This is a genomic window from Candidatus Dormiibacterota bacterium, from assembly GCA_036495095.1.
GTDB lineage: Bacteria > Chloroflexota > Dormibacteria > Aeolococcales > Aeolococcaceae > CF-96.
In genome coordinates this window covers 1-54878 of record DASXNK010000107.1, presented here as the reverse complement: position 1 = coordinate 54878, position 54878 = coordinate 1, and the positions used below count along the sequence as shown (strand labels likewise).

Annotated in this window: 59 protein-coding genes (1 of these 59 running past the window's edge); 32 read left to right on the top strand and 27 right to left on the bottom strand. The window is 74.0% G+C overall.

Features of this window, described 5'->3' with window-relative positions; genetic code table 11:
• Positions 1 to 32 carry the 3' portion of a PhzF family phenazine biosynthesis protein gene (locus VGL20_11580; GenBank protein HEY2704322.1) on the top strand. 751 nt of this gene lie to the left of the window's left edge, so only the last 32 of its 783 coding nucleotides appear in the window; the start codon falls outside the window, past its left edge; its stop codon occupies positions 30 to 32.
• Here VGL20_11580 and VGL20_11575 read toward each other — a convergent pair whose 3' ends face one another.
• The 4 genes from VGL20_11575 to VGL20_11560 all read right to left on the bottom strand — a co-directional run bounded on the left by VGL20_11575 (position 33) and on the right by VGL20_11560 (position 7920).
• Positions 33 to 971 carry a hypothetical protein gene (locus tag VGL20_11575; protein ID HEY2704321.1) on the bottom strand — a complete coding sequence of 313 codons (939 nt, stop codon included), beginning with the start codon at positions 969 to 971 and terminating at the stop codon, positions 33 to 35.
• Positions 972 to 1098: 127 nt separating this feature from the next.
• Entirely contained in the window at positions 1099 to 4230 is a 3132-nt protein-coding gene (locus tag VGL20_11570; protein HEY2704320.1) for an efflux RND transporter permease subunit, read from the bottom strand.
• Positions 4231 to 4256: 26 nt separating this feature from the next.
• Positions 4257 to 4730 (bottom strand): hypothetical protein, encoded by a 474-nt coding sequence (locus VGL20_11565; GenBank protein HEY2704319.1) that lies wholly within the window; start codon positions 4728 to 4730, stop codon positions 4257 to 4259.
• A 1-nt stretch (position 4731) separates the two neighbouring features.
• Positions 4732 to 7920 carry an efflux RND transporter permease subunit gene (locus VGL20_11560; GenBank protein ID HEY2704318.1) on the bottom strand — a complete coding sequence of 1063 codons (3189 nt, stop codon included), beginning with the start codon at positions 7918 to 7920 and terminating at the stop codon, positions 4732 to 4734.
• A gap of 393 nt (positions 7921 to 8313) precedes the next feature.
• On the opposite strand from VGL20_11560, the gene VGL20_11555 reads away from it, so the two are divergent.
• Entirely contained in the window at positions 8314 to 9480 is a 1167-nt protein-coding gene (locus VGL20_11555) for a glycosyltransferase (GenBank protein HEY2704317.1), read from the top strand.
• Between the two features lie 22 nt (positions 9481 to 9502).
• Here the strand turns inward: VGL20_11555 and VGL20_11550 are convergent, their stop codons facing one another.
• From VGL20_11550 to VGL20_11525, 6 genes are all read right to left on the bottom strand, one after another.
• Complete coding sequence (locus VGL20_11550) at positions 9503 to 9664, bottom strand: hypothetical protein (GenBank protein HEY2704316.1); 162 nt, start codon at positions 9662 to 9664, stop codon at positions 9503 to 9505.
• Between the two features lie 152 nt (positions 9665 to 9816).
• Positions 9817 to 10317 carry a hypothetical protein gene (locus VGL20_11545; GenBank protein HEY2704315.1) on the bottom strand — a complete coding sequence of 167 codons (501 nt, stop codon included), beginning with the start codon at positions 10315 to 10317 and terminating at the stop codon, positions 9817 to 9819.
• A gap of 92 nt (positions 10318 to 10409) precedes the next feature.
• Positions 10410 to 11216, bottom strand: a complete 807-nt coding sequence (locus tag VGL20_11540) for a maleylpyruvate isomerase family mycothiol-dependent enzyme (GenBank protein HEY2704314.1) — start codon at positions 11214 to 11216, stop codon at positions 10410 to 10412.
• A 167-nt stretch (positions 11217 to 11383) separates the two neighbouring features.
• The gene (locus VGL20_11535; GenBank protein HEY2704313.1) at positions 11384 to 11956 is read right to left on the bottom strand and encodes a hypothetical protein; all 573 of its coding nucleotides are present in this window, start codon (positions 11954 to 11956) and stop codon (positions 11384 to 11386) included.
• A gap of 136 nt (positions 11957 to 12092) precedes the next feature.
• The gene (locus VGL20_11530; GenBank protein HEY2704312.1) at positions 12093 to 13367 is read right to left on the bottom strand and encodes a CoA transferase; all 1275 of its coding nucleotides are present in this window, start codon (positions 13365 to 13367) and stop codon (positions 12093 to 12095) included.
• 16 nt (positions 13368 to 13383) lie between these two features.
• Complete coding sequence (locus VGL20_11525; protein HEY2704311.1) at positions 13384 to 14415, bottom strand: MaoC family dehydratase; 1032 nt, start codon at positions 14413 to 14415, stop codon at positions 13384 to 13386.
• Positions 14416 to 14670: 255 nt separating this feature from the next.
• On the opposite strand from VGL20_11525, the gene VGL20_11520 reads away from it, so the two are divergent.
• Entirely contained in the window at positions 14671 to 15195 is a 525-nt protein-coding gene (locus VGL20_11520; protein ID HEY2704310.1) for a hypothetical protein, read from the top strand.
• 182 nt (positions 15196 to 15377) lie between these two features.
• The gene (locus VGL20_11515) at positions 15378 to 16496 is read left to right on the top strand and encodes a glycosyltransferase family 2 protein (protein HEY2704309.1); all 1119 of its coding nucleotides are present in this window, start codon (positions 15378 to 15380) and stop codon (positions 16494 to 16496) included.
• Positions 16497 to 16506: 10 nt separating this feature from the next.
• On the opposite strand, the gene VGL20_11510 is transcribed toward VGL20_11515, so the two are convergent.
• Positions 16507 to 16737, bottom strand: a complete 231-nt coding sequence (locus tag VGL20_11510) for a hypothetical protein (protein HEY2704308.1) — start codon at positions 16735 to 16737, stop codon at positions 16507 to 16509.
• A gap of 79 nt (positions 16738 to 16816) precedes the next feature.
• Here VGL20_11510 and chrA point away from each other — a divergent pair, with 79 nt between their 5' ends.
• The 4 genes from chrA (at position 16817) to VGL20_11490 (ending at position 19553) form a co-directional block, all read left to right on the top strand.
• Positions 16817 to 17953 carry a chromate efflux transporter gene (gene chrA / locus VGL20_11505; GenBank protein ID HEY2704307.1) on the top strand — a complete coding sequence of 379 codons (1137 nt, stop codon included), beginning with the start codon at positions 16817 to 16819 and terminating at the stop codon, positions 17951 to 17953.
• Positions 17954 to 17966: 13 nt separating this feature from the next.
• The gene (locus VGL20_11500; GenBank protein HEY2704306.1) at positions 17967 to 18752 is read left to right on the top strand and encodes an alpha/beta fold hydrolase; all 786 of its coding nucleotides are present in this window, start codon (positions 17967 to 17969) and stop codon (positions 18750 to 18752) included.
• 120 nt (positions 18753 to 18872) lie between these two features.
• On the top strand, positions 18873 to 19361 hold the full coding sequence (locus VGL20_11495) for a hypothetical protein (GenBank protein ID HEY2704305.1): 489 nt from the start codon (positions 18873 to 18875) through the stop codon (positions 19359 to 19361).
• A 30-nt stretch (positions 19362 to 19391) separates the two neighbouring features.
• Entirely contained in the window at positions 19392 to 19553 is a 162-nt protein-coding gene (locus VGL20_11490) for a hypothetical protein (protein ID HEY2704304.1), read from the top strand.
• Positions 19554 to 19730: 177 nt separating this feature from the next.
• On the opposite strand, the gene VGL20_11485 is transcribed toward VGL20_11490, so the two are convergent.
• The gene (locus VGL20_11485; protein ID HEY2704303.1) at positions 19731 to 21338 is read right to left on the bottom strand and encodes an L-lactate permease; all 1608 of its coding nucleotides are present in this window, start codon (positions 21336 to 21338) and stop codon (positions 19731 to 19733) included.
• A 98-nt stretch (positions 21339 to 21436) separates the two neighbouring features.
• Between VGL20_11485 and VGL20_11480 the strand changes: the two genes are divergently transcribed.
• The 4 genes from VGL20_11480 to VGL20_11465 are packed head-to-tail and all read left to right on the top strand — an operon-like array spanning position 21437 to position 23979.
• On the top strand, positions 21437 to 22480 hold the full coding sequence (locus VGL20_11480; protein HEY2704302.1) for an alpha-hydroxy acid oxidase: 1044 nt from the start codon (positions 21437 to 21439) through the stop codon (positions 22478 to 22480).
• A gap of 37 nt (positions 22481 to 22517) precedes the next feature.
• Positions 22518 to 22661: a hypothetical protein gene (locus tag VGL20_11475; GenBank protein HEY2704301.1), complete on the top strand. Its 144-nt coding sequence runs from the start codon at positions 22518 to 22520 to the stop codon at positions 22659 to 22661.
• Between the two features lie 6 nt (positions 22662 to 22667).
• Positions 22668 to 23294 (top strand): hypothetical protein, encoded by a 627-nt coding sequence (locus VGL20_11470; GenBank protein ID HEY2704300.1) that lies wholly within the window; start codon positions 22668 to 22670, stop codon positions 23292 to 23294.
• 16 nt (positions 23295 to 23310) lie between these two features.
• Complete coding sequence (locus VGL20_11465; protein ID HEY2704299.1) at positions 23311 to 23979, top strand: HAD family hydrolase; 669 nt, start codon at positions 23311 to 23313, stop codon at positions 23977 to 23979.
• A gap of 6 nt (positions 23980 to 23985) precedes the next feature.
• On the opposite strand, the gene VGL20_11460 is transcribed toward VGL20_11465, so the two are convergent.
• Positions 23986 to 25596, bottom strand: a complete 1611-nt coding sequence (locus tag VGL20_11460) for an NAD(P)/FAD-dependent oxidoreductase (GenBank protein ID HEY2704298.1) — start codon at positions 25594 to 25596, stop codon at positions 23986 to 23988.
• A gap of 78 nt (positions 25597 to 25674) precedes the next feature.
• Between VGL20_11460 and VGL20_11455 the strand changes: the two genes are divergently transcribed.
• Entirely contained in the window at positions 25675 to 26094 is a 420-nt protein-coding gene (locus tag VGL20_11455; protein HEY2704297.1) for a hypothetical protein, read from the top strand.
• 9 nt (positions 26095 to 26103) lie between these two features.
• Here the strand turns inward: VGL20_11455 and VGL20_11450 are convergent, their stop codons facing one another.
• Both VGL20_11450 and VGL20_11445 read right to left on the bottom strand, forming a co-directional pair.
• Positions 26104 to 27300 carry an MSMEG_0565 family glycosyltransferase gene (locus VGL20_11450; protein HEY2704296.1) on the bottom strand — a complete coding sequence of 399 codons (1197 nt, stop codon included), beginning with the start codon at positions 27298 to 27300 and terminating at the stop codon, positions 26104 to 26106.
• Positions 27297 to 28250 (bottom strand): carbamate kinase, encoded by a 954-nt coding sequence (locus VGL20_11445; protein ID HEY2704295.1) that lies wholly within the window; start codon positions 28248 to 28250, stop codon positions 27297 to 27299. The genes VGL20_11450 and VGL20_11445 overlap by 4 nt, the downstream gene beginning before the upstream one ends.
• A gap of 106 nt (positions 28251 to 28356) precedes the next feature.
• Between VGL20_11445 and VGL20_11440 the strand changes: the two genes are divergently transcribed.
• The 3 genes from VGL20_11440 (at position 28357) to VGL20_11430 (ending at position 30687) form a co-directional block, all read left to right on the top strand.
• Positions 28357 to 28980 carry a hypothetical protein gene (locus VGL20_11440; protein ID HEY2704294.1) on the top strand — a complete coding sequence of 208 codons (624 nt, stop codon included), beginning with the start codon at positions 28357 to 28359 and terminating at the stop codon, positions 28978 to 28980.
• Positions 28981 to 29096: 116 nt separating this feature from the next.
• Positions 29097 to 30233 carry an MSMEG_0568 family radical SAM protein gene (locus VGL20_11435; protein HEY2704293.1) on the top strand — a complete coding sequence of 379 codons (1137 nt, stop codon included), beginning with the start codon at positions 29097 to 29099 and terminating at the stop codon, positions 30231 to 30233.
• The gene (locus VGL20_11430; protein HEY2704292.1) at positions 30193 to 30687 is read left to right on the top strand and encodes an MSMEG_0567/Sll0786 family nitrogen starvation N-acetyltransferase; all 495 of its coding nucleotides are present in this window, start codon (positions 30193 to 30195) and stop codon (positions 30685 to 30687) included. The genes VGL20_11435 and VGL20_11430 overlap by 41 nt, the downstream gene beginning before the upstream one ends.
• Here the strand turns inward: VGL20_11430 and VGL20_11425 are convergent.
• The 3 genes from VGL20_11425 to VGL20_11415 are packed head-to-tail and all read right to left on the bottom strand — an operon-like array spanning position 30684 to position 33076.
• A complete protein-coding gene (locus VGL20_11425; GenBank protein ID HEY2704291.1) occupies positions 30684 to 31445 on the bottom strand; it encodes an ABC transporter permease in 762 nt (253 codons plus the stop codon). The two genes, VGL20_11430 and VGL20_11425, sit on opposite strands and share 4 nt — an antisense overlap.
• Before the next feature lie 9 nt (positions 31446 to 31454).
• Positions 31455 to 32402 carry an ATP-binding cassette domain-containing protein gene (locus VGL20_11420; GenBank protein ID HEY2704290.1) on the bottom strand — a complete coding sequence of 316 codons (948 nt, stop codon included), beginning with the start codon at positions 32400 to 32402 and terminating at the stop codon, positions 31455 to 31457.
• A complete protein-coding gene (locus VGL20_11415) occupies positions 32399 to 33076 on the bottom strand; it encodes a PadR family transcriptional regulator (protein HEY2704289.1) in 678 nt (225 codons plus the stop codon). Before VGL20_11415 ends, VGL20_11420 begins: the two co-directional genes overlap by 4 nt.
• A gap of 89 nt (positions 33077 to 33165) precedes the next feature.
• On the opposite strand from VGL20_11415, the gene VGL20_11410 reads away from it, so the two are divergent.
• Complete coding sequence (locus tag VGL20_11410) at positions 33166 to 33936, top strand: methyltransferase domain-containing protein (GenBank protein ID HEY2704288.1); 771 nt, start codon at positions 33166 to 33168, stop codon at positions 33934 to 33936.
• Here the strand turns inward: VGL20_11410 and VGL20_11405 are convergent.
• Together VGL20_11405 and VGL20_11400 are read right to left on the bottom strand one after the other, a co-directional pair.
• Complete coding sequence (locus VGL20_11405) at positions 33926 to 35101, bottom strand: winged helix DNA-binding domain-containing protein (protein ID HEY2704287.1); 1176 nt, start codon at positions 35099 to 35101, stop codon at positions 33926 to 33928. The genes VGL20_11410 and VGL20_11405 overlap by 11 nt on opposite strands.
• On the bottom strand, positions 35098 to 36057 hold the full coding sequence (locus VGL20_11400) for an AIR synthase related protein (protein HEY2704286.1): 960 nt from the start codon (positions 36055 to 36057) through the stop codon (positions 35098 to 35100). The genes VGL20_11405 and VGL20_11400 overlap by 4 nt, the downstream gene beginning before the upstream one ends.
• A 48-nt stretch (positions 36058 to 36105) precedes the next feature.
• Here VGL20_11400 and VGL20_11395 point away from each other — a divergent pair, with 48 nt between their 5' ends.
• From VGL20_11395 to VGL20_11375, 5 genes are read left to right on the top strand one after another with little or no spacing between them, the layout of a single operon-like run.
• A complete protein-coding gene (locus tag VGL20_11395) occupies positions 36106 to 36894 on the top strand; it encodes a phosphosulfolactate synthase (GenBank protein ID HEY2704285.1) in 789 nt (262 codons plus the stop codon).
• Positions 36891 to 37769, top strand: a complete 879-nt coding sequence (locus VGL20_11390; protein HEY2704284.1) for a hypothetical protein — start codon at positions 36891 to 36893, stop codon at positions 37767 to 37769. The genes VGL20_11395 and VGL20_11390 overlap by 4 nt, the downstream gene beginning before the upstream one ends.
• The gene (locus VGL20_11385) at positions 37754 to 39115 is read left to right on the top strand and encodes an adenylosuccinate lyase family protein (protein ID HEY2704283.1); all 1362 of its coding nucleotides are present in this window, start codon (positions 37754 to 37756) and stop codon (positions 39113 to 39115) included. The genes VGL20_11390 and VGL20_11385 overlap by 16 nt, the downstream gene beginning before the upstream one ends.
• Positions 39106 to 40086, top strand: a complete 981-nt coding sequence (locus VGL20_11380; protein ID HEY2704282.1) for a pyridoxal-phosphate dependent enzyme — start codon at positions 39106 to 39108, stop codon at positions 40084 to 40086. Before VGL20_11385 ends, VGL20_11380 begins: the two co-directional genes overlap by 10 nt.
• A complete protein-coding gene (locus tag VGL20_11375; protein ID HEY2704281.1) occupies positions 40083 to 41582 on the top strand; it encodes an argininosuccinate lyase in 1500 nt (499 codons plus the stop codon). Before VGL20_11380 ends, VGL20_11375 begins: the two co-directional genes overlap by 4 nt.
• On the opposite strand, the gene VGL20_11370 is transcribed toward VGL20_11375, so the two are convergent.
• On the bottom strand, positions 41568 to 42269 hold the full coding sequence (locus tag VGL20_11370) for a response regulator transcription factor (GenBank protein ID HEY2704280.1): 702 nt from the start codon (positions 42267 to 42269) through the stop codon (positions 41568 to 41570). The genes VGL20_11375 and VGL20_11370 overlap by 15 nt on opposite strands.
• Before the next feature lie 201 nt (positions 42270 to 42470).
• On the opposite strand from VGL20_11370, the gene VGL20_11365 reads away from it, so the two are divergent.
• Positions 42471 to 42734, top strand: a complete 264-nt coding sequence (locus VGL20_11365) for a hypothetical protein (GenBank protein ID HEY2704279.1) — start codon at positions 42471 to 42473, stop codon at positions 42732 to 42734.
• On the opposite strand, the gene VGL20_11360 is transcribed toward VGL20_11365, so the two are convergent.
• A complete protein-coding gene (locus VGL20_11360; protein HEY2704278.1) occupies positions 42718 to 43110 on the bottom strand; it encodes an OsmC family protein in 393 nt (130 codons plus the stop codon). The two genes, VGL20_11365 and VGL20_11360, sit on opposite strands and share 17 nt — an antisense overlap.
• A gap of 30 nt (positions 43111 to 43140) precedes the next feature.
• On the opposite strand from VGL20_11360, the gene nthB reads away from it, so the two are divergent.
• From nthB to VGL20_11345, 3 genes are read left to right on the top strand one after another with little or no spacing between them, the layout of a single operon-like run.
• Positions 43141 to 43806 (top strand): nitrile hydratase subunit beta, encoded by a 666-nt coding sequence (gene nthB, locus VGL20_11355; protein ID HEY2704277.1) that lies wholly within the window; start codon positions 43141 to 43143, stop codon positions 43804 to 43806.
• Positions 43806 to 44402, top strand: a complete 597-nt coding sequence (nthA, locus tag VGL20_11350; protein ID HEY2704276.1) for a nitrile hydratase subunit alpha — start codon at positions 43806 to 43808, stop codon at positions 44400 to 44402. Before nthB ends, nthA begins: the two co-directional genes overlap by 1 nt.
• Positions 44399 to 44773, top strand: a complete 375-nt coding sequence (locus VGL20_11345) for a nitrile hydratase accessory protein (protein HEY2704275.1) — start codon at positions 44399 to 44401, stop codon at positions 44771 to 44773. Before nthA ends, VGL20_11345 begins: the two co-directional genes overlap by 4 nt.
• Before the next feature lie 10 nt (positions 44774 to 44783).
• Here the strand turns inward: VGL20_11345 and VGL20_11340 are convergent, their stop codons facing one another.
• Together VGL20_11340 and VGL20_11335 are read right to left on the bottom strand one after the other, a co-directional pair.
• Complete coding sequence (locus VGL20_11340) at positions 44784 to 46193, bottom strand: DUF1116 domain-containing protein (GenBank protein ID HEY2704274.1); 1410 nt, start codon at positions 46191 to 46193, stop codon at positions 44784 to 44786.
• A 3-nt stretch (positions 46194 to 46196) separates the two neighbouring features.
• Positions 46197 to 46847, bottom strand: a complete 651-nt coding sequence (locus VGL20_11335; protein ID HEY2704273.1) for a cupin domain-containing protein — start codon at positions 46845 to 46847, stop codon at positions 46197 to 46199.
• A 152-nt stretch (positions 46848 to 46999) separates the two neighbouring features.
• On the opposite strand from VGL20_11335, the gene VGL20_11330 reads away from it, so the two are divergent.
• The 5 genes from VGL20_11330 (at position 47000) to VGL20_11310 (ending at position 51156) form a co-directional block, all read left to right on the top strand.
• Positions 47000 to 48313, top strand: coding sequence for an FAD-dependent oxidoreductase (locus tag VGL20_11330; GenBank protein ID HEY2704272.1), 1314 nt, complete (start codon positions 47000 to 47002; stop codon positions 48311 to 48313).
• A 7-nt stretch (positions 48314 to 48320) separates the two neighbouring features.
• The gene (locus tag VGL20_11325) at positions 48321 to 48593 is read left to right on the top strand and encodes a hypothetical protein (GenBank protein ID HEY2704271.1); all 273 of its coding nucleotides are present in this window, start codon (positions 48321 to 48323) and stop codon (positions 48591 to 48593) included.
• 56 nt (positions 48594 to 48649) lie between these two features.
• On the top strand, positions 48650 to 49141 hold the full coding sequence (locus tag VGL20_11320; protein ID HEY2704270.1) for an MSMEG_0572/Sll0783 family nitrogen starvation response protein: 492 nt from the start codon (positions 48650 to 48652) through the stop codon (positions 49139 to 49141).
• A 107-nt stretch (positions 49142 to 49248) separates the two neighbouring features.
• Complete coding sequence (locus VGL20_11315) at positions 49249 to 49590, top strand: hypothetical protein (protein ID HEY2704269.1); 342 nt, start codon at positions 49249 to 49251, stop codon at positions 49588 to 49590.
• A 270-nt stretch (positions 49591 to 49860) separates the two neighbouring features.
• Complete coding sequence (locus VGL20_11310) at positions 49861 to 51156, top strand: citrate synthase (protein ID HEY2704268.1); 1296 nt, start codon at positions 49861 to 49863, stop codon at positions 51154 to 51156.
• A gap of 47 nt (positions 51157 to 51203) precedes the next feature.
• Here VGL20_11310 and VGL20_11305 read toward each other — a convergent pair whose 3' ends face one another.
• The 3 genes from VGL20_11305 to VGL20_11295 all read right to left on the bottom strand — a co-directional run bounded on the left by VGL20_11305 (position 51204) and on the right by VGL20_11295 (position 54115).
• The gene (locus tag VGL20_11305) at positions 51204 to 51602 is read right to left on the bottom strand and encodes a hypothetical protein (GenBank protein ID HEY2704267.1); all 399 of its coding nucleotides are present in this window, start codon (positions 51600 to 51602) and stop codon (positions 51204 to 51206) included.
• A gap of 89 nt (positions 51603 to 51691) precedes the next feature.
• A complete protein-coding gene (gene serC, locus VGL20_11300; protein HEY2704266.1) occupies positions 51692 to 52822 on the bottom strand; it encodes a phosphoserine transaminase in 1131 nt (376 codons plus the stop codon).
• A 33-nt stretch (positions 52823 to 52855) separates the two neighbouring features.
• Positions 52856 to 54115 (bottom strand): ATP-grasp domain-containing protein, encoded by a 1260-nt coding sequence (locus tag VGL20_11295; GenBank protein ID HEY2704265.1) that lies wholly within the window; start codon positions 54113 to 54115, stop codon positions 52856 to 52858.
• 48 nt (positions 54116 to 54163) lie between these two features.
• Here VGL20_11295 and VGL20_11290 point away from each other — a divergent pair, with 48 nt between their 5' ends.
• Positions 54164 to 54748: a NifU family protein gene (locus VGL20_11290; GenBank protein HEY2704264.1), complete on the top strand. Its 585-nt coding sequence runs from the start codon at positions 54164 to 54166 to the stop codon at positions 54746 to 54748.
• Positions 54749 to 54878 lie beyond the last annotated feature (130 nt).

Here is a 54878-nt window from a genome sequence, read left to right as displayed (position 1 = left end):
TCCTCGCCGCCGAGGGGCGGTTCGCCCTCTGACTAGCAGGTCCTGGCGTCGATGGTGTCCCTGGCGTGCGGGGAGCCGGCCCACACCCCGGCGGCGGTGGTGTAGGCGCGGGTGTCCTGGTCGAGCGCCCGCTGGCGGATGCCGGCGAGGTCGGCCTTGCAGAGCCGCTCCGACGAGATCAGCTTGAGCGCCTCGGGGTCGACGCCGCCGGCGGCGGTGACCTGGATGAGGCCGACGCCGACGCCGGGCGCGTAGAACTTGCGCTGGTGGCCGCCGGCGGGATCGAGGGGGGCGAACTCGTCGATCTCGAGCACATTGCCGAAGCAGCCGGCCGGGACGCAGACGTTCTTCTCGCCCGTCCTGAACACCGTGGCGCAGTCCTTGAAGTCGACCGCCGGCGCCAGGCCCTGGAGGTAGGTCCTGGTGCCGACCTTCGGCTTGGCGAGCATGGCGATCCCCGCGTGGGCGCCCTGCACCCCGGAGAGCCAGCTGCTCGGCGCGCCGGTGAGCACGCCGTTGTCGTAGAGCTCGGGGTTCTCGCCGAAGGTCCAGACGGTGCCGTCGTGGTCCTGGGAGACGAAGAAGATCTCCGACTCGGTGGTCTCACCGTCCTGGATGTCCTCGTCGAACACCACCAGGGTCCGGACCCCGTCGATCACCTTGGTCAGGTCGGTCACCGTGGTCACGATCTGGTGCGGGTGCGGCTGGCCGAGGTCGTCGAGGACGACGCCGTCGAGCACGTACTGCATCCCCGGCGACAGCGGGAGATATCTGTTGGTGACCTTGGGGCTGTTGGGGAAGTCCCTGCGGTCGAGCTTCAGCGGCTGCCCGCAGTCGGTGGCGAGGTGCGCCGTCGCCGGGGCGGCCGGGGCCGGGGTGGAGGACGCCGCGGCGGGCACGAAGGTGGTCAGCGCGAGCGCGGAGAGGAACAGCGGACCGGCCCACGCGCGGCGGACCTGGGGCAGACGCAACATCGCAATGATCCCTTCCCAACCTGACCGATTCGGGCGGACCGGGATTCATGAAAAGAACCCGCGGTGCCTCGTTCATGGAACGGGACCCCGCGGGTTCTCTTGTGGTCGATGACGGTGTCGTCTGTCAGGGATTGCGACGCAGTCGCCATCCCCGCGGGCTTCCCTCGCGGCGCCTGCCGAAACGCAGGTAGAGGGAGGGCACCAGGAACAGGTTGAGCAGCGTCGAGGTCAGCAGCCCGCCGATGATGACCACCGCCAGCGGGTACTCGATCTCGTATCCGGGCCGGGCGCCGAGCACCACCAGGGGCACAACGGCGAGGCCCGTCGCCAGCGAGGTCATCAGGATCGGCGAGAGCCGCTCCCGGGCGCCGCGCAGCACCAGCTCCGGTCCGAAGGGCTCGCCCTCGACCTCCTCGAGGTGCTGGAAGTGGTTGATCAGCAGGATGCCGTTGCGGGCGGCGATCCCGAAGACCGTGAAGAACCCGACCAGCGAGCCGATCGAGACGATGCCGCCGCCGAGGTAGGCGCCGATGACACCGCCGACCAGGGCCATCGGCAGGGTGCTCAGGATGAGCACGGCGAGCCGCCAGCTGCGGAATGACGTCTGCAGCAGGAGCAGGATCGCCAGGCCGGCGATGAGGCCCACCCAGAGCATCTGACCCTGCGCCCCCTGGCGCTCGGTGTACTCGCCGAGCACCTCGGCGTTGTACCCCTGGGGCAGCTGCATGCTGTCCACGGCCTTGCGCACGTCGGCGACCACCGAGCCGAGGTCACGACCGCTGACGGACGCGGCCACGTCGATCTTGCGGGAGTCGTTCTCACGGTCGATCGAGCTGGGATTGGGCTGGACCTTCACGGTGGCGACGTCGCCGAGCCGCACCGCCTTGCCCGACGGGGTGTCGATCGGCAGCTCGCTGATGCTCGCCACGCTCGAGCGGGTCTCGGGGGTGCTCCACACCACGGTGTCGTAGGCCTTGCCGTCGCGGAAGATGTCGCCGACCTCCTCGCCGGCGACCAGGGTGGAGGCGGCGCGGCGCACGTCACCGGGCTTCAACCCGTAGGCGGCGGCCTTGGCGAGGTCGACCTCGACCTGGATCTGGGGAGTGTCGAACTGGAGGTCGGTGTGGTCGTCGGCGATGCCCCTGATGCCCGCCAGCCGGTGCTGGATCTGCGCCGCCTCGTCGCGCAGGGTCTGCAGGTCCTGACCGTAGACGCGGACGATGATCGGCTCCTTGGCGCCGGTGAGCACCTCCTCGATCCGCTCGTTGAGGTACGTCATCACGTCGCGATAGACGCCGGGGTACCTGGCGATGACCTTGCGCACCCCCGCAAGGGTCGCGTCGAGGTCGGCGTTGGGGTCGATCCTCAGCCAGTTCTCGGCGAAGTTGACGCCCGCGACCTCCTCGCCCTGGTACGCCTGGCCGATGTGGCTGCCGAAGCTGAGCACCCCGGGAACCCTGCGCAGGTCCTTGCCGAGGGCGATGACGATCCGGTCCTGCTCCTGGGCGGAGGTGCCCGGGGTGGTGAGCAGGTGGATCAGGAAGTCGCGCTCCTTGAAGGTGGGGAAGAAGCTCGACCCCATCTGCGGGAGCAGCAGCACCGCGGCCGCGACCACCGCGAGGAAGCCGAGGTAGACGCTGCGCGGTCGCACCACGATGCGCGACAGCATCGCCGTGTACCGGCGCTGCAGCCAGCGGGTGACCGGCGACTCGCGCCGCTCCACCCGGGTCCGGCTCAGCAGGATCAGGGTGAGCGCCGGCGTCACCGTCAGCGCCACCGCCATCGAGGCGACGATCGCCAGCGTGTAGGAGACCGCGAGCGGCTGGAAGAACGACCCGGTCAGCCCCCCGAGCAGGAACACCGGGATCGCCGCGGCGACGATGATCATCGTCGCGTAGACGATCGGGCTCCGCACCTCGAGCGAGGCGTCGAGGATGATCCGCCCGGTCGACACCTCGCTGCCGCCGCGGCGGGCCTCGCGAAGGCGTCGGAGGATGTTCTCGACGTCGATGATGGCGTCGTCGACCACCGCCCCCAGGGCGATCACCAGCCCGGCGAGGGTCATCGTGTTGACCGTGTCACCGCGCAGGTAGAGCACCAGCATCGCCGCCATCAGCGACAGCGGGATGGTCAGCAGGCTGATCAGCGCCACCCGCCACTCGAAGAGGAAGAGCAGGAGGATGGCGACCACCAGCGCGAAGCCCAGCAGCAGCGACTGGGTGAGGTTGTGGATCGAGGTCTGGATGAAGTCGGCCTGCTGGAAGATCCTGGTGTCGAAGGTGATCCCGGGGAGGCCCGGCTGGAGCATCCGGACCACCTCCTCCACGCCCTGGGTGACCCTGACGGTGTCGGCCCACGGCAGCTTCTCGACCACCAGCATCAGGCCGGTGCTGTCGCCCACGATGGCGTCGCCGATCAGGGGCTGGTGGTCCTCCTTGACGTCGGCCACCGAGCTGATCGGGACCGAGGTGCCATCGGTGTTCTGCACCGTGATCCGGGCGAGGTCCGCGGGGGTGACGATCGGGATGACGTGGCGGATGTTGATCGACTGGCCGGCGGTCACCACGTTGCCGCCGGTGCCGATCACGTTGCCGCTGGAGAACCGCAGCAGGCCGGTGTCGATCGAGGACGAGACCCCCTCCATGACCGCCTCGAGGGTCACCTTCTTCGCCTGCATCTCCTCGGGCTTGACCTGGACGGTGCGCATCTGCAGCTGCTCGCCCCAGATGGCCACGTTGGCCACCCCGGGAACCTCGAGCATCCGCGACCTGACCGTCCAGTACGCCATCATCGACATGGCGACCTGGGTGTGCTCCTTGGAGGTCATCCCGATCTGCATCACCCGGGCGGTCGCCGAGAGCGGCGCCAGCATCACCGGGGGCGACGCCCAGGTGGGCAGGCTGCTCACCACCGTCGACAGCCTCTCCTGGACGAGCTGGCGAGCCTGGAGCTCGTCGGCGCCCTGCTTGAAGATCATGTCGATGGCGGAGAGCTGGGGCACCGACTTGGACCGCATCACGTCGAGGCCCTTGATCCCGTTCAGGGCCTGCTCGAGCGGGACGGTGACCAGCGCCTCGACATCCGCGGTGGACAGACCCTGGCAGATCGTCTGGATCTGGACGCGCGGCGGCGCGAACTCAGGGAAGACGTCGACCCGCATGTTCTGGATCTGGAGGATGCCCACCACCATCATGGCGGTGGCGGCGGCGACCACCAGGAAGCGGAACCGCAGACTGGTGCTGACGATGAACCGCATCAGCGTGCGGTTCCCCCCCGGCGTGGTCATTCCCCTGCGACACCCAGCTCGGCGCCGAGGAGCTCCTGGGCACCCACGGTCACGACCCTGGTCCCCGGTGCGGGACCGGACTTCAGCACCGCGGTGTCACCGTCGACCCGGGCGATGCCGACCGCCTGCCGCTGGTAGGTGAGCGACTGCGTGACCGTGTACACCCAGGTGTTGCCGTCCTTGTCGTAGATCACCGCGTTGACGGGGACGGTCGTCTCCGGGGCGGCGGCGGTGCCGTCGGTGCTCGCCGGCATGACCGCGGCCGCCACCGGCACGGTCTGGACGCCGAGCTTCGAGGCGGCATCGGAGGTGAGGGTCACCCGGTTGAGACTGGTGCCCTTCACCGGCACGACCTCGGCGGGACTCCCCTGGCCGGCCTCTCCGTAGTCAGCCTTGGTCGTGCCGCACCCGGTCAGGCCGAGGCCGACGACGATGAGACCGGCGGCGACCCAGTGATTGCGGCGGTGCATCTCAACCTTCCCCCATTGGCGAGCTCGTGACGACCCGTTCGCCACGCGGCCGCAGGCGGACCCGACTGGTCCCCCTGCCGGTCAGCGTCAACGCGGGTGCGAAGCGCAGATACAGCGACGGCACCACCACCAGGGCGACCAGCGTCGAGCTGACCAGGCCACCCAGGACCACGGCTGCCATCGGGTACAGGACCTCGGTGCCGGGGCGGCTTCCCGCCACCAGCACCGGGACGAACACCGCCGCCGTCGCGGCCGCGGTGAGCAGGATGGGGCCGACCCGGTCGCGGGTGACACGCCGCACCGCGGCGCCGCGGTCGACGAATCCCTCCGCCGCCTCGAGACCCAGGTACCCGCAGACCAGCACCACGATGTGGCGCGCCGTCAGGCCCAGCACCGTGACCAGGCCCAGCATCGCGGCGAGCGAGAGCTCACCGCCGGCGAGGAGGTTGCCCGCAATGCCGCCGACCAGCGACAGCGGCAGCAGCAGCGAGGCCAGCGTCGCCAGCCGCCAGCTGCCGAACGCCGCCTGCAGCAGCAGGAAGATGACGATCGCGGTGCCGGCGGCGAGGCCGAGCATGGTCCGGTCCTGGCCCTGCTGCTGGGCCAGCTGGGAGAACACCTCCGCGTGATACTCGAGCGGCATCGGCATCGCCGCCACCTGGCGGCGCACGTCGTTCAGCACCGCGCCGGTGTCCCGGCCGCCGATCTGCGCGTCGATCTCCACGTAGCGCGAGTCGGCGTCGTGGAGGAGCTGGGTCGGATAGGGCACCACCTTCACACTGGCGACGTCCCCGAGCCGCACCTGCGGGCCGGCGGGGGTGTCGACCATGAGATCGGCGAGGTTGGCGGGGGCGTACCGCGTCGACGGCGTGCTCCACACCACCACGTCGAAGATCCGCTGGTCCTGGTACAGGTTCCCGACCAGGGTGCCGGCGAAGAAGGTGGAGGCGGCGCGGCGCACGTCGCCCGGGGCCATCCCGTACTTCTGGGCCGCGTCGAGGTCGACCTTCACCTCGAGGGTGGGCTGCTCCGGCTGCTCCAGCACCTTGGGCTGGACCACGCCGTTCACCCTGGCGACCCGGTGGCTCATCTCCTGCGCGGTGCTCTTCAGCGTGGCCAGGTCGGTGCCGTACACCCGCACCGCCAGGTCGCTGCCCGTCCCCGCGTCGGCGGTGACGGCGTCGACACGGTCCTGCGTGTACGACTCGATCGTGCTCGCCAGGCCGGGATAGCCGCGGAGGACGCGGCGCACCGCCGCCAGGGTGGCGTCGTAGTCGGCGGTGTCGTTGAGGCTGACCCACATCTCGCCGGCGTTGACGTCGACGACCTCGTCGGAGGCGATCGCGCGGCCCACGTGGGCGCCGACGTCGCGCACCCCGGACAGGTGGCGCAGCTCCGCGGAGGCGGCGCCGGTGATCCGGTCCATCTCGGCCAGCGAGGTGCCGGGCACGGCCTGCCAGCGAACCAGCACGTTGCGGTCCTGCGGGGTGGGCAGCGCGGCGCGGGTGGTGAGCTGCGGGACCACCGCCAGCCCGGCGGCGAGCAGCAGCGCGACCATCGCGTAGGCCGCGCGGGGCTGGCCGATGAGCCGCGCCACGGTGACGTCGAAGACGCGGTGGGCGGCGCGGAGCCCCGGGCCGGGCCGGTCGTCGCTCGCGCCGCCGAGCAGCAGCGAGGCCAGGGCGGGGGTGACCGCGAGCGCCACCACCGTCGAGACCGCCACCGCGATCGCGTACGAGAGGACGATCGGCCGGGTGAACGACCCCGCCACCCCGTCGAGGAAGAGGAGCGGGAGCGGCACCAGCAGGGCCACCAGGGTCCCGTAGAGGAGCGGGCCGCGCACCGCGCCCGACGCCTCGGCGATGACCGTGGCGATGGAGGTGGAGGCCCCCGAGGCACGGTGCTCGCGCAGCCTGCGGCGGACCGCGCCGAGCTCGGCGACGGCGTCGTCGACGACCACGCCCAGGGCCATCGCCAGGCCACCCAGCACCATGAGGTTGAAGGTGCTGCCGCGCAGGTAGAGCACGTAGGCGGCGGCCACGAGGGACAGCAGCGCGGCGGTGACGGTGATCACCGCCCGCCGCCAGGAGAGGAGGAGCAGCCCGACCACGAGCACGAACATGGCCAGGCTCACCAGCCCGACCACGCCGAGGTCGTGGAGCGCGGTGTCGACGAACGACTGCGCCTGGTAGACGCCGGTGTCGATGGCGACGCCGGACAGGCCGGGACGGAGCGCGGCGAGGGCGTCCTGCACGCCCCTGGTCACCTGCTGGGTGCTCGCCTCCGGGAACTTCTGGATCACCAGCCTCAGGCCGGGGCCGTTGTGCAGGACCGCGTCGCCGATCAGGTAGGGCTGGTGGTCCTCGACCACGGAGGCCACGTCACCGAGGGTGAGCGACTTGCCGGTGGTGTCCTCGATGGTCACCGAGGAGAGGTTCTTGGCGGTGGTCACGGGCAGCACGTGCTGGATCGCCAGCCGCTGGGTGGAGGTGTCGACGAAGCCGCCGGTCCCGGGCGTCGACGCCTGGAGGAAGTTCAGCGGCGACACGAACAGCGCGTTGCCGGCGGTGCTGATCACCTGGTTCAGGGTCACGCCGTTCTGGCGGAGCTTGTCCGGATCGACCTGCACCTGGAGCTGGCGGTCGCGCTGGCCCCAGATGCTCACGTTGGCCACCCCGGGGATGCCGGTGAGCCGCGGCTTGATCTTCCAGCGCGCCAGGACCGACAGGTCGGTGAGGGAGAGGTCCTTCGACGACAGGCCGACCATCATCACCCGGCTGGTCGAGGACAGCGGCTGGAGCATCGTCGGCGGCGTGCCGACCTGGGGAAGCACGTACGCCTGGGTGAGGCGCTCCTGCACCGCCTGCCGCGCCTTCAGCGGGTCGGTGCCGGGCTTGAACACGAGGTCGACCCGCACCAGCCCGGCCGAGGAGTTCGACTCCATGTGATCGAGCCAGGGAACCCCGTTGAGCAGGTCCTGCTCGAGGCCGGTGGTGACGTACTGCTCCACCTCGGCGGCGGACAGGCCGCTCGCCTCGGCCTGCACGGTGACCGTGGGCGGCGCGAACTCGGGGAGCGCGTCCACCGACGCGCTGCGGAGCTGGAACACTCCGACGCCCATGACCACGACGGCCACGCCGACGACGAGGACGCGGAACTTGAGGCTCAGCGCGACGAGCTCGCGGATCATGACGTGTGTCCCCCTCCTCTCCGGGTGGCGGCCGGCATCGCGTGCGGCATCTTCATCTCCGTCCTTCGACCGCCATCCCTTCCTGCTGAACGGAACACTAACGGAACCTGAACAGAAGATCAACAGGCGTGGCGATCGAAGCTCTTGCGTCCTCGCCGGAACCCGGCGATATGGCTTCAACGCTCACAATGTGTGAAGCTTGCGAGCCCGCCGCGCCGGTTTCATCACGCTGTCATCAACCGCGTCAAACCGACTGTACGTGCATTTCAGCGTGCATTCATCAGGGGCACCGGGAGTGCTGTCAGCGGCGACTGCGCGCTCCGGCGCCGGGGCATGGACACCGACCAACCCCTGCGGGCGGCATCCCGAGCGTTACTCTCGACGCGCCCGCCGATGCGCGTCCTGTTCTCCTCGACCCCCGCCCACGGTCACCTGCAGCCGATGCTGCCGCTCGCCCGCGCGCTCCAGGGGGCGGGGCACGACGTCGCCGTCGCCACCGCCCCGCGGATGGGGGCGCGCGCCGCCGCCGCGGGGCTGGCCGTGCTCGAGGCGGGGCTCGACGGCGAGGAGTGGTTCCCGCTGCTGCTCAAACGCCATCCCGGCCGGCCCTGGGAGCAGCTCCTCCCCGAGGAGATCCTGCTCTGGTTCACCCCCCACCTCTTCGTCGAGGTGGCCGCGGAGGCGATGGCGGCCGGGCTCACCGCCCAGGTCGAGCGCTGGAGGCCCGACCTGATCGTCCACGAGAGCCTCGAGTTCGCGGCGCCGGCGGTGGCGGCCGCTGCGGGGATCCCGTCGGTGCACCACACCCTCGGGCCGCTCGCCGGCACCGCCGTGTTCGACGCCTGCGCCGCGGCGGCGGAGCCGCTCTGGGTCGAACGCGGCCTCCCCTCCCCCGCCCTCGCCGGCGCCGGTCGCGGGCCCACCCTCGACATCTGCCCGCCCAGCCTGCGCAACCCCCGCGGCCCGGCGCTCGACCAGCTGCCGATGCGGCCGGGCGCGGCCAGCATCGACACCGCGCCGGCGCCCGCCTGGCTCGAGTCCCTCGGCGGCCGTCCGGTGGTGCACCTCACCCTCGGCACCTCGGTGACCAACTCCAACCAGGCGGTGCTCGCCACCGCGGTGGCGGGCCTGCGCGAGCGGCCCCTCGACCTGGTGGTGACGGTGGGTCCCGACCACGACCCCGCCGGTCTGGGCGCCCAGCCCGGCAACGTCCGGGTCGAGCGCTACGTGCCCCACGGCGCGCTGCTGCCCCGCTGCGCCGCGGTGGTCACCCACGGCGGCGCCGGCACCATGCTCGCCGCGCTCGCCTGCGGGCTGCCGCTGCTCACCATCCCGCAGGGCGCCGACCAGTACCTCAACGCGCAGCTCTGCGCCGCTCGGGGAGTCGGCCGCACCCTGCTCACCGACCGGGTCACCGCGGCCACGGTGGGCGCCGAGATGGACCTGCTGCTCGGCGACCCCGCCTACCGCACCGCGGCGGCCGCGATGGCCGCCGAGATCGCCGCGATGCCACCGCCGGAGGCGCTGGTCGCGCCGCTGGAGGCGCTGGTCGCGGTCTGAGCCCGAGAGGTGCTCGGGAAGGTCAGGCGGCGCGGCCGCGGGTCAACCCGGACAGCCAGTCCTCGAGCTCACGTTGGGTGCGGTGGAGAGCGGGGTCGCGGGGCGCGGCGGCGAGAGCGTTGTCGACGATCACCAGACGCGCGTGGACGGCGGCGATGATGGCCAGGTGGGGGGTCTTCTGCATGGCCGGTCTCCCGTGGAGAGCCTCGGGGCCCTCAGGGTGGGCGTCGCTCCCCCTCCCCGGGGCTATGTCAACGCTAGGCCTGCCGCCGCCGTCGCAGGTGTCGCGGCGGTGTCGAGGAGGTGACGCGTGAGGAACGCGGCGCGGGGGCGCCGTCAGGCGCTGAGCGCGGCCTCGGTGGGGTGGGCATGGAAGGGCTCGGGCACGTATCCGGCGAGCGGCGCCCCCCAGCCGGGGTCGAGCGCCGCGGCGATGCCGGGATCGTCGCGCTGCAGCCAGGCGAGGTGGCGCAGCGCGTGCTGGAGCACCTGGTCGACGTCGAGTCCGGCCGGCGCGGTGGTCGGGCCGCCCCTCGCCAGCGGCAGCGGCCGCACCGCCCGGGTCACCAGCCCGGCGGCCGGTGGCGCGGGGGCGGCGAGCACCACCAGGTAGGTCAGCACCAGGCCGCCGCCCTGGTGGCGCCAGGAGGTGGAGTGCACGACGGAGACGGCCAGGCCGAGCTCCCGCAGGGCCTCGACGACCACCGGGCCGGGGTCGGCGCCGGGCGGGCACTCGAGCCGCCAGGAGGCGGCGCCGGCCGGGCGCAGGCTCTGGATCGACCCCGCGGCGAGCGCCACGGGCAGGATCTCCAGCAGCGTCGCGCCACCGTCGGGCACGGTCCCGGCTCCTCTATTTGTTGAGTAATTCGATCGACTTACTCATGATAACGAGCAGCCTACCCCGTTCCCTGCGCCCGGGGCAACCTCCGCTACAGCGGGTCGAGCTGGGCGAGGAGCCGCTCCAGGGCCGCGGCGTCGCCGTCGACGCCGGCGCCCCGGGTGCGCGCCTCGGCGAGGGTGATCCGCCCCCAGACCAGCAGCACCAGGTCGGCGGGTGCGATCCGCAGGGTCGTGCCGGCGCCGGCTCCCCCCTCCTCCACCGTCACTCCGGGCGACGCCGGGGCGAGGGTCCAGCGCTGCTCCCCGGCGGTCACCTCGACCGGAGCCTCCAGATCGCTGACGCCGCCGAGGAAGGAGGGCAGCACCGCCATCGCGTGGGGCAGCAGCGCCTCCGCGACCTCGGGATCGCCGCGGTCGTCGAGGCCGGCGGCGCGGCGCACGTCGAAGCCGTGGACGAAGAGCTCGCTGAGCGAGATGCGGCCCGCCAGGGTGAGCGGCAGCATGCCCTCGGGGGTGTAGGTGGGGAGGCCGAGGCCGCCGGGGTCGAGCCTGTCGAGGTAGTCGGCGGCCGAGCCGTAGGCGTGGCGTACCCCGTCGATGCGGTCCTGGGGATCGGCCTCGCCGATCATGTCGAGCTGGGTCTCCTGGAATTCCGGGTCGCGCATGTCCAGGGGCTCGACCTCCTCCCCCGCCACCGCCGCGTCGTACCACTGCTCGACGCTGCTGGGCACGATCCCGAGGTGACCGGTGACCTGGTCGACGCTCCAGTCGCCGCACGCCGGGAGCTGCCACTGCTCCGCGGACAGCCCCTCGAGGACGGTGGCGAGCGACTCGGACTCGCGACGGGTGAGAGCGGCGACCTGGTGCAGGTCGGCGACGGTGGTGGGGACGGCCACGCTCGAACTCCTCCTCGGTTCCTCGACCGTGACGACCGTAGCAGAGGTCCCGGCGCGCCCTTCATCCCGCGGACTCTCGGCACCCGGCCACTCCGCGGGAGACCGCCGAGCACACCAAGGGCGGCCGCAGCGAGCTGCGACCGCCCTCCGGAGTGCGAGCTCGGAAGCTAGGACTTCTTCGTGGACTTGGCGCTGCCGCCCTTCGAGGTGGACTTGCCGCCGCTGCCGCCCTTGCCGCCGGTGGCGGTGCCGCCCTTGCCACCGGTGCCACCGTTGCCGGCATTGCCGCAGTTGGTGTTGCCGGTGCTGGCGCTGTTCGAGGCGCCGTGGCTGCCGCTGGCCGTGGTCGTGCCCGAGTTGCTGTTCTGGTTCGCCTTGGCGCCCGGGCTCAGGATCGGCACGAAGATGTTGTTCAGCAGGCTGGTGCCGTTGAGCAGCTGGTTCTGGCCGCCGAGGATGTTGTTGAGGTCGTTGCTCCCGATCCCGCTGAGCAGACCGCAGCCGATCCCGTTGCCGCCGGTGCTGCTCCCGCCCGAGCCGCCGGTCGAGGTGGCGCCGCCGCCGCTGCCGCCCGTCGACGAGGACGTGCCGCTCCCACCCTGGGTGGTGCCGTGCCCGCCGCTGCTCGAGGGGCTGGACGGGCTCGACGGGCTCGATGCCGAGGCGTAGGTGGTGAGTGTGATCGCCGAGCCGCCCATGACCGCAGCGGTCGCGAGCGCAGCAATACCCAGTACACGCATGGAATTTCCCTCCCTGACCGAGGGTGGGAGTCCACACTGGACGGCTCCCTGACCCTACGGCTACACAACGGGAGAGCTCTGACAGTCTTGCGAGGTTCGGTGGGATTCACGGCCCCGCGCCCGGCGGCCGGGGGCTCTACTGGACCGCGAGCCTGCCGGTGACGCTGACGCTCGCCTCCTCCGGCTCGGGACCGGCGACCACGCCGGCGTCGTGGAGCCGGCCGATCTCGGCGTCACCGAGCCCCAGGCAGGTGGCCAGGATCTCGTCGGTGTTCTCGCCGAGCAGGGGCGCGCGGCGCACCTCGACGCGGGGCATCGCGCCGCAGTCGAGCGGTGATCCCGGCATCAGGTAGGTGCCGATCCCGGGCTGCTCGACCTCCGCGAACATCGGGTTCGCGGTGGAGCACCGCGGGTCCTGGTCGACCAGCTGGGTGAAGGTCTGGTACGGGCCCCAGCACACCCCGTGCTCGTCGAAGCACTCGCGGATCTCGGCCAGGGTGTGCCGGGTCGTCCACGCCTTGAGGATGGCGCCGAGCACCTCGCGGGCCGTGAAGCGGTCGCCCTCGCGGGAGAGGTCGACGCCCATCTGCTGCTCGACCATGGCGAAGCTCTCGTGGAGGCCGGTGGCGTCCTTGAGGCTCATCCACTGCCGGGCGGTGAGCGCCACCACCATGACCCGCCGGTTGTCCCGGGTCAGGAAGTCGCGGCCGAAGGCGCCGTACAGATAGTTGCCGTACTTCGGCCGCTCGTGGCGGCTGATCTGCACCTCAGCGATCTTGCCGAGATGCGCGACCATGGCGATGGCCACGTCGCTGAGGGCGAGCTTCACCAGCTGGCCCTGGCCGCTGCGGGTGCGGAAGCGCTCGGCGGCGAGGAGGCCGGTGGCGGCGAGGGTGCCGGTGATCGCGTCCCAGGCGGGCAGCAGGTGGTTGAAGGGCACCGCGAGGTTGGTGGGGCCGGTCGCCCAGGGGAACCCGGTGGCGGGGTTGACGGTGTAGTCGACCGCCGACGAGCCGTCGTGGTTGCCGGTGATCGCCACCATCACCAGGTCGGGGCGGCGGGCGCGGAGCCGCCCGTAGTCGAGCCAGCCCTGCACCGGGAAGTTGGTGAGGAAGAGCCCCGCGTCGGGACCGGGCGCGGTGATCAGCTCGGTGAGCAGCTCCCGCCCCCGGGGTGAGCGCAGGTCGACGGCGATCGACCGCTTGCCCTTGTTCATGCCGGCCCAGAAGAGGCTGCGACCCTCCCTGGTGATCGGCCAGCGCCGGGCGTCGAGGCCGCCCCCGATCTGGTCGAAGCGGATCACCTCGGCGCCGAGCTGGGCGAGGGTCATGCCGCCGAGCGGGGCGGCGACGAAGGCCGATCCCTCGACCACCCGCATCCCGCCGAGGATGCCCGGCGGCTGCACGCTCATCCGGCCTCCCTCCCGCTCACGCCATCAGGCCCCAGAGCCGCCAGTCCAGGACCGGCACCTCCTCGGCGCCCGCGGCGGCGTCCCGGGCGGCGTGCACCACCACCCGCAGCTCGACCAGCCCGCCGCCGCCGTCGAGAGGATGGAGCCCGGCCACCTCCACCTCGGAGCGGAGCAGGTCCTCCTCGAAGACCGGCGCGAGGTGGTCGCAGCGCCGCCAGGCGAGGATGGTCACCAGGTTGGGCAGCGCCCGCACCAGCTGGGCCGCGGCCACCGAGATGGTGTGGCCGCCGTAGACGAGCCGGCGGCCGTAGGCGCTGGCGCCGGCGTCGGTGTGGGTCTGCGCCATGTTCAGGGTGAGCCGCGCGAGCTCCGGGGCGCAGCTGACGGTGTCGCGGCTCTCGACCTCGTAGACGGTGCCCTCGACGAGGGCGGCGAAGTGCTCGCCTGGGCAGGCCACGCGGAAGGCGTCGAGCCGCCACCCCCCGGGCACCGCCGCGGCCACCCGTCCGGGCTCGAGGTCCGCGGGGATGTCGTCGAAGCCGTCGGCGTGGCCGGTGCGCACCCCGGGGTCGGCGAGCGGCAGCATCGGGCAGCGCCAGAAGTCGAGCACCGGCTCGCCGCGCTGGTTCTCGGCGCGGACCCGCAGCGCCACCACCCCGGTGGCCGGCCGGCCCTCGCGCACCGCGTTCTGCCGGAGCCCGACCACCTCGGTGCGGGTGCGGAGGGTGTCGCCGATGAACACCGGGCGGAGCAGCACCAGGCCCCGGTAGAAGAGGTTGCCCCGGACCCGCTGGGAGGGGCCGGTGCTCTGGCCGATGACGACGTTGCACACCAGCATCGGATGCGCCAGCGCCGCCCCGCCCCCGGTGACCGCGGCGCTGAGGCCGGCGTCGAGGGGCAGGCGCAGGCGATCGCCGAAGATCGCCTGGGAGACCGCGGCGAGCCCGTCGGTGAGCGTGACCGACGGCGCGTCATCGAAGACCCGGCCGTGAGCCAGGTCCTCGAAGTATGGCCCCCCGATGAGGACCCGCCGGCCCAGCTCAGCCATGCACCGTGTCCCGTGACCCGGGGCCGCGCCCCGTGTCGAGGCATTGTCTGCGGGCTCTCAGGTGAGGGTCAATCACCCTGTGGGGGGAGGAGTCGGGGGAGGGCGCGCCCGATCTCGACCTGGGGGCCCGTGAACTCCGTCAACCCAGGTTTCTGAAAACTGCAAGGTTCCGGCGGACCCGAACGTAGGGAGAGACGCAACGGTCACTGCCCGGATCCGCAAGGCTGATCCGACGGCAACAGGGAGGGATACATCTTGATCCGCATCATGAGCATCGCCGCGATCACCACCGCCGCAGTCCTGGGCGGCTCGGCGATGACGATGACCAGCCACGCAGCCAAGGCGAAGGGTGGCAGCGCCCACTCGTCGTCCAAGGGCGGCGCCGGCGGGTCGGCCAAGTCGTCCGGCGGCGCCGGCGGCAGCAGCACCGGCGGCAACGGCATCGCCTGCGGCGTGCTGAGTGGCATCGCCAGCAACGACCTCAACAACATCCTGGGCGGCCAGAACCAGCTGCTGAACGGCACCAACCTGCTGAACAACCTGTTCGTGCCGGTTCTCAGCCCGGGCAGCAACCCCAACCAGAACTCGAGCGCGAGCGGCTCGTCGATGAGCGGCAACCGTGGCTCGTCGGTGAGCGGCAGCACCGGGAACACCGCGTGCGGCGGCGCCGGCGACGGCGGCAGCGGCGCCAAGGGCGGCACGGCCACCGGCGGCAAGGGCGGCAGCGGCGGCTCGGCCAAGTCCACCGGCGGCAGCGCCAAGTCCAAGACCGGCGACTGATCACGATCCATCGGGGGGGTTGGGCGAAGCTGACGTCGCCCGACCCTCCCACGGGTCGTGGACGCGGGCGTGGTCAGACGGATCACGACCGGCCGAGGGCGGCGACACCGGGTGTCGCCGCCCTCCTCCTTTCTCCGATGCGATGACACATGCGGCGGGCGAAGCAGCATCATCAGAGGGAGATGGCCGTCGAGACCCCCACCCAGGCTCCCGACCGGGCCCCGCCGCAGCGAGGCCTGGACCTCACCGTGGTCGTCCCCCTCTACAACGAGGAGGAGAACATCGACCCCGCGGTCGAGGAGCTGCTCGCGGTGCTCGACACCATGCCCCAGTCGGCCGAGGTGATCCTCGTCGACGACGGCAGCAGTGACTCCACCGGCGACCGGGCACTGGCCTGGCACCGGCGCGACCCCCGGGTGCGGGTCATCCAGTTCCGGCGCAACTTCGGGCAGACCGCCGCGATCAGCGCCGGCTTCCGCTTCGCGCGAGGCCGGGCGGTGGTGCCGATGGACGGCGACCAGCAGAACGATCCCCGCGACCTGCCCCACCTGCTCGCCCCCATGGAGGAGGGCTACGACGTCGTCAGCGGCTGGCGGCGGGACCGGCGGGACCACCGGCTGTCCTCGAGGCTGGCCAACCGGCTGATCTCGCGGATCACCAGCACCCCGCTGCACGACCACAGCTGCACCCTCAAGGCGTACCACTCGGACGTGGTGCGGCAGCTCCACCTGTACGGCGAGATGCACCGCTTCATCCCGGCGCTCGCCGGCCTCGCCGGGGCGCGGGTCGCGGAGGTGCCGATCAACCACCGGCCGCGCACCCGGGGTGCCTCGAAGTACGGGCTGACCCGCACCCTGCGCGTCGTCCTCGACCTGCTCACGGTGCGGTTCCTGCTCCGCTACATCGCCCGGCCGATGCAGTTCTTCGGGCTGCTCGGGCTGGTCAGCCTGCTGATCGGCGGCGCCACCCTCACCGGGCTGCTGGTCTACAAGGTGGTCTCCGGCGCGGGCATCGCCGAGCGCCCGCTGCTGGTGCTCAGCGTGCTCCTGGTGATCATCGGGGTGCAGTTCATCTCGATGGGCCTGCTCGGCGAGCTGCTCATCCGCATCTACCACGAGGTCGGGCAGCGACCCCCCTACGCGGTCCGCCGCACCGCCGGCATCGACGTGCCGCCGGGCGGCGCCGTCGATCCCGAGGCGTCGATGGCCGGCCAGGGCGCCGCCGGAGCGGGGGCGCCGCGGCGGGAGCTGACCGGCCGCGCGGCGCGTCCCGGCGGCGGTCCCGGCCGGAAGGGAGGCTGACCGGCGCGGCTCAGCGCGCCAGCTCGGCCCCGAGGGCGGCGAGCAGCGCGGCGGCGCCGCAGAGGTAGGGGACCGGGGTGTCGAGGTCGGCGGCGGACATCAGGAAGAGAACCGCCGCGAGCGCGCTCACCGCGTCGAGATACGGGCGGAGCACGTCCCAGCCGGCGGCGCGGCGGCGCAGCCGCAGGGCGCGGCCGGCGAGCGCCCGCGCTCCCGCCGGCACCGGGGTCGGATCGTGCATCCGCCGAGCATCCACCCGGAGCTGCGCGGATCCGATGAAGACCCGGTGAAGACTTGCCGGCGACCGCCATCATGGCCGCGTGGAGGACGCCGGGCGCTCGCGGCTCGCCGAGGTTGCGGCGGTCTTCGGGCGGTTGGGGTGGACCGCCTTCGGCGGCCCCGCGAGCCACGTCGCGCTGATGGAGCGGGAGGTGGTGCGCCGCCGCGGCTGGCTCGACGCCGCCCGGTTCGGCGAGCTCTTCGCCGCCTGCAACCTGGTCCCCGGTCCGGCGTCGACCCAGCTCGCGCTGCTGATCGGGAGGCTGCGCGCCGGCTGGGCGGGGATGGCGCTGACGGCCGTGCTCTTCATCGGGCCGGCGGTGCTCTGCATGCTCGCACTCGGCGAGCTGTATCTCCACCTCGCCGGCCGCCGGCAGATCGCCGCCGCGCTCCTCGGCGTCGACGCCGCGGTGGTCGCCATCCTCGCCCGGGCGGTCCTCGACCTCTCCCGGCTGGGCCTCCGCGGCCGGCGGACCGGGCTGATCGGCGCCGCCGCCGGGGTGACGAGCCTGCTCGGCGCCGCGCCCGTCCCGGTCCTCGCCGCCGCCGCGGCGGCCGGCGTGCTGCTGCTCGACCCCGCGGCGCTGACCCGCGGTCGCCGGGGTGGGGTCCGGGCGCTGCTGATCGCCGCCACACCGGCGGGGGGGACCGGCACGCTCCTGCCCCTCGGCCTCGCCTTCCTGAAGATCGGGGCGCTGGCCGTCGGCAGCGGCTACGTGCTCCTGCCCCTGCTCCACGCCGAGCTGGTGGGAGGGCGCTTCGGGCTCACCGACCACCAGATCGCCGACGCCTTCGGGGTCGCCCAGGCCACCCCCGGACCGGTCTTCGCCACCGCCGCCTTCCTCGGCGTCCAGGTCGCGGGCATCCCCGGCGGGGTGGTGGCGGCGCTCGCGGTGTTCGCGCCCTCGGTGGTGTACGTGCAGGTGGCCGGCGCGGTGGCCACGGCGGTGCGCACCCGGCCGGCGGCGCGCGCCGCGCTCCACGGCGTGCTCGCGGCCGCGATCGGGCTGATCGCCGCCGCCGCGGTGGCCCTGGCGCGGACCACCCTCACCGGCCCCGCAGAGGTGGTCGGGGCGGCGCTCGCGCTCCTCCTCCTCCTCGCCCGCCCGACCGCCCAGCCGGTGGCCATCCTCACCGGCGCCGCCGCCGGGCTGGCGTCGACGGTGCTGGCGCCCTGATACCTTCTCCGCCATGCCCGTCACCCCCGCCGGAATCCACTACGACGACAGCCTGCAGGGCGGCGAGCCGGTCGTTCTCCTCCACGGCGTCACCCTCGACCGCCGGATGTGGGCGGCCCAGGTGGACGCCCTCGCCGCCACCCACCGCTGCCTCGCCGTCGACCGCCGCGGCCACGGGCTCTCCGCCCCACTCCACCAGGGCTGGGACCCGGTCGACGACCTCGAGGGCGTGCTCGACCACGCCGGTGTCGACCGCTGTCACCTGGTGGGGATGTCGCTGGGCGGCCTCGACGCCGTGGCCGCCGCCGCCCGCCTGCCCGAGCGGCTGCACACCCTGGTGCTGGTCGACGCCTGGATGCCGATCGAGGCGATGAGCACCTGGTCGGCGCCGTTCCTGCTGGCCCGGGAGAAGGGCGCCGACGTGGCCCGGGAGGCCTGGCTCGGCGACCGCCTCTTCGCCGCCGCACGGGCGATCCCCGAGGTGGCGGCGCGGCTGCGGGAGATCGTCGGCGCCAACGACCTCAGCACCTTCACCGGTCCGGCGCCGCGCGGCCTGGGACGGCAGGTGGTGGCGGCCGCGGCGGCGATCGAGACCCCCACCCTGGTGGTGGTCGGCGACCTCGACCTCCCCGAGTTCGTCGAGACCGCGCGCTGGCTCGCCGGCACCATCCCGGGCGCGCTCCGGCAGCCGCCCCTGGTCGTCGCCGGGGCGGGCCACATGCTCCCGATGGAGAATCCCGACGCGCTCACCGGGCTGCTCCGGCCCTGGCTGGCGGAGGAGGCGATCCCGACCCCCTGACCCTGGCGCCGGAGCGCCGATGATATAGTGTCAATATCATTAAGAGGGGGTGCGGACATGATGAGCACATCGCCGCGGGATCCGTGGAGGTTCCTCCCGAGGTGGAGCCAGGGGGAATGGGTGGTCGCGGTCGCCTCGGTGGTGATGGCCGTGGCCCTGCTCCTCGACTGGACCTCGGTGTCGTGCGCCGGCGGCGCCCTCTGCGCACTGCAGCCGCCGGCGGCGTCCGCCGGGTTGCACGGCTGGGCCTGGCTCAGCTTCGGCGGCCTGGCCGCGACGGTGTGCCTGCTGGTGGTCCGAGGGCTCCTCGGCGACGCCGACGGGCTGCCCCGGCTCACCGTCTCGGATCGGAGCCTCTACACCGCGCTCGGAGGCGTCGAGCTCCTCGGCTGCTTCCTCTTCTGGGTCGACAATCCGTCGGTCACGGTCGGTCCGGTATCGATCGGGCCGGGCCCGGGGTGGTACCTGGGTCTCCTCGCCGCAGCCGCGACCATGGCGGGCGGCCAGCTGGTGCGCCGGGCCCGCACCGTCGAGCAGCTCCGGCTCTTCGAGGACGAGGGCACGGCCGCCGATCTGCAGAGCGGCGGCCTCGGGACGACCCCTCGCTAGAGAGGGCCGCGCCGTGGCACCATCCCGGCCATGCCCGGCATCCTCGACGAGCTCCGCGAGCGCGGCCGCGACCTGGTCACCAACCTGGGCGCCGGGCCTCCCTGGCCCGCGAAGCTCAGGCCGCTGCTCGCCAACCGGCTGCGGGCGCTGCGCCACGGCTGCTGCGGGCACCCCGGTCAGCCGGGCTGTTGACGGGTCCCGACGGGCGCCGGTCCGGCGCCGGGAGAGCACCGGCACTGACACGGGGAGGACACACCGATGGGAATCGTGCTGATCATTCTGGTCGTCCTCGTCGTCGCGGGACTCGGGGTGCTGATCGTTCCCAGCTTCCTCCGCTACCTCCGTCTGCGCGGGATGTGAGCCGGCCGGCTACCGGAAGGCCTGCGGGGCGACCAGGTAGAACACCGCGCCGATGATCACCAGGTAGCCGAGCAGGAACAGCGTCCAGGGCAGGTTGTGGCGGATCACCGCCCCCTCGTTGCGCACGTACCTGCTGGTGGACACGCCGACGCTGGCGGTCTGCGGCGCCACCGGCTTCCCCACCTCCGCCCCCACCGAGTTGAGGGTGGGCAGGAGCAGGACGGGGAGGTGGAGCAGCCGCCCGACGGTGAGCTGGAACCCGCCGAAGAGGGCGTTGGTGGAGGTGTTGCTCCCCGACAGGGCGACGCCGATCCAGCCCAGCACCGGGGCGAGCAGGAGGAAGGGCTTCCCGATGCGGCTGAGGCCGAAGGCGAGCGAGTTGCCCATCCCCGCGAAGTTGAAGACGAAGGCCAGGCCGAAGATGAAGACGCCGACCAGCAGCGCCCCCCACATCTGCCGGGCGGTGCGCCGGAAGGCCTCGGCGATCGCCGCGCCGCCGGGCCGGAGCGCCACGGCGATGAGCACCCAGGCGGCGAGGATGGCGGTGCCGGCGACGAACGGCTGGAGCGCGAAGGCCACCACCACCGGCTTCGCGCCGGTGATGGACGAGCCCGCGGAGACCGAGAAGCGGCGCACCACGTAGCCGGCGAAGCGCGCCGACCAGGGGCCGGTCCACGCCACCACGACGGCGATCAGGATGAGGAAGGGCAGCACCGCGCCGAGCACCCGCCGCGCCGGCAGCCCGGCCGCCTCCTGGGTCGCGGCGGCGCCGTGGAGGGGGACGCCCCGGTAGCCGAGCACCTCGCGGGGCCGCCAGAAGCGCAGCAGCAGCAGCAGTGAGGCGAAGCAGGTGAGCGAGCCGACCACGTCGGGCAGGTAGGGACCGAAGAGCTGCGAGACCGGCAGCTGGCCGGCGACGTACCCGAGCGAGCCGACCACGGCGAGCGGCCAGCCGTCGCGGAGCCCGCGGCGCCCGCTGACCAGGTAGATGAGGATCCACGGCGGCAGCAGCGCCAGCACCGCCACCACCCTCCCCACCGACGCGGCGAGCACCGAGGTCTGCAGGCCGGTGACCGCGGCGAGGCCGATGATCGGCGCTCCCAGGGCACCGAAGGACACCGGCGCGTTGTTGGCGATGGCGGCGACCCGGATGGCGTCGAGCTCGGCGATCCCCAGGCCGACGAGGATCGGCGCCACCACCGCCCACGGGTAACCGAACCCCACCAGCCCCTCGAGCAGCGCGCCGAAGGCCCAGGCGAGCAGCATCGCCTGCACCCGCACGTCGGCGGTCGCCTGGGAGACCAGCCAGCGCTGGAAGGTGGTGAAGACCCCGGTGACCACCAGGGTGTTGAAGATGACCACGCCCCAGAACGTGATCCAGTCGACGGCGAGCACCCCGGTGGCGCTCCCGTAGACGTAGGCGCGCAGCGCGGGGCCGGCCGGCGCCTGCCACACCGTGACCGCGAGCAGCAGCGTCACCGCCGATCCGATCACCGCCGCCAGCCAGGCGGTGACCCGGAGGGCGGCGAGCATCACCAGCAGCGCCACCACCGGCACCAGCGCCAGCAGCGAGGTCAGCCCCAGGTTGTGCGCCGGGTCGAGCACCTGACGGAACAGCGCGGGCATCGACGACCCTCCCCCTGACCTCCTCCCAGAGGTGTCGAGCTTATGCCGGGGGATGCGCCAGCGGCGACTCCGCTGGCAGCATCGTCAGCATGAACGGGGAGCTGCCCTGGGACCCGGCCGCGCTGGAGGCGGCGGCGCGCGAGCGGCTGCCGGCGATCGCCTACGCGTACTACGCCGCGGGAGCGGGGATGGAGACCAGCGTCGCCGCCAATCCGCGGGCGTGGGAGCGCTGGTGGCTGCGACCGCGGGTGCTCGTCGACGTCGCCACGGTGAGCACCGCGACCACGGTGCAGGGCACTCCGGTCGCGCTCCCGGTGCTGCTCGCGCCCTGCGCCTTCCACCGCCTCGCCCACGCCGACGCCGAGGCGGCCACGGCGCGGGCGGCGGCGGCGGCAGGCACGGTCATGGTGGTCTCGACCCACAGCTCGCTGCCCCTCGAGGAGGTGGTGCCCCACGCCACCGCCGGCGCCTGGTTCCAGCTCTACGCCGACCCCGATCCGGAGGTGACCCTGGGCCGGGTGCGCCGCGCCGAGGAGTGCGGCTGCGGCGCGCTGGTGATCACCGTCGACGCCCCGGTCTGGGGGGTGCGCTATCGCGGGCTCGGCGACGCCGCCGCCTTCTCGGAGGCGGCGGGATCGACCGCGGTGAGCTCGGGGGCGGCCACCCATCTCGGGCTCGACTGGGCAGGGGTCGAGCGCATCGTCGCCGCCACCGCTCTGCCGGTGGTGCTGAAGGGCATCCTCCACCCCGACGACGCCGCCCGCGCCGCCGCCGCCGGGGTGGCCGGGGTGGTGGTCTCGAACCACGGCGGCCGCCAGCTCGACGGCGCGATCCCGCCCGCGCTGGCGCTGCCCGAGGTGGTGGCGGCGATCGCCGGCGGGCTGGAGGTGTACGTCGACGGCGGGGTGCGCAGCGGCGCCGACGTGCTCCGCGCGCTGGCGCTCGGCGCCCGGGCGGTGCTGGTGGGGCGGCCCTACCTCTGGGCGCTCGCCCTCGGCGGCGAGGCGGGGGTGGGGGCGCTGCTGCGCCGGCTGGCCGCCGAGACCGCGAACGCGATGACCCTGGCCGGCCAGACCGACGCCACCCGGGTCGAAGCCGGGATCGTCGTCGCCGCCGGCCCGCCGGTATCCTGAGTACCGTCGAGGTCGGGCCGACTGGAGGGCGGGCGCGATGGGCTTCCTGAGCAAGCCGGTGAGGACCGTCGAGGTCCCCGAGCCCTCCCGGGTGCCGCTGCCCGAGCGGGTTCCCGCACCCAGCCGCGAACGCGACCCGGCGCCGCGTCGCGAGGAGCGAGGCGAGCCGGTCCGCGCGTAGCCGGAGGTGCGCCTCTTCCGCGCCAGCGCCCGCCGCGCCGAGCCCGGGCCGGCGCCGGCGCTCGACGGCCCCGTCGCCGGGGTGCGCGCCTGGATCGCCGCCGAGGAGGCGTCGGGCGCGGTCGTGCTCCGCAGCCAGGTCCTCCCCCACTCCGCCTGGCGGTCGGCGAATGAGACCGCGGCGTGCGGCCTCGGCCGGATGCCCCACGACCCCCCCGACGAACGCTGCGAGTGCGGGCTGTACGCCTGGTGGCAGCTCGACGACACCGCCGTCGGCCAGGCCGCCGACGCGGTCGCCACCGCGCTCGGGCTGCACCCGCTGGGGGCGGTGCTCGGCGCGGTGATGGGCTGGGGAGACCGGGTCGTGCTGCACCGCGAGGGCTGGCGCGCCGGCCGGGCCCGGATCGTGGCGCTGTCGGCCCCCGACCGCGGCTGCTGCGAGGCCATGCTCGCTCGCTACCTCGCCCGGGTCGAGCCCGACGCCGACTGGGCCGCCGAGCGCGCCGCCCAGAGCCCGTGGGCGTCGGAATCGGTGGTGCGCCGGGTCGCCGCCGGCTACGGCGTGCCGGTGGTTCCCCAGCGCAGCCTCGAGGCCGTGGCCCGCGAGCACGGCTGCCGCCCCGACCTCGGCTGAGCGCACAATCCGCGGCATGAGCGCACCCGGCTGGGTCACCTTCGACTGCTACGGCACCCTGGTCGACTGGAACCGCGGCATCGCCGCGGCGATGGAGTCGGTCGCCCCCGGGCGGGGCGCCGAGCTGCGCGCCGTCTACGAGCGGGTCGAGCCCGAGGTGCAGGCGGAGCGGCCCTTCCGCCGCTACCGCGAGGTGCTCGCCGAGGGGCTGCGGCGGAGCGCGCGGATCGCCGGGATCGAGCTCGGCGCGGGCGCCGACCAGGCGCTCGCCGCCAGCCTCCCGGAGTGGCCGGTGTTCGACGACGTCGGCCCCTCGCTGGGGGCGCTCCACGACGCCGGATACCGGCTCGCGGTGCTCTCCAACGTCGACCCCGACCTCTTCGCCGCCACCCGCGAGCGGCTGCCGGTGGAGATCGACCTGGTGGTGACCGCCGCCGACGTGGAGAGCTACAAGCCCGGACCCGCCCACTTCGAGCGCTTCCGCGAGCTCTCCGGAGCGGCGCCCGGGGAGTGGGTCCACGCCGCCTGCAGCTGGTTCCACGACATCGCGCCCGCCCACCGGCTGGGGGTGCCGTCGGTCTGGGTGAACCGCGACCACGGCTCCGAGGACCCTGGCCTGGCGTCGGCGGTGATCCCCGACCTGATGGTCCTCCCAGCGGTGGTCGACTCCCTGTTGGGCGGCTGATATGGCTCAGAGCTCGGCGGCGGGCTCGCCCCGATCCCGTCGCCGTCCGAGCCGGGCCAGCACCCGGCCGGCGCCGGCGTCGGCGAGCACGCGGCGGGCGCAGTTGCGGCCACCCATGCCGTGCACCCCGCCGCCGGGATGGGTGGAGCCGGAGCAGAGGTAGAGACCGGCGAGCGGCATCCGGTACCGCGACCACCCCGGCAGCGGCCGGAAGACCGCCTGCTGATCGAGCGCGTACGAGCCGCCGGCGACGTCGCCGCCGACCAGGTTGGGGTTCTCCGCCTCGAGGTCGGCGGGCGAGCGCACCGCCATCCCGAGCAGCCGCGACCGGAGCCCGGGGGCGTGCTCCTCGAGCCGGGCGAGCACCCGCTCGGTGAAGCCGTCGCGCAGCGCCGCCCAGCCCTCGCCGCCGATCTCGCCGGCGGCGTCCCCGCGCGGGGCCCCGGGCACGTGGCACTCGACCCAGAGGGTGGCGCCGCCGGCGGGCGCGCGGCTCGCGTCGGCGAGCGACTGCTGCCCGCAGATCAGCTGGGGGCGGGCGGGGAGCAGGCCGCGGCCCACCTGGTGCTGCGCCTCCGCGGTGGTGTCGAGGTCGCCGCAGAGGTGGACCACGCCGCAGTCGCGCAGCTCCTCCGCCGCCCAGGGCGCGGTGCCGGCGAGGGCGAGGTCGAGCTTGAACATGCCGCTGCCGTGGCGACGGCGGGCCAGCCGCGCCGGCACCGAGGCGGGCAGCCGCTCGGCGCCGACCAGGTCGAGGAGCAGCCGGCCGGCGTCGAGGTCGGCGACCACCGCGCGCCGCGCCCGCCAGCGCTCGCCGGCGGCGGTCTCCACCCCGGCGGCGCGGCCCCGCTCGACGAGCACCCGGCGCGCCTCGGTGGCGGTGCGCAGCCGCCCACCCGCCTCGGTCAGCACGTCCACGAGCGCCGCGGTGAGCCGGCCGGCGCCGCCGGTGGGGATGGGCATCCCCAGCGCCTGCCCGGTGACCGCGAGCATCAGCGCCGCCGGGGTGCTGCCGCAGGCGTCGACGGGGACGTCGCCGTGGGTGACCCCGCAGGCGAGCAGCGCCCGTGCGCTGTCGCTGACCAGCAGCCGGCGGGCCACCGACTCCATCGGCTCGAGCATCAGCCGGACGCAGCCCAGGGCCCCGGCCACCCCGGTGCGCCGCACCAGCCCCGCCGCCGGCCGCAGCGGCGGCAGCGGTGCGAGCAGGGTCTCGAGCAGCGGCCGTCCCGCCGCCTCCCACCAGCGCATCAGCCGGCGCCAGCCCCCGGCGTCGACGCCCCCCAGCCGCGAGGCCGTGGTCTCGGGGTCGCGGTGGATCACCGCCGCCCGTCCGGGAGCGACCGCGGCGCCGGCGGGCACCTCGAAGCCGGCCCACTCGACCCGCCGGTCGAGCCCCAGCTCGGCGAGCACCGGCGAGGCCCAGAGCATCGGGTAGAACGCGGAGTAGAGATCGTGGACGTAGCCGGGCAGGGTGACCTCGCCGCTGCGCACCGCGCCCCCGGGCTCGGTGGCGCGCTCCAGGACGGCGACGTCCCAGCCCGCCCGAGCGAGCAGCGCCGCCGCCACCAGCCCGTTGGGGCCGGCGCCCACGACCACGGCGTCGGCTACGGGCACCACATGCCTCGATCTCCTCGAAGTGCTCGCATTGTGTCAGGAGTCATGGTAGTGTTCGTCATCACGATGCCTGATAGCATGTTTGATAGCTTTGCCGGGTCAAGGGGTAACAAGCGCCCACCCCCGCTGACCGTCGTCGACGAGGAGACCGAGGCGCCCCTGGGCACCCTCGAGCCGTCCGACACGCCCCGGCAGGAGGCCGCCGCCCAGGCGACCCTCTTCGCGGTCGCCGCCCTCGCCGCGGCCGGGGCGTTCGCCGTCGTCGGCCTCACCACGGTGGTGATCGCGATCGCGGTCCCCTCCCACTGGCTGCTGGCGCTCGCCTTCACCGGGATCTTCGTCATGGTGGCGATCGCCACCGGTCTGGCCGCGGTGTGGCACCTGCGCAGCCGCCCGGCCGGGACCCGGCTGGTGCAGCTGACCGCGGTGCCGCGCACCGCCGCCCGCGCCGTCCGCCGGCGCACCGCCGCCCCCCGCAGGAAGCGCCAGGGCGACTGAGCCGGGCTCCTACCGGCGCGCGGCCAAGCGTCCCGCCCAGCGGGCGGGGGGCGCCACCGGCGCCAGGCGGTCATAGATCTCGCCGTGCCGACGAGCGCTCGCCGCCCAGCTGTAGCGCGCCGCCACCGCGGGCCCGGCGCCGGCGAGGCGCTCGCGCAGCCCGCGGTCGGCGACCAGCCGCCGCATCGCCGCGGCGATCGCCCCGGCGTCGCCGGCGGGCGCGAGCAGGGCGGTCTCGCCGTCGGTCAGATAGCTGCGGAACACCTCGATGTCGCTGGCCACCACCGGCCGCTCCGCGGCCAGCGCCTCGAGCACCGCCAGCCCCCACCCCTCCCGGGTCGAGGGCAGCACGAACGCGTCGGCGGCCCGATACCACGCCACCAGCTCGGCGTCGGGCACGGTGCCGAGCACGACCACGTCGGTCCCCAGCCGGAGGCCCCGGTCGGTGGCCCGCGCCAGCGCCGCCTCGCGGTAGGCGGAGTGGTCCTGGAACGAGTGGCCGCCGAGCACCGCCAGCACCGGCGATGGCCCCGCCTCGCCGCACAGCGCCGCCATCGCCTCGAGCAGCTCGGCGCTGCCCTTGCGCGGCTCGATCCCCCCGACCGTGAGGAAGAGGAAGCGGCCCTCGGCCCCCACCCGGGCGCGCAACTCCGCCGGGTCCACGGCGCCCGGGCCGGAGAAGCGCTCGGCGTCGACCCCGTTGGGGACCACCTCCGCCTCGACCCCGGGGTCCTCGCCGAGCAGCCGGCGCCACTGCTCGCTGACCACCAGCACGTGATCGGGCTCGAGGATGGCCCGCCGCTGGCAGTCGATCAGCGCGGGGGTGGTGAAGTCGTCGACGTGGTGGACGGTGCGCACCACCAGCGCTCGAGCCCCCTGGTCGCGCACCCGCGCCGCCGCCCGGGCGGCGATGCAGTCCTGCGCGTGAAGGATCCGGAAGCGTCCCGCCAGCGGGGCCAGGCCCTCCGCCAGGGCGTCGACGGCCGCGGTCACCCGCTCCTCGAGGGTGGCGGCGGACGCGGGCGCGGGGAGGATGGTGTGGGGCGCCCGCACCGGGCGGTAGAAGCCCTGGTCGGGGTCGCCCAGGGTGACGATGTGCACCGGGCGGCCGGCGTCGTGGAGCGCCTCGGCGAGCTCGACGGTGTGCACCACCCCGCCCCGCGGCTTGGTCGAGTAGGTGAGCAGCGCCACCGGCGCGGAGCTCAAGCCGACGCCCTCACGGTGCCCGTGCCGGCGACGATGCGGGTGCCGTGCCGTCCCTCGACCGCCTCGAGCACGTGCTCCGCCGAGGTGATCACCGCGAGCTCGCCGCCGTCGCGGACGAAGCGGCGGGCGGCGGCCACCTTGGGACCCATGCTCCCCGGGGGGAAGTGCCCGGCGCTGTCGAGTGCCTCCGACTCGGCCAGGGACATCTCGGTGATCGCCCGCTCGCGAGGGGTGCCGTGGTCGAGGCTGACGCAGTCCACCCCGGTGACCAGCGCGAGCACGCCCGCCCCCAGCTCCACCGCCAGCCGCCAGGCGGCGAGGTCCTTGTCGATCACCGCCTCGACCCCGTCGAGGCGGCCGTCGCGGCGGGTCACCGGGATGCCGCCGCCGCCGCACGCGATCACCAGGTGGCCGCCATCGACGAGGTCGCGGACCGCCCGCGCCTCGACGATCTCCAGCGGCTCGGGGGAGTCGACCACCCGCCGCCAGCCCCGGCCGGCGTCGTCGACCACCGCCCAGCCCCGCTCCGCGGCCAGCTCCAGCGCCCGCTCCCGCGGGTAGAAGGGGCCGATCGGCTTGGTCGGCACCGCGCCCGGCGCCGGCTCGGCCACCACCATGTGGGTGACCACGGAGACCACCGAGACGCCGCCGTCGCAGACCTCTGCGAGCGCCATCGCCAGCAGGCTGCCGATCTGGCCCTGGGTCATCGCCCCCACCGCGTGGAGCGGCTGGGCGGCGACGCCGGAGGCGCCCGCCTCCTGCTGCAGCGCGAGAGCGCCGACCTGGGGGCCGTTGCCGTGGCTGATCGCCACCCGCCAGCCGGCGTGGAGAAGGGCGGCGGCGGCGCGGGCGAGGGGCACGGCGTTGGCGCGCTGCTGCTCCCAGGCCCCTGACTGGTCCGGAGGGGTGAGGGCGTTGCCGCCCAGCGCCAGCACGACCGTGTGCCTCATGCTGGGCCTGGGCCACGGATGGGACCCGGCGCGCTCGGCGCCCCCCTTCCGGTCGTGTGCATGATAGAGGACAAGGCGTTGAACATAGTACACGCCGGGTACTCGGATGAATGAACAGGAGATCGCCGCCCTGGTGCGGCGGTGGCGGGAGGACGAGGCCCGCCTCTACCCCGTCGTGATGGTCCGTCCGGACCTCTACGAGCGCGCCGGGCTGCTGGTCCGCGCGTTCGCCGACGAGCTCCGCGCGCACACCGCGGTGGAGGAGCTGGCCGCCGCCTTCCCCCGGGCGCCGGAGACCCTCGACGGCCTCCTGGCGCGCACCGGGATGGCCGCCGAGGAGCTCGACCTGGGGCTGATCGCCGGCGCCGCCTTCGGCATCCGGCACCGGGAGATCCTGGGTGCGCTGGAACGGCTGCGTGCGCTGCGGCTGATCTCCGAGGCGCGCGACCGGGGCGGTGCCTGGGTGGTCCTGCACGAGAGCGGCCGCCCCGAGCGCACCGGCCACCGCCGCCTGGAGATGCACGTCCGCAGCGGCGAGGCCCTCCACCTGTACATCGACCCGGACCCGGCCACCGGGCGCCCCGAGTACGGCCTCCAGCGGCTGCGTCTCGACCCCGGCAGCGGCGACCACGCACCCGGCACCACCGTCGAGGACGCCCGCACCTTCGCCGACGCCGAGTCCTGGACGAAGGCCACCCAGGAGCTGCGCCGGTATCTCGAGCAGGAGTGACGCCGGGGCCCTGGCACCCTTGACACGGTGCGAAGCCGCGGGCAAGATTCTGTTTTCCTTTGGTGAACGGTCGTCTTCCAAAGTTTGTGGAATTGTCCGGTCGCGAGGAGGCGCGCATGGCCACTGTTCCGGTGACGCCCGACCTGGGACGGCTGCTCACCGAGCTGCAGAGCCGCGGCGTGCGGCTGGAGGGGCCGGTCGAGGCCCGGCGTGGCGGCGCGGGCCCCTCCGACGCGGGGATGATCCACGTCGAGGGGGTGCCGGTGACCGTCCCGGTGACGGCCGCGTACGTCGCCGGGTCGCCGTACACCATGCGACGCGAGGACGAGGGCTGGGGCATCTACCGCGGGGGCGTCCGCCTCGCCTCGGCGGCGGCGCCGGCGCGTCCCCGGTACTACGACCTCACCACCGACGACGGCATCCCCTACTGGAAGATCGCCCTCCTCCACCTCGACTCGCTGGCGAGCACGGTGATCCAGACCTGCGCGTACTGGGACACCGAGGACCAGTGCCACTTCTGCGGCATCGAGCTGACCCTGCAGGCGGGGAGCACGGTGCGGGTGAAGCGACCCGAGCACCTCGCCGCGGTGGCGGTGGCCGCGCGCGACCTCGACGGCGCGGTCGACGTCACCCTCACCACCGGCAGCACCCACGGCCCCGACCGCGGCGCCCTCTACCTGGCGCGCTGCGCGGCGGCGATCAAGGAGGCGAGCGGCCTGCCCATCGAGGCGCAGTTCGAGCCCCCGGGCGACCTCGCGGCGCTCGACCGGGTCCACGACGCCGGCGTCGACTCGGTCGGCATCCACGTCGAGTCCTTCGACCCCGCGGTGCTCGCCCGCATCGCCCCCGCGAAGGCGCGCACCGGCATCGAGGGCTACTTCGCCGCCTGGGAGCGGGCGGTCGAGCTCTTCGGCCGCGGCCAGGTCTCGACCTACGTGATCATCGGCATGGGCGAGGACCCCGAGGTCACCGTGCAGGGCTGCCTGCGCGCCATCGACCTCGGCGTCTATCCCTTCGTGGTGCCGCTGCGGCCGGTGCCGGGCAGCCTGATGGAGGCGTGCTCGCCGCCGCCGGCGGAGCGGATGGACGCGATCTACCGGCGGGTGGTGCCGCACCTCCAGGCCCGCGGCATCAGCTCCGGGACGGTGCGCGCCGGCTGCGCCCGCTGCCAGGCGTGCTCGGTGATGGGAGTCATGGAACGGAGCAGCGGTGGTGACGACCTCGAGCGCATCCCCCTTCGCCCTCTCCACTAGCCCGCCCACCGTCCACTGCCGGCCGGTGGCCTCGCCGGGCGAGCTCGAGGTGCACCTGCGCATCCGCGAGCGCGTCTTCGTCGACGAGCAGGGGATCTTCGCGATCACCGACCTCGACGACCGCGACGCCGACCCGACGACCCTCCACGTGCTCGGCTTCTGCGACGGCGAGGTGGCGGGGACGGTGCGGCTGTTCGACCTCGACGGCGAGGGCGTCTGGGTGGGCGACCGGCTCAGCGTGCTGCCCGCCTACCGGGCCCGCCACGTCGCCGAACCGCTGGTGCGCTACGCGGTGCGCACCGCCGGCGAGCGCGGCGGCCGGGTGATGCGCGCCCACGTGCAGGTGGCCAACGTGCGCTTCTTCCGCCGCCTCGGCTGGACCGCCCTGGGTGGGCCTGCCGACTATCTCGGCAGGCCGCACCAGGACATGGTGATCGCGCTGGGACCGGTTTAGGCCACCGACCGCCCGAAGGAGCGGGCCGCCCAGGTGATGGTGACGGCGGCGAGAGCGGCGGCGACCGCGATGCCACCCAGGACCGTTCCGCCCGCGACCGGGGTCTGGAACGCCTTCCGGGCCGCCTCGACCGCGTAGTAGAACGGGTTGGCGTGGCCCACCCCCTGCAACCAGGCGGGAGCCAGGCTCAGAGGAAGCAGCATGCCGCTGAGCAGCATGATCGGCAGGAAGATGGCATTGAGCAGCGGCGCCATCGCGTCCTCGCTGCGCAGCTTGAGCGCGAGGCCGTAGGAGAGGCAGGCCATCCCCAGCCCGATGAGCACCAGGAGGACGCTGATGATGGCGATCGAGGTCGCGGTGATGTGCAGGCCGAAGGGGATCGACATCACCACCAGCAGCGCCGACTGGAAGAGCAGCACGGCGATGTCGCGGCCAGCCCGGCCGAGGAGCATCGACAGCCGGCTCATCGGGGTCACGCGCATCCGCTCGATGACCCCGTAGCGCAGCTCGGCGATGAGGCCGAAGCCGACGAAGACGCAGCCGAAGAGCGCCATCTGCACGAGCAGCGCGGGGACGAAGATGTCGTAGGCGTTGCCGCCGTAGTCGGGCGACGACTCGGCGACCTTCTTCAACACCGGGCCGAAGAGGAACAGGTAGTAGATCGGCTGCATGAGCCCGACCACGACCCACACCGGGTTTCGGAGGGTCTGGCCCATGCTCCGCTGGAAGACCAGCCAGCTGTCGCGGAGGACTCTCATCACGGTCTCCTATGCGGCCTCGTCGCGGAGCGAGCGGCCGGTCTGGCGGAGGAACACGTCGTCGAGCGACGGCCGCGCCAGCGAGATGGTCTGCAGGGTCAGCCCGCCGCCGTCGAGGAGGCGGAGGATCAGCGGCATGGCGGCCTCGCCGCGCTCCACGTAGAGGCGCACGGTGCCCTCGTCGACGGTGGCCTCGCGCACGAAGGGCTGGTGCTGGAGCAGCCGCAGCGCCGCGTCGACGTCCTCGAGGACGCCCACGGTGACCACGTCGCCGGCGACATCCCGCTTCAGCTCCTCGGCGGTGCCCTCGGCGACGATGCGGCCGTGGTCGATGATCGCCAGGCGGTCGCAGAGGGCGTCGGCCTCGTCGAGGTAGTGGGTGGTGATGAACACCGTGGTGCCCCGCTCGCGGAGGCCGCGGATCTCGTCCCAGAGGTGGGCGCGGCTCTGCGGGTCGAGCCCGGTGGTGGGCTCGTCGAGGAAGAGCAGCTGCGGCTTGTGGACCAGGCCCAGCCCGAGGTCGAGGCGGCGGCGCTGGCCGCCCGAGTAGGTGCCGCCCTTGCGGTCGGCGCAGGCGGTGAGGTCGAGGGCGCCGAGCACCTCGGCGGCGCGCGCCTCGGCGGTGGCGCGGTCCATCCCGTAGAGGCGGGCCTGGAGCACCATCTCGTGGCGGCCGGTGACGGTGGGATCGGTGGAGCCGCCCTGGGCGACGTAGCCGATCCGCTCGCGCACCTGACGGGGCTCGCGGAGCAGGTCGCAGCCGGCCACGGTGGCCTCGCCGCCGCTGGGCACGAGCAGGGTGGTCAGCATCCGCAGGGTGGTGGTCTTCCCCGCCCCGTTGGGGCCGAGGAAGCCGACGATCTCGCCGGCGTCGACGCGGAGGTCGATGCCGGCGACGGCCTCGACCTCGCCCCGCCGGGTCGTGAAGCTGCGGCGCAGCCCATTGGTCTCGATCACAGGGGCGTCTCCTCTCGGGGTGAAGGTGCGGATCCGTCGCTCTGCGCCGGCATCGGCGCGGCGGTGGGGAAGTTCTGGTGGAGGACGGCCATCTCCTCCGCGGTGGGGAGGGCGAGGCGGCCGCCGGCGATGGCGGCGATCACGCCGCGGACCCACTCCAGCTCGGCGGTGCGGAGCACCATCGCGTGCTCGCCCTCGAGCGTGAAGAGCCGGGGCAGGCCCCTCGCGGTGAGGTCCGCAAAGATCCCTCGCGCCTCGGCGAGCTCGGCCTCGATGCGGCCGGCACGCTCCTCGAGCAGCGAGCCGAGCTCGTCGATGCCCACCGCGGCGGCGAAGGCGAGCCCGGCGGCGAACTGGGTGTACTCCTTGGCGGGGGTGCGGAGCAGCTCCCGCAGCCAGCCCCGGAACCTGGCACGGCCGGCGTCGGTCAGCCGGTACACGGTGCGCTCCGGGCGCCGCCCGTCGCGAGCGGTGCTCTGGGCCTCGATCAGCCCGTGGCGGAGGAGCAGGTCGACGACGGTGTACAGCGAGCCGTAGTTGAGCTTGATCGCCTCGTGGATGGCGCGCTCGCGCATCAGCGAGGCGATCTCGTAGGGGTGCATCGGCCGCTCGAAGAGCAGCGCGAGGACCGCCAGCGCGAGGGGGTTGGTGATGTCGCGGCGTGGCTCGTTCATGACTATCCGGCGCCGAGTATACGGCGGCCACTACTCCGCACCGGGTAACGAGACGGTGACGGCGGTGTGCCCGTGGTGTACTGGTGCGGATGGCCAACGACCTCGAGGTGCTCACCGCCAGGCTGGCGGTCGCCGGCTTCATCGCGGCGGCGGAGGAGGCCGGCGAGCTGCTGGCGTGCGCCGCCGGCGACGCCGGCCTCCTCGAGTCGCTGGTCGCGCGCCGGCTCACCGGCGAGCCGCTCGCCTGGATCACCGGCGGCGTCGTGTTCTGCGGTGTGGGGGTCCGCGTCGACCCCGGGGTCTACGTCCCCCGCTGGCAGAGCGAGCGGCTCGCGTGCCGGGCCGCCGAGCGCCTGCCCGCGAACGGCGTGGCGATCGACCTCTGCACCGGGTCGGGGGCGATCGCCCGGGTGCTGGCCACCCGCCACCCCGGGGCGCGGGTGGTGGGCTCCGACCTCGACGAGCGTGCCGTCGCCTGCGCGGCGGCGAACGGCGTCGAGGCATACCGCGGCGACCTCTTCGCCCCGCTGCCGCCCACCCTCGAGGGACGCGTCGACGTCGTCGTGGCGGTCGTGCCCTACGTGCCCACCCCGGAGCTGCCGCTGCTGCAGCGCGACACCTTCGCCTTCGAGTCGGCGCTGGCCTACGACGGCGGCCCCGACGGCACCGAGGTCCTCCGCCGCGTCGTCGCCGGCAGCGTCCGCTTCCTCCGGCGAGGCGGCGCGCTCCTGCTCGAGCTCGGCGGTGCCCAGGCGGGCGCGCTCGCCGGCGACCTCGCCCGCCTCGGCTACGCGGACCCCGGCGTGCTCGTCGACGAGGACGGGGACGTCCGCGGCGTCGAGGCGACCCTCAGGAGCTGAGCCGCCGCTCCAGCGGCGTCCGGAAGCGGGGGGTGACCCTGACCCCGCCGAGCCAGCCGCCCAGCGTCGCGGCCGCCTCCTCCACCGCCACCGCCGGCTCCGCCCCGACGTCCTCCAGGAGCTCGACGGCGACGCCGCCAGCCGGGGTCTGACCCCAGCCCCCGACGATCCGGCCGTCCCACCACACCGTGGGACCGGCGTTGCCGGAGCGGTCGAAGAGGGCCGGGCCGTGCTCGCCCAGGTACCAGTCGCGCCCGGCCCAGCCCATCACCGTGGGGTCGAGGGCGGGGAGCAGCCCCACCCACGGCTCGGCCGCCGGCTCGGGCTCGAGGTCGCCGGGGAGCGCCAGGCCGGGGACGCCGTCGAGGTCGACGGCCACCGCGCCGCAGCTGGCGAGGGCGGCGCGCACCTGGGCCGCCGTCCATCCCGTCCACCAGCGCAGGTCGGCCTCGGTGCCGGGGCCGTAGGCGGCGAGCCAGCGGCGCACCAGCTCGGCCCGGGCCGCCTCGGCGGTCCACTCCGCCACCCCGCCGGGCAGCCACGCCTCCACCGGCGACCACCGGTACTGGCTGGAGATCCAGGTGCCGCGGGGCCGGCCGCGGACGATGCGCCCGTCGGCGGCGAGCAGGGTCAGCACCCGGGTGGTGATGTTCTGCAGGCTCTCGTAGGGCTTGCCCTCGGAGAGCAGCACCCGGGTGCGCAGCCCGGGCACGTCCGCGGACAGCTCCGCCCCGGTCGCCTCGCCGCGGGCGGCGAGCGCGGCCAGGGTGGCCTCCTCGACCCCGGCGAGCCAGGCGGCGAGGTCGCCGCCGATCCCCGCCCCCTCCAGCAGCTGCAGGCTCCGGCGCCGCTCCAGGGCCGCGATCGCCCGGGTGCTCGACGCCTGCACCACCCCCACCAGGTCGCGGGGCACCACGAACATGGTCCGGCGCATCCCGAGCATCCGCACCAGAACGCGGTCCTCGTAGAGCGCCCGCTCGACGGCCGCGGTCTCGGGGAGGCGCATCCGCGCGGCGGCGGCGAGGAACACCGTGGCCGGGTCGGTGGCGTGGAGGGCGACGAGGCCGGCGGCCACCTCGACCGGGCCGGACGCGCGGGCGGCCGGCGCGAGGTGGTGGCGCCGCGCCAGCCGGGCCCGGCGCTCCCCGGCGCCGATGCGGATCACTCCGCCCTCAGCCGCAGCCCGGTGACCGGCTCGCTGCGGAGGTCGAGCACCCGCCGCTCCTCCCCTCCCCCACGCACCCGCAGCTCGCCGCCGCCGTCGACGGTGGCGATCACCTCGCAGGCGAGGCCGCGGGCGGCGAACCGGGCCCGGCAGGCCTCGACGGCACCGGGGTCGGCGCAGAGCAGGAAGCCGTAGGCGGGAAAGGCCATCACCCAGCTGGTCAGCGGCACCCCGGCGGGCCGGGGCAGGGCGTCGAGGTCGACGCAGGCGCCGGCGGCGGTGGGCTCGAGGAGCATCGCCAGCGAGCCCAGCACCCCGGCCATGCTGACGTCGCGGGCGGCGACGCAGATCCCCTCCTCGGCGAGCTCGGGGAGCAGCCGGACGTCCCCGGCGAGGCGCTCGCCCCGCTCCGCCAGGGAGGAGAAGTAGGGGAAGTCGGCGCGCATCGTCCCCTCCAGGCAGCAGGCGAGGAGCAGCGCCTGACCGGGGGCGACGTGGCGGGAGCTGAGCACCGGGCCGCGCAGCTCGCCGAGCCCGAAGGCGGAGATCGCCGGCGGACCATCGCGGATGGTCAGGTGCCCGCCCACCACCGGCACCCCGTAGAGGGCGGCGGCGTGGCGCATCCCCTCCAGGGCCAGGCGCGCCACCGGCTCGGGGGCGATCACGGTGTCGAGGATCGCGAGCGGCCGCGCCCCCATGGCGCAGACGTCGTTGACGTTGGCGACCACCGCGGCGATGCCCGCGCCCCGCGGGTCGGCGGCCACGAAGGGCGGCCAGAGCGCCTCGCCACCGGCCACCACCCGGCCCCCGCCGGCGTCGACGACGGCGGCGTCGTCGCCGGGACCGCCGGTCCAGTCGCTGGGCCCGAACACGTCGCTGACCAGCGCGAGGGCTGCCTTGGCGCGCAGTCCCGGCCCCTCGCGGACGGTCCGCACCACCGCGTCGAGCTCGGTCACCGGCGGCCCAACTTGCACGGGACGAAATGCGCATCTACTATCGAAGAAATGCCGCATCCCGATTTCCTCGAGCTCCCCTCGCGCAGCTCGAAGCCCCGGCGAGCGGGGATCACCCACGTTCTCGACCGCGGGATGCCGCTCCCGGAGATGTCCGCGCTCCTCGACCTGTGCGCCGGCCACGTCGACGTCTGGAAGCTCGGCTGGGGCACGGCGTACCTCGATCCTCGGGTGGCGGACAGGGTGGCCATTCTCCGGGAGCACGCGGTGGAGGCGTGCGTGGGCGGCACCCTGCTCGAGGTGGCCTGGGTGCAGGGCGCCGCCGAGCGGCTGCTCGACTGGGCGGAGGAGGCCGGCTTCCCCTGCGTCGAGGTCTCCAACGGCACCCGCCGGCTGCCGCTCGCCGCCAAGCGGGACCTCATCGAGCGCGCCGCGCGCCGGTTCACGGTGCTCGCCGAGGTCGGGGCGAAGCAGCCGGACGCCCCGGTGCACGCCTTCGCCTGGGCCGAGGAGGCCGCCGGCGACCTCGAGGCCGGCGCCACCTGGGTGGTCGCCGAGGGCCGCGAGAGCGGCACCGTCGGGCTCTACTCGGCGGACGGCACGGTCCGCGCCGAGCTGGTGGACGCGCTCCTCCGGGCGACCCGCCACCGGGTGATCTTCGAGGCTCCCCGCAAGGACCAGCAGGCGTGGTTCATCCGCCGGCTCGGCGCCGACGCCGGCCTCGGCAACGTGGTGCCCGCCGAGGTGCTCGGCCTCGAGGCGCTGCGGCTGGGGCTGCGCGCCGACACCATCGAGCTGAGCTGCGGCGAGGGTGAGGTCGCCGCCGCCGCGGGGACATGAGCAACCTCGTCCCCCGGCGCTACCGCGACGTCTCCGTCGCCGAGCTCGACCGCCCCCTCGACCCGGCGTCGCTCCGGCAGCACCTGCTCGGCCGCGACTCCTACCGGCGGACCCGCTACATCATCGCCCGCCACGGCGAGCAGACCGCGGTGGTGCGGGTCGACCGGGCCACCGAGGAGCCGCTCTTCTCGCCGATCACCGCGGTGGAGATCCTCGCCCTCCCCCACGAGTGCGCGCTGCTCCACCTGGCCGAGGTCGACACCGCGGTGCCCACCCAGCTCGCCGCCGCCGCCGGGCGGCACGCCCCCGGGGTGCGCTGCGTGGTCGTGCACGGGCGCTACGAGCACCTGAACTTCATCCTCGACCCCCGGCCGCTGCGCATCACCGTCGTCGAGGTGGTGCCGCCGGAGCCGCCCAAGCTGTTCGACCAGTGCCGCCGGGTGCTGGCCGTGGCCGACGACCTGCCCCCCATCGAGCTGGTGCCCCACCTCGTCGATCTCCGCGAGCTGGGAGCGAACGGCGGCGACGGCCGCGACCGGCTGCTGCCCTGCCGGGGCTCGGGGATCGTGCTCGAGGGCGTGGAGGTCGCCTACCTCGATCAGCATCCTCCCCACCGCGACTGGCTGCTGCTCGGCTGCGAGCGCTCCCGCGAGATCCACCACTGGTTCTACGGCGCCGACGCCGAGCGGATCGACATCTGCCCGCGGCGGATGGCGGCGCCGGCGCCGGTGCTGACCAAGTGCTGCCTGCTCGAGGAGCACCTGGAGGTGACGCCGGGGCGGGTCACGGTGCCCTGGGGAGCGTCGCTGGAGCTGGTCCGCGAGGGCCTGGGCGAGGTCGCACGGATCGCGGAGCCGGCATGGGCGCCCGCCTGAGCGACTCGCGTCTCTACGCCCACCTGTGGGGCACCGACGAGATGCGCGCCGTCTTCGACGAGGAGGCGCGGCTGCAGTCGTGGCTGGACATCCTCGCCGCCCTCGCCGCCACCCAGGCCGAGCTGGGCCTGATCCCCGCCGCCTCGGCGGAGGCGATCGCGGCCGCCGCCCGGGTCGAGCTGGTCGACCTCGACCTCGCCGCCGAGGTCACCCGGAGCACCTCGCACTCCACCCTCGGGCTGATCGCGGCGCTGCGGCGGCTGCTGCCCGCCGAGGCGGCGGAGCACGTCTACTACGGGGCCACCGTGCAGGACCTCACCGACACCTGGACAGCGCTGGCGATGCGCCGGGTCGGACGGGTGGTGTGGCGGGACCTGGGTGCGGTCGAGGGCCTTCTGCTCGACCTCGCCGAGCGCCACCGCGACACCCTGATGCCGGGCCGCACCCACGGCCAGCCGGGGTCGCCGATCAGCTTCGGCCTCAAGGCCGCCTCCTGGGCCGACGAGGTCCGGCGCCACCGCGAGCGGCTCACCGAGGGGGCGCCGCGCTGGCTCGCCGGCCAGCTCGGCGGCGGCGTCGGCACCCTCGCCTTCTTCGGCGAGAACGGCCTCGAGCTGCGGGCGCGCTTCTGCGCCCGCCTCGGCCTCGCCGACCCGCTGGTGCCATGGCTCACCGCCCGCGACCGGGTCGCCGAGTTCGGCCACCTGCTGGCGATGGTCACCGCCACCCTGGCGCGGATCGGCACCGAGGTGTACCAGCTCCAGCGCCCCGAGATCGGCGAGCTGCGGGAGCCCGCCGCGGCGGGTGCGGTGGGCAGCATCACCATGCCCCACAAGCGCAATCCCGAGGCCGCGGAGCATCTCGGCACCCTCGCCCGGCTGGTTCGCCAGCAGGCGGCGACCCTGCTCGAGGGAATGGTCGGCGAGCACGAGCGCGACGGGCGCGCCTGGAAGGCGGAGTGGATCGCCCTCCCCGAGGCCTGCCTGCTCACCGGCGCCGCCCTGGCGCTGGCCCGGCGGCTGCTCGACGGCCTGGAGGTGGACGGCGAACGGATGCTGGCCAACCTCGGCGCCGGCGGTGGGTACGCGGCCTCCGAGGCGCTGCTCGCCGAGCTCGCCCCCCGGATCGGCAGGCACCGCGCCCAGAGCCTGCTGCAGGCGGCGCTGCGGGCCGGTCAGGAGCGCGGCGAGAGCCTGGAGGAGGCGCTCCGCGACCACGTCGACCTCGGCGACGCCGGTGGCGGCCCGCCGGTCGCCGCCGGCGCGGGCAGCGCCGGGGCCATCGTCGACGCCGCGGTGCGGCGGGGACGCGCCGCCCTCGCCGCCGAGCCCGACCCGTGGCGCTGACCACCGCCGCCGCCCGGCTGCGCCTGGCGCTGCTCCCCACCCCGCTGGTGCGCCTCGAGCGGCTGGAGCGCGTGCTCGGGGCGCCGCCGCTCTGGTGCAAGCGCGACGACCTCTGCGGCTTCGCGCTCGCCGGCAACAAGACCCGGTCGCTCGAGTTCCTGGTGGGCGATGCCCTCGCCACCGGCTGCGACGTGCTCCTCACCGGCGGCGGCCCCGCCTCCAGCTGGTGCCAGGGAGCCGCCGCCGCGGCCGCGGTCGCCGGGCTCGGCTGCACCCTGGTGCTGTACGGCGGCGAGCCGGCGATCCCCCACCCCAACCTGGTGCTCGCCCGCGGCTTCGGCGCCACGGTGCGCTTCACCGGCGACCCCCGCCGCGAGTCCGTCGACGCCGGGCTGGAGGCCGCCGCCGCGGAGCTGCGCGCCGCCGGCCGCCGTCCCTATGCGATCCCCCGGGGGGGTGCCCGGGACGTGGCTGTCCTCGGCTACGCCGCCGCCGCGGCCGAGGCGCTCGACCAGCTCGACGCCGCCGGCGTGGAGCCGGCGCTGCTGCTGCTGGCCACCGGCTCGGGGGTGACCCAGGCGGGCCTGCTCGCCGGCCTCACCGCGGCGGGCCGGCGGCTGCGGGTGGCCGGCGCCGCGGTGAGCCGCCCCGTGGAGGAGACCGCGGCGCGGGTGCTGGAGCTCGCCGGCACCGGCGCCCGGCTCCTCGGCGTGCCGCCGCCGCCGGCCGCCGCGGTGGAGGTCCACGACGCCCGCGGGCCCGGCTACGGGCAGGCCTCGATCGAGGGGGCGAGAGCCGCCTCCCTCGCCGCCGCCCACGAGGGGCTGGTCCTGGACCCCGCCTTCACCGCCAAGGCGCTCGGCGTGCTCCCCCGGCTGCTCGCCGCCGGCGCCGGCGGGCCGGTGCTCTTCTGGCACACCGGCGGCACGGCGGTGGCGCTCGCCCCCGCCGGCGCGGGGAGCGCGCTGTGAGCCGGGGCGGCCACGGCGCCTCGGACGAGGCCCCGGCGGCATCGCTGGTCGAGGCCGGCTTCGCCCTCGAGATCGCCGACGCGCCGCTGCTCCACGAGGGCCTCACCCTCGCCGACATCGCCCACGTCCTCGACCTGCGTGCCCGCGGCATCGTCCCCGAGCCGGTGGCGCGGCGGCTGCTCGCCCTGCTCGTCGAGACCCACGGGGTGGCGGCGGCCGACTTTCCCTATGCGGCCATCCACGGCGACCCCTACAACAGCCGTGAGCGCCACTTCGTCGAGCGCATCGGCGACGACGCCGGCTGGCTCCACGCCGGCCGGCCCCGGCGCGAGGCTGCGCGGGTGGCGCTGCGCGTGCTGCTGCGCTCGATGATCGTCGACCTGGTCGCCGAGGCCGCCGGGTTCGCCGCCAGCGTCGCCGCGGTGAGCGAGGCGCACGCGGGCACGCTGATGCCCGACCAGACCTATCTCCAGCAGGCCCAGCCGTCCACCTTCGGGCACTACCTGCTCACCTTCGCGTACCCGGCGCTGCGCGACGCCGACCGCCTCCTCGCCTGCCTCGACTGGGTCAACCTGAGCCCGGGCGGCGCCGGCTGCGTCAACGGCAGCCGGCTGGTCAGCGACCGCGACCACATCGCCCGGCTGCTCGGCTTCGACGGCGTCATCGAGCACACCCGCGACGCGATGTGGCAGATCGACGGCCTCGTCGACCTGCTCGCCACCGCCGCCAGCCTGGTCACCAACCTCGCCAAGCTCGCCGAGGACCTGGAGATCTGGGACAGCCAGGAGTTCGACTTCGTCGAGCTCGCCGGCCCCTACACCCGGTCGAGCGTGCTCATGCCTCAGAAGCGCAACCCCTACGCGCTCGCAATCGTGCGCGGCGCCGCGGGGGTGCTGATCGGCCGGCTGAGCGGCTACCTCGCGGTGGTCAAGACCCCCTCGGCACGCAGCGACAACCTCATCTACGCCCAGGGCGAGGTGCCCCGCTCGATGCAGCTGGCGAGCCGCGTCGTCCGCCTGATGGCCGAGGTGGTCGCGACCCTCGGGGTGCACCCCGAGCGGATGGAGCAGGCGCTGCTCCAGGGCTTCTCCCAGGCCACCGACCTCGCCGAGCACGTGATGCTCAGCTGCGGCGTCGACTACCGCACCGCCTACCTGGTGGTCGGTCGCGCGGTGAGCCGGGCGGGACGCGAGGGGCTGCGCGGCATCGACATCACCGGGGAGATGCTCGACGCCGCCGCGGTCGAGCAGATCGGACGCAGCCTGGGGCTCGCCGGTGCCGACCTCACCGAGGTGCTCGACCCGCGCGCCATCGTGCAGACCCGCAGCGCCCCCGGCGGCGCCGCCCCCGAGGTGGTCACCCGGATGGCGGCCGGCTGCGCCGAGGCGGCGCGCACCCTCGGCGCCCGCGCCGCCGCGCTGCGCGCCGACCACCGGCGCGCCCAGGAGGACATGCTCCGCCTCGCCACCGAGGTCGCCGGGTCAGCTCCCGCCTGACCCCGACCCGTCCAGATCGAAGCGGTAGCCGCGGCCCTGCTGGCTGTTGACGGCGAAGGGCAGCTCCAGCGGGGCCATCTTGCGGCGCAGGCGCATCACGTAGCTGCGCAGCTGCTCGGTCGAGTACCGGGTGCTGCGCCAGGCGAGGCGCACCAGGTCCTCGGCGGTGAACCACTGCCCGGGGTTGGCGAGCAGGAAGGTGAGCAGCTCCCAGTCGCGCTTGCTGAAGGAGACGGTGCCGTCGCCCCTGGTGATGCTGCGCGACTCGGAGTCGATGGTGGTGCCGGCGAGCTCGATGCGGGTGGCCAGCGGCACCACCGAGGTGGGGCCGGGGCCGCGAAGCGCCGCCCTGATCGCGCCGACCAGCTGGCCGGGGACGAAGGGCTTGGGGAGGATCTGGTCGGCGCCGGCGTCGTACGACGCCCGCGACTCCTCGTCGGCCTCGTCGAGCAGCAGCAGCGGCGCGGTGCTCTCCTCGTGGATCTGGGCGATCACCGGCGCCCGGCGCGGGTCGCCGGGCGGGACGCCCCAGATCACCAGGTCGAACTCGGCGTCGCTGAGCCGGTGCACCCCGGCGGAGACCGTGGCCACGCTCTCGGCGGTGACGTCGGCGAGGCCGGCGCAGCAGCTGATGACGGCGCGGTATTCCGGGTCGACCTCGATGATCAGCGCGCGTGCCGGCGCCACCCGCGGCATGACGCCCCTCCAACAACCGCTCGACCGACCATGGCGAGCGTAGCAGAACCCAGACGGCGACAGGGGCGGACAGGGAACTGCGGAAACCGGGTAAACTCCAGCAATCCCAACAATTTCGTCAGCACAGTGACAGCGCAACAGCCGCCTCCGACTGTTGCTGCATTCTTACGCTCGGCCGGGCACACTCCGGCCGTGGAGACCCTCGACCATGCACGTCCGCGGTGCCCGTACGCGGTGCGTGGCGTCGACTCCGCCGAGATGGAGGGCTGCCCCGGCTACGCGCCCGAGCTGGTCCTCATCGGCGCCGAGCGGATCGTCGGCAGCGGCCACTCCTGCCGGCACCTGCGGGCCCAGCCCGACCTCCGGCGGCGCGGCGCCTACGTGAGCGCGTGCACCCACCCGCTCATCGGAGCCGCCGAGAACGGCCACGGCAGCGACCTCAGCCGGGCACGATGAGGTACTCCACCGGGGGCGCCCCGCGCAGGGTGTTGGACACGTAGCAGAGCGCCGCCGCCCGCTCCAGCAGCGGCTCGAGCTGCTCGCGCGGCTGGCTGGAGCGCACCTCGACCCGGAGCGCGCCGAAGCTGGGACCGTGGTGCTCGCCGGCGGCGGTCACGCTGAGGTCGGCGGCGAGCTCGATCCTCCGCTTGCGGGCGACGTGCGCGAGCGCCATCGTGAAGCAGGTCGCCAGCGAGGCGAGCAGCAGCTCGGTGGGCGTCGGCCCGGTGTCGGTGCCCCCGGCGACCTCCTCGGGCTCGTCGGCGAGAAGCTCGAACTGGCGAACCGCCACGCGGCAGCGGTAGCCTCCACTCCAGTAGGCGGTGACCTTCACGATAGTGATTGTAAAAAGTGAGGAGGTGAGATGGACGGCATCCACGACCTGGGCGGCGTGGAGAACATGGGCGGGGTCCAGCTCCCGGAGCGCGACGAGCCGGTGTTCCACGAGCCGTGGGAGGGGCGGATCTTCGCCATCGGCGCGCTGTGCCAGACCCGGCTGACGGGAGCCAACCTCGACGCCTTCCGCCACGCCATCGACCGCACCCCCCCGGACGAGTACCTGGCCCTCCCCTACTACAACCGGTGGCTGCGGATGGCCGAGACCCTGCTGACCGAGACCGGCGTGCTCGCGCCGGGGGCGATCGACGCCCGGGTGCGAGCCCGCCGGGGTGAGGCGGTGGAGGAGCCGCCGGCGCCCGAGCCGAACCGGCCGGACTACAAGCCGGCGGGTCCCGGGTCGCTCCGGCAGGTCGACGATCCCCCGCGGTTCGCCGTCGGCCAGCGGGTCCGGACCGTCGACCTCCACACCTCCGGCCACACCCGGCTGCCCCGCTACGTGCGCCGGCGCGAGGGCACGGTGGAGCGGGTCCAGCCGGCGATGGTGCTGCCCGACACCAACGCGCACTTCATCGCCGAGAACCCGCAGCACGTCTACTCGGTGCGCTTCGATTCCACCGAGCTGTGGGGCCCGGAGGCGGAGCCCTTCAGCACCCGTATCGACCTCTACGAGAGCTACCTGGAGGCGGTCTGATGGCGATGCAGACGGAGTCGCTCACCCCGGCGATGCGCACCGAGGCGCTCGAGGAGATCCTCACCGAGCGGGGCCTGGTCGATCCCAAGGTGCTGGCCGGGCTGATCAGGAACTTCGAGGAGAACATCGGGCCGATGAACGGCGCCCGGGTGGTCGCGAAGGCCTGGGTGGACCCGGATTTCCGCGCCCGGCTGCTCGAGGATGGCGCCGCCGCCGCCGCCGAGCTCGGCTACAAGGGCGCCCAGGGCGAGCACATCGTCGTCCTCGAGAACTCCGACCGGGTGCACAACGTGGTCGTCTGCACGCTGTGCTCCTGCTACCCGTGGCCGCTGCTCGGCCTGCCTCCCGCCTGGTACAAGGACCCCGCCTACCGCGCCCGCGTCGTCCGCGAGCCCCGGACCGTCCTCGCCGAATTCGGCCTGGAGCTCGGCGACGAGGTCGAGATCCGGGTGTGGGACAGCCTCGCCGAGGTGCGCTACCTGGTGCTCCCGCAGCGGCCCGCCGGCACCGAGGGCCTCGGCGAGGAGGAGCTCGCCGGCCTCGTCACCCGCGACGCGATGGTCGGGATCGCCACCGTCGAGGCTCCCGGGAGATGACCTCCGCGGCGCTCCCCGTGGAGCTCAGCGGACCGGCGGCGCCACCGCGGAGCAACGGCGAGCTCGCCTTCGCCGAGCCGTGGGAGAGCCGCGCGTTCGGGCTCGCCCTCGCCCTCCACGGCGCCGGCGCCTTCACCTGGAAGGAGTTCTCGGCCGAGCTCGCCGGCAGCATCGCTCGGTGGGAGCGCTCCCATCCCCCGGGCGAGGAGTACCCGTACTACCGCTGCTGGCTGGAGGCGCTCGAGTCGCTCCTCGAGGACCGCGGCATCGTCGACCGGGCGGCGACCCTGGACCGCGCCGTCCGCCTGGGCGAGCGCCCGGCGGGGCACGATCACGCCGGCCACGACCACGGGCATCCCCACAGCCACTGAGCGGGCGGGGTCAGCCGGCGTCGAGCGCGGCCAGCGCCTCGAGGAAGCAGCCGAGGGGCGCCACCGCCACCCCGGCACCGATCTGGCCCACCCCGGCGGAGGCGTGGAGGATGCCGGTGGTGATGTGCGGGGTGACCCCGGACTCGACAACCCGGCGCACGTCGACGCCGATCGGGGTGCCGCGGAAGCCCACCGGGGGCAGCCGGAAGCGGGTGCTGCGCCCCACGCAGATCCGGTCCATGGCCTCGGTGGCGGCGAGCGCGTCGGCCATGGTGCCGCCGAGGAAGGCCGCCACCGACGGCGAGCCCGCCGCCGCCGCCGCGCCCAGCCCGACCAGCTCGAGCACGGCGCTGTCGCCGATGTCCGGCGCACCCACCTCGGGGCCGTGGCCGGCGTGGTAGAGGGCGTGCTCGATCTGGGGCGCCGGCGCGGTGAACCAGCGGTCGCGCCCGGCGAGGCGGACGCCGAAGGTGGTGCCGTTGCGGGCCATCGACATCACCACGCTCGAGCCCTCGACCTGGGCCGCCCACTCGGTGAGCGACCGGGCCGCGGCCATCGCGAGGTTGAGGACGAAGAGGTGGTTCCGGGCGAGGAACTCGGCGACGACGACCCGCTCCGGTCCCTCGACGGCGGCGAGGTGGGGAAGCAGCTGGCGGATCAGCAGGTTGGTGGTCGCCTGGACGCGGATGTGGACGTCGTCGCCCATCTGCAGGCCCTGGCCGGCGAGCGACGCGAGGTCGACGGGGCCGGAGCGGCGCACCACCTCGGCGAGCACCGGCCCGATCACGTCGCGGACCAGGCGCAGCCGCTCGATCGCCCCGGGAGTGTCCATCCCGAACCAGGGCGCCTCTCCCGGCCCCTGGTTGATCGGCGAGAAGGCGCTGGTGCCGCCCTGGGGGTTCTCGACCACCTGGAGCGGTGACGACGGGCCGATCGCGGTGGCCATCGGCACCACCACGCGATGGTGGTTGGCGGGCTCGAGCCGCACCTCGCCGCGCTCGATGAGCGGGTCGACCGCGGCGGGCTCGGCCGCCCACCCCTCCACCACCACCGCCGCGCGCACCGAGCGGCGGAGCGGGTCGCCCATCTCCTCCCAGGCGATCGGCGGCCCGCAGTGGAGCACGGTGCGCTCGCCGAGGCCGGGCAGCACCGCCGCGGCGGCCTCGACGGCGGTGAGCGCCGGCACCCCCTCATCGAGCCGGCGCACCACCTCGGCGTTGGCGGCGTCCACCCCGGCGGCGCGGGGACCGAAGAGGCGGCGGAGCATGGCGACGGCGTCGGGGTCGCCGCCGGCGGGGATCCGCCAGTCGACCTGCACCACCGGCCGGCCCTGCTGCCGCACCGCGTCGGCGAGCAGGCCGAGACCGATGTTCACCACCCCGACCCGGGAGGGAAGCTCGACCGCGGGCAGCTCCTCCACCGGCTACATCGGCCGCAGCGCCATCCACACCGCCCCGGCCGGCTCGGCGGTGGGATTGCACCAGCGGTGGGGGCGATCGGTGCGGAAGTGGAGCGCGTCACCGGCGCCGAGGTGGTGGGTCACGCCGTCGACCTCGAAGTCGAGGGCGCCGCTGACCACGTAGACCAGCTCCTCGCCGGGGTGCTCCATCGCCTTGCGGCCGCTGTTCGCCTGGGGCGCCACCAGCGCGGCGGCGCCGGCCATGAAGAAGCGGCCGTAGGCGCCGGAGATGCTGCGCAGCTCCAGCCCGACCTTCGACGTGTACACCGGGCGGCGCTGGCCGGCGTGGGTGTAGACCACCGGGCGGTCGATCACCGACTCCTCGTCGACGAAGTACGACACCGGACGGTTGAGCGCGTTCGCCAGCTTCATCAGCGTGGCGATGGTGGGCACCATCCCGCTCCGCTCCAGCTTGTGGATCGCCGCCGCCGACACGTCCGAGCGCTCGGCCAGCTGCTGCAGCGAGAGCCCCTTCTGCTGTCGGAGCTCGCGGATCTTGGGTCCCAGGCTGCCGATGATCCGCCCCAGCTCGCCCTCGGGCGTGGAGGGGGGCGCGGGGCCGTCGGGGGGAGGGTCCGCCGCCCGGACGCGGGCGCGGGGCGTCCGCTCCTTCATGTCCTCTCTGCCTCCTGCGCTGAGATCGTCGTGGCGGTGCACGGGGCACCTTGACGCACCGCACGATCGAGTTATATAAGAGACGCGCCGTTCATTATCGTAAATTGGCCGATCATATAGGTGGGTGTCGCGTGCCGACGAGGATCGTCGTCGTGGGCGGTGGTGCGGCCGGCATCGGGGCCGCGGGGGCGGCCCGCCAGGCGGATCCGGGGGCGGCCGTCACCGTCTTCACCGAGTATGAGGACGTCGCCTACAGCCCCTGCGGGATCCCCTACGTCCACGGGAAGGAGATCCCCAGCTTCGAGGCCCTCTTCCTCCAGACCAAGGAGGCGTACGTCAAGGCGGGCATCGATGTCTGCTACGAGACCCGGGTCAGCTCGGTCGACACCACCCGGCGCGAGGTGCAGGTCGAGGGTCGGGGCACCGTTCCCTACGACCGCCTCATCCTCGCCACCGGCTTCGACTACGCCGACCCCGGGGTGCCCGGAGGCGACCTCGGCGGCCTCTACTACGTGAAGAACATCCGCCGCGCGATGGAGTGGGACAGGGTCCTCGACTCCGTGAAGACCGCGGTGGTGGTCGAGGCCTCGCCGCTGGGGCTGGAGATGATCACCGCGCTCGCCCACCGCGGCATCACCGTCCATGTCGTCGACCCCCACCCCTGGGCGCTCGCCGAGCTCGCCGACCCCGACATCATGCGGCCGGTCGAGGAGTCGTGGGCGGAGATGGGGATCACCACCCACTTCGGCACCCGGGTCGAGGCCTTCCTCGGCGAGGGCACGGTGCGGGCGGTGCGCACCACCGCCGGGGAGATCGAGTGCGACCTGGCGGTGATCTGCACGCACAAGCAGCCCAACGCCCGGCTGGCGGCCGCGGCGGGACTGGCGCTGGGCTCGACCGGGGGGCTGGTGGTCGACGAGCGCATGGCCACCTCGGCGGCGGGGGTGTTCGCCGCGGGTGACTGCACCGAGCTTCCCCACGGCGTGAACCGCGTCCCGATCGCGTGCCTCACCGGCAGCCACGCCTACGCCCAGGGCAAGGTCGCCGGCACCAACGCCGCCGGCGGCAGCCGCGTCTACCAGCCCGTCTACGTCCCCTGGGGCATGGTCGCGGGCACGTGGATGGTCGGCGGAGCCTCCTTCGGCGAGACCCTGGCCACTGCGCTGGGCATCCCGTTCGTCATGGGCGTGGCCGACGGCATCTCCCGGGCTCGCTACTATCCCGGGGTGAGGAAGGTGCGGGTGAAGCTGCTCGCCGAGCCCGCCGGACACCGCCTGATCGGGGCCCAGATGGTGGGCGGCGAGGGCATCAAGGAGCGCGCCGACTTCCTCGGGGTGGCGGTGCGCACCGGGATCACACTCGAGGACCTCGCCACCATGGAGAACGTGTACTCACCGCCGATCGGCGCCCTCAACGAGCCCATCTCCGTCGCCGCGCAGAACGCCCTCGCCTCGCTGCGCCGGTGAGCACCGCATGAGGGCGAGGTTCTCCCGCTGGCTGCGGGTCAACTCCGAGCACTACCTGCTGGAGAGCGCCCAGGCGGAGATGGCGAAGCGCTACCTGGGCCGGTCCGTGCCCGCCACCGAGCGCGGCCTCGTCCCCGGCCTCTGGCGCCACCTGTTCGTCCCCATGTACCACCGCCTGCCGCAGCGGCTGCGGCAGTCGGCGATCGAGGCCATGCCCGGCAGTCACCGGCGCCACTGGTCGGAGCCGCCGCCGCGACCGCACATCCCTGGCATCCAGTAGTCCACCCACGGCCAATCCTGACAGCAACTGTTTTTCCCACAGGGAGGTAGAGCTCAATGCCAGCCAAGACCGTGCACGTCTCCCGCCCCGCCGAAGGCGAGGTCATGTACAACGTCGAGGAGAAGATCTTCGAGGACATCAAGGCCAATCCCGGGGAGAAGGCGTTCATCTTCATGCACACCGTCCCCTACGAGGGATCGGTCGGCCTGGTGAACCTGCTCACCGCGACCCGTCTGGTGCGCAAGGGATTCGACGTCACCGTGGTCCTCTACGGCCCCGGCGTCCTGATGGCCTCCGGAACCCGCGGCTGGCCGGCGGTCGGCGCCGAGGGCTTCCCCGGCCACCTCGCCATCAACAACCAGATCAAGACCCTCCTCAAGGAGGGGGCGACGATCTACGCCTGCCGCTTCGCCATGGGCGCCCTCTACGGCTATCGCGAGGACGACCTCATCGAGGGCGTCAAGCCGTTCAGCCCGCTGGACGTGCTGGACTCGGCGCTGACCGCCTGGCGGGCGGGAGCCTTCCAGCTCAACACCTGGACGGTGTAGGCACCCGATTCTCCGGGGTGGCGCGGACCCTCCGCGCCACCCCTGGACGCGGTCAGCAGTGCGGAGCCGGGGTGGGGCACGGCGTCGGCCGCGGCGTCGGAGGCGGAGTGGGTTTCGGCGTGGGCGTCGCCGTCGGTGCGGGGGTCGGCGTCGGCCGTGGCGTCGGGGTCGGGGTCGGGGTCGGCTGCGGTGTGGCCGTCGGGGTCGGACCACCGCTCGGCGGTGGCGGCAGCTGTGGCGTCGGCCAGGCCGTGGGCGCCACCGTCGCTGACGCCGTGGCGGGGAGGGACCGGCCCTGCCCGCCCGGCGGCGAGGCCACCGGGACGGGCAGGTCCGGCTTTCTGGGGAACGGTGTGAAGCTGGATGAGGCCGTCGGCGCGACCACCATGGGTCCGGCGGTCTGGGCCGAGGGTTGGGCGCTCTGGTCGACGGTCGGGGTCGGCGAGTAGCCGGCGCCGGCGTACCGGTCCGGCCCCCAGGTGTGCCAGAGGATGCCGGCGGTGGCCACGGCGACCACCGTCGCTCCGGCGATGGCTCCGCCGCGGCGGAGCCGCTGGCTCGGGGTCGGGATCTCGTCGGGGGCCTCCGGCGGGGGCCAGGACCCCACGAGGTCGTCGTTCATCGCACTCCCTTCCTGACCGTGGGGCAGGATCGCCCCACGGACAACACGCACCGGGGGGCCACGATGGCTGAGGTCCGGGAAGTGGCAGACTCAGGTCATGCCCGACACGCTGACGGTGAAGGACAACCGCACCGGCCGCTCCTACGAGATCCCGATCGTCCACGGCTCGATCCGGGCCACCGACCTGCAGCAGATCCGGGTCTCGGAGGAGGATCTGAGCGGCGTGGTCTCGTACGACCCCGCGTTCCTCAACACGGCGTCGTGCATCAGCCGCATCACCTACGTCGACGGCCAGCGCGGAATCCTCCTCTACCGCGGCTATCCCATCGAGGAGCTCGCCGAGAAGAGCAGCTTCCTCGAGACCGCCTACCTCCTCCTCCACGGCGAGCTGCCCACCTCCGCGCAGTACAGCGACTGGACCCACGAGATCACGATGCACACGCTGGTGCACGAGAACATCAAGCGCTTCATGGACGGCTTCCACCACGACGCCCACCCGATGGCGATGCTGCTCTCGACGGTGGGCGCGCTGGCCACGTTCTACCCCGAGGCGACGAGCATCCACGACCCCGAGCAGCGGCGGGTCTCGATCTACCGGCTGATCGCCAAGATGCCGACGCTCGCGGCGCTCGCCTACCGCCACTCCAAGGGCTTCTACTACGTGCGGCCCGACAACGACCTCGGCTACGCCGGCAACTTCCTGAACATGATGTTCAAGATGGTCGAGCAGAAGTACCAGCCGGTCCCGGAGATCGAGCGCGCCCTCGACGTGCTCTTCATCCTCCACGCCGACCACGAGCAGAACTGCTCCACCAACGCGATGCGCTCGGTGGGCTCCTCGCATCCCGACCCCTACTCGGCGGCGGCGGCGGCGATCGCCGCGCTCTACGGGCAGCACGGCGGCACCGACGAGGCGGTGCTGCGCATGCTCGAGCGGATCGGCTCCACCGCCAACATCCCCGACTTCATCGCGCGGGTGAAGGCCGGCGAGGAGGAGCTCAAGGGCTTCGGGCACGTCGTCTACAAGAGGCAGGACCCCCGCGCCCGGGTGATGAGGCGGATGGCCGACCAGGTGTTCTCGGTGACCGAGGGGCATCCCCTGCTCGACACCGCGCTCGAGCTCGAGAAGATCGCCCTCGAGGACGAGTACTTCGTCAGCCGCGGGCTCCATCCCACCGTCGACTTCTACAGCGGGCTCATCTACCAGGCGCTGGACCTGCCCACCGAGATGTTCCCCATCCTCTTCGCCATCCCCCGCACCGTCGGCTGGCTGGCCCAGTGGGAGGAGATGCTGCTCGACAAGGAGCAGAAGATCGCGCGCCCCCGCCAGCTCTACCTCGGCGAGGAGGTGCGCGAGTACCAGCGGATGTCGGAGCGGGGCTCCACCTCGTAGCCGGGCCGGCCGCCCCCGAGGACGGCCGGCCGGAGCTGCGTCGCCCGCTACGGGCAGGCGGAGCTGACGACGATCCCGACGATGCTCGACGGCGACATGTTGGCGATCGGGAAGTTGAGCCCGGAGCTCAGCAGCCCGGCCGGATCCGGCAGCAGGTGCAGGACCGTCGCGGTCGGATCGGGGATGCTCGGGATGGGCAGCTGGCCGACCACCGGGAGGTTGTCCACGGTGCTGCAGCCGAGCAGGCCGTTGCCCGCGGCGAGACCCGGGCTGGTCGCGCTGGTGCCGGCGCCGCCGTTCGAGCTGGCGGTGGTGGCCCCGGCGTGGTGAGTCGAGCCGTGGCTGGCGTGGCTGGTGTGGCTCCTGGCGGCGTCGGCGGTGTGCACCACCGCGCCGCTCCCCAGCACTGCGGCCGCGCCGAGGGCGGCCAAGGACAGTGTGCGCATGCGTCTCCCTCCCTGACCCCGGGCACCGGCCCGGGGGAACGCTATGTGAACGGGAGGGTGGTGGGAAGCTTGCGGCCGGGATGAACCGGTCAGCCCAGGGCGGCGGCGACGTGGTCGATGCAGGCGGTCAGCGCGGCGATGTCGTCGGGGTCGATCGCCGGGAACATCGCGATCCGCAGCTGGTTGCGCCCCAGCTTGCGGTACGAGTCGGTGTCGACCACGCCGTTGGCGCGGAGCACCGCCGACACCTGCTTCGCGTCGATCCGGGGGTCGAGGTCGATGGTGCCGACCACGTGGCTGCGCTGCTCCGGGTTGGCGACGAACGGGGTCGCATACTCGGAGCCCTCGGCCCAGCCGTAGAGGATCTCCGCGGAGCGGTCGCTGCGCCCGGCCGCCCACTCCAGGCCGCCGTTCTTCAGCATCCAGCCGAGCTGCTCGGCGAAGAGGAAGAGGGTGGCGAGCGCCGGGGTGTTGTAGGTCTGCTCCAGGCGCGAGTTCTCGAGGGCGATGCCGAGGTCGAGGAAGGCGGGCACCCAGCGGCCCGAGGCCTTCAGCCGCTCGATGCGCTCGACCGCGGCGGGCGAGCAGGCCGCCACCCAGAGGCCGCCGTCGGCGGCGAAGCACTTCTGCGGGGCGAAGTAGTAGCAGTCGAACTCGGCGGGGTCGACGCGCAGGCCGCCGGCGCCGGAGGTGGCGTCGACCGCCACCAGCCCGGTGGCGCCCCGGGGGCGGCGGATCTCCATCGCGACGCCGGTGGAGGTCTCGTTGTGGGTCAGCGCGTAGAGGTCGACGCCGTCGCGGGCGACCGCCTCGGGGTGGGTTCCGGCGGCCGACTCGATCACCTCGGGGGCGTCGAGGTGCGGGGTGGCGGCGACCGCGGAGGCGAACTTCGACGAGAACTCGCCGAAGGACAGGTGCTGGCTGTGGCGCTCGACCAGGCCGAAGGTGGCGGCGTCCCAGAAGCAGGTGGTGCCGCCGTTGCCGAGCAGCACCTCGTAGCCGTCCGGCAGCGAGAGCAGCTCGGTGATGCCGGAGCGGATCCGGCCCACCACCGAGCGCACCCCCTTCTGGCGGTGGCTGGTGCCGAGGTAGTCGGCGGCGGCGTCGGCGAGCGCGCGCACCGCCTCGGGGCGGACCTTCGAGGGGCCGCAGCCGAAGCGGCCGTCGGCGGGGAGAAGCTCGGCGGGGATCCGGATGTCGGTGGGAGAGGCGGTGCTCACGGGGTCTCCTGTGGTCGGTACGCGCGGGACAGCCTAACGCCCGACCACGGCGGCGGCGTCGCCCGTGACGACAACGTGAATCTCGGCCCAGGCCTGGCGCAGCGCCGCCTCGACCGCCGCGGGGCGGTCGCCCCGGGCCACGGCGAACCCGAGGTAGCGATCGCCCTCGGGGAGGGGGACGAGCATCTCACCGCCGGGCACCCCGATCGTCAGGCTCTCCAGCCCGGGGACGGCCCGGGCCCGCTCCAGGCCCTCGACGCCGACCAGCCGGCCGGCGCGCTCGATCGGGAGCATGAGGATGCCCGCCGCCCCCTGGACCTCCGGCTCGCCCAGGGGCAGACCCAGCGCCTGGCGGAGGATCAGCTCCTCGAGCGAGGCGCCGCCGGCGAAGCGCAGCGCGGTCGAGCAGCGGCCGCCGATGGAGCGGGCCGCCACCTCGATCACCACCGGGGCACCGCGGGCGGGGAGGCGGAGCTCGGCGTGGATCGGTCCCTCGGTGAGCCCGAGGGCGGCCACCGCCTCGCCGCAGCGGCGGATCACCGCCTCGAGGTCGACCGGGGCCAGCCGCGACGGGGTGACGTAGAGGGTCTCCTCGAAAAAGGGACCATCGAGGGGGTCGGGCTTGTCGAAGACCGCGAGGATGCGCAGCCGCCCGGCGTCGAGCAGGCCCTCGACGGCCACCTCGGGGCCGCCGCAGAAGCGCTCGACCAGCAGCGGCGGCGGCCCCGGGCCGTCGCAGCCGGGCTCGGCGGCGAGCATCCGGGCCACCCGCTCGACCGCGGCGGTGACCGAGGCCGGGCCGTCGGCGCGGATCACCCCGCGGCTGCCGGCGAGGTCGACCGGCTTGACCACGACCGGGTAGCCCAGCTGCTCGGCGGCGCCCAGCGCAGCCGGCGGAGTCGCCTCGACCGCCCGCCAGTCCGGCTGGGGCACCCCGGCGGCGGCGAGGGCGGCGCGCAGCCTCCGCTTGTCCCGGGTCGCCGCCACCGCCTCCACCGGGCTGTGGCGCAGCCCCAGCCGGGCGGCCACCGCGGCGGCGGTGACCACCGCGCTCTCGTCGACCCCGACGGCGGCGTCGAGGGGCTGGGTGGCGGCGAGGCCGGCGGCGAGCTCGGCGGCCTGCTCGGGGCGGTCGAGGTCGACCACGAGCTGGCGGCCCTCCATCAGATGGCCGAGCGAGGACCCATGGTCGGACCCGACCACCACCTCGAGGCCGAGCCGGCCGGCGGCCTCGAGGAACGCGGCGGCCCGGTAGGTCCGGGTTGGCAGCAGGAGCAGCACGCGGATGGCCATCGCCCAGATAATGACGCCAGGGGCGTTCGCCCCGACCAGGAGGACACCATGCAGCAGCCACGCATCGGCGCGACCGAGTTCGCGCTCACCCGCATCGAGCAGGTGCGGGCCAACCGGCGGCAGCCCGATGCCGGGGTCCGCGTGGCCATCACCGGCCGCGCCGACGGGCAGTTCGTCTACGACATGCAGCTGGTCCAGACCGGCAAGGAGCACCCTGGCGACATGGTGGTCGAGGGCCCCGAGGGCCTGACCTTCCACGTGCCCCTGACCACCGCCGCCTACCTCGACGGGGCCACGCTCGACGCCGACCCCTCGACCGGCGCCCTCAAGGTCGACAATCCCAACCCGCTCTGGCTGGAGCCCCTCGCCCAGGACGTGCAGCGGCTCATCGACCTCGAGATCAACCCTGCGGTGGCCCAGCACGGCGGGCACATCGACCTGCTCGACGTCACCGACGGCGTCGCCTACGTGCACATGGGCGGCGGCTGCCAGGGCTGCGGGATGGCCTCGGTGACCCTCGCCCAGGGGGTGCGCACCTCGATCCTCGACCGCTTCCCCGAGATCACCGACGTGCGCGACACCACCGACCACGCCCAGGGCGCCAACCCCTACTACCAGGCCTCCAAGAAATAGCCGGGCCTGGACACCCCCTGAGAACATGAGGGTGCTGCTGGTGTCCTGCTACGAGCTCGGGCACCAGCCGCTCCACGTCGCCTCGCCCGCCGGGTTCCTGCGCGCCGCCGGCCACGAGGTGCGCGGCTGC

Bases quoted from the DNA above. Each gene is read 5' to 3' on its own strand.
- VGL20_11320 (HEY2704270.1), top strand. From the start codon at position 48,650: ATGCCAGCCAAGACCGTGCACGTCTCCCGCCCCGCCGAAGGCGAGGTC.
- VGL20_11465 (HEY2704299.1), top strand. From the start codon at position 23,311: ATGAGCGCACCCGGCTGGGTCACCTTCGACTGCTACGGCACCCTGGTC.
- VGL20_11310 (HEY2704268.1), top strand. From the start codon at position 49,861: ATGCCCGACACGCTGACGGTGAAGGACAACCGCACCGGCCGCTCCTAC.
- VGL20_11555 (HEY2704317.1), top strand. From the start codon at position 8,314: ATGCGCGTCCTGTTCTCCTCGACCCCCGCCCACGGTCACCTGCAGCCG.
- VGL20_11385 (HEY2704283.1), top strand. From the start codon at position 37,754: ATGGGCGCCCGCCTGAGCGACTCGCGTCTCTACGCCCACCTGTGGGGC.
- VGL20_11570 (HEY2704320.1), bottom strand. From the start codon at position 4,230: ATGCGGTTCATCGTCAGCACCAGTCTGCGGTTCCGCTTCCTGGTGGTC.
- VGL20_11335 (HEY2704273.1), bottom strand. From the start codon at position 46,847: ATGAAGGAGCGGACGCCCCGCGCCCGCGTCCGGGCGGCGGACCCTCCC.
- VGL20_11525 (HEY2704311.1), bottom strand. From the start codon at position 14,415: ATGGCTGAGCTGGGCCGGCGGGTCCTCATCGGGGGGCCATACTTCGAG.
- VGL20_11455 (HEY2704297.1), top strand. From the start codon at position 25,675: ATGTTTGATAGCTTTGCCGGGTCAAGGGGTAACAAGCGCCCACCCCCG.
- VGL20_11445 (HEY2704295.1), bottom strand. From the start codon at position 28,250: ATGAGGCACACGGTCGTGCTGGCGCTGGGCGGCAACGCCCTCACCCCT.
- VGL20_11490 (HEY2704304.1), top strand. From the start codon at position 19,392: ATGCCCGGCATCCTCGACGAGCTCCGCGAGCGCGGCCGCGACCTGGTC.
- VGL20_11415 (HEY2704289.1), bottom strand. From the start codon at position 33,076: ATGAACGAGCCACGCCGCGACATCACCAACCCCCTCGCGCTGGCGGTC.
- VGL20_11435 (HEY2704293.1), top strand. From the start codon at position 29,097: ATGGCCACTGTTCCGGTGACGCCCGACCTGGGACGGCTGCTCACCGAG.
- VGL20_11325 (HEY2704271.1), top strand. From the start codon at position 48,321: ATGAGGGCGAGGTTCTCCCGCTGGCTGCGGGTCAACTCCGAGCACTAC.
- VGL20_11425 (HEY2704291.1), bottom strand. From the start codon at position 31,445: ATGAGAGTCCTCCGCGACAGCTGGCTGGTCTTCCAGCGGAGCATGGGC.
- VGL20_11390 (HEY2704284.1), top strand. From the start codon at position 36,891: ATGAGCAACCTCGTCCCCCGGCGCTACCGCGACGTCTCCGTCGCCGAG.
- VGL20_11480 (HEY2704302.1), top strand. From the start codon at position 21,437: ATGAACGGGGAGCTGCCCTGGGACCCGGCCGCGCTGGAGGCGGCGGCG.
- VGL20_11290 (HEY2704264.1), top strand. From the start codon at position 54,164: ATGCAGCAGCCACGCATCGGCGCGACCGAGTTCGCGCTCACCCGCATC.
- VGL20_11295 (HEY2704265.1), bottom strand. From the start codon at position 54,115: ATGGCCATCCGCGTGCTGCTCCTGCTGCCAACCCGGACCTACCGGGCC.
- nthA (HEY2704276.1), top strand. From the start codon at position 43,806: ATGGCGATGCAGACGGAGTCGCTCACCCCGGCGATGCGCACCGAGGCG.
- VGL20_11565 (HEY2704319.1), bottom strand. From the start codon at position 4,730: ATGCACCGCCGCAATCACTGGGTCGCCGCCGGTCTCATCGTCGTCGGC.
- VGL20_11395 (HEY2704285.1), top strand. From the start codon at position 36,106: ATGCCGCATCCCGATTTCCTCGAGCTCCCCTCGCGCAGCTCGAAGCCC.
- nthB (HEY2704277.1), top strand. From the start codon at position 43,141: ATGGACGGCATCCACGACCTGGGCGGCGTGGAGAACATGGGCGGGGTC.
- VGL20_11560 (HEY2704318.1), bottom strand. From the start codon at position 7,920: ATGATCCGCGAGCTCGTCGCGCTGAGCCTCAAGTTCCGCGTCCTCGTC.
- VGL20_11530 (HEY2704312.1), bottom strand. From the start codon at position 13,367: ATGAGCGTGCAGCCGCCGGGCATCCTCGGCGGGATGCGGGTGGTCGAG.
- VGL20_11410 (HEY2704288.1), top strand. From the start codon at position 33,166: ATGGCCAACGACCTCGAGGTGCTCACCGCCAGGCTGGCGGTCGCCGGC.
- VGL20_11305 (HEY2704267.1), bottom strand. From the start codon at position 51,602: ATGCGCACACTGTCCTTGGCCGCCCTCGGCGCGGCCGCAGTGCTGGGG.
- VGL20_11550 (HEY2704316.1), bottom strand. From the start codon at position 9,664: ATGCAGAAGACCCCCCACCTGGCCATCATCGCCGCCGTCCACGCGCGT.
- VGL20_11345 (HEY2704275.1), top strand. From the start codon at position 44,399: ATGACCTCCGCGGCGCTCCCCGTGGAGCTCAGCGGACCGGCGGCGCCA.
- VGL20_11535 (HEY2704313.1), bottom strand. From the start codon at position 11,956: ATGCGTGTACTGGGTATTGCTGCGCTCGCGACCGCTGCGGTCATGGGC.
- VGL20_11440 (HEY2704294.1), top strand. From the start codon at position 28,357: ATGAATGAACAGGAGATCGCCGCCCTGGTGCGGCGGTGGCGGGAGGAC.
- VGL20_11510 (HEY2704308.1), bottom strand. From the start codon at position 16,737: ATGCACGATCCGACCCCGGTGCCGGCGGGAGCGCGGGCGCTCGCCGGC.
- VGL20_11475 (HEY2704301.1), top strand. From the start codon at position 22,518: ATGGGCTTCCTGAGCAAGCCGGTGAGGACCGTCGAGGTCCCCGAGCCC.
- VGL20_11500 (HEY2704306.1), top strand. From the start codon at position 17,967: ATGCCCGTCACCCCCGCCGGAATCCACTACGACGACAGCCTGCAGGGC.
- VGL20_11515 (HEY2704309.1), top strand. From the start codon at position 15,378: ATGGCCGTCGAGACCCCCACCCAGGCTCCCGACCGGGCCCCGCCGCAG.